This window comes from Cellulosimicrobium cellulans, assembly GCF_006539945.1.
Lineage (GTDB): Bacteria > Actinomycetota > Actinomycetes > Actinomycetales > Cellulomonadaceae > Cellulosimicrobium > Cellulosimicrobium cellulans.
The window spans coordinates 1-57,190 of sequence record NZ_BJNZ01000029.1 but is presented as its reverse complement, the minus strand read 5'-3'; the positions used below and the strand labels follow the sequence as shown (position 1 = coordinate 57,190).

47 protein-coding genes and 1 other RNA gene are annotated in these 57,190 nt (G+C 74.9%); 22 read left to right on the top strand and 26 right to left on the bottom strand.

Features of this window, described 5'->3' with window-relative positions:
- Positions 1 to 102 precede the first annotated feature (102 nt).
- The gene (locus tag CCE02nite_RS17320; protein ID WP_141390854.1) at positions 103 to 996 is read left to right on the top strand and encodes a TIGR01777 family oxidoreductase; all 894 of its coding nucleotides are present in this window, start codon (positions 103 to 105) and stop codon (positions 994 to 996) included.
- A 51-nt stretch (positions 997 to 1,047) separates the two neighbouring features.
- On the opposite strand, the gene CCE02nite_RS17315 is transcribed toward CCE02nite_RS17320, so the two are convergent.
- Together CCE02nite_RS17315 and CCE02nite_RS17310 are read right to left on the bottom strand one after the other, a co-directional pair.
- Positions 1,048 to 2,505, bottom strand: a complete 1,458-nt coding sequence (locus tag CCE02nite_RS17315) for a protein kinase family protein (protein WP_141390853.1) — start codon at positions 2,503 to 2,505, stop codon at positions 1,048 to 1,050.
- Between the two features lie 112 nt (positions 2,506 to 2,617).
- The gene (locus CCE02nite_RS17310) at positions 2,618 to 3,658 is read right to left on the bottom strand and encodes a Gfo/Idh/MocA family protein (protein ID WP_141390852.1); all 1,041 of its coding nucleotides are present in this window, start codon (positions 3,656 to 3,658) and stop codon (positions 2,618 to 2,620) included.
- A 163-nt stretch (positions 3,659 to 3,821) separates the two neighbouring features.
- Here CCE02nite_RS17310 and CCE02nite_RS17305 point away from each other — a divergent pair, with 163 nt between their 5' ends.
- Positions 3,822 to 4,535 (top strand): HNH endonuclease family protein, encoded by a 714-nt coding sequence (locus tag CCE02nite_RS17305; RefSeq protein WP_255318937.1) that lies wholly within the window; start codon positions 3,822 to 3,824, stop codon positions 4,533 to 4,535.
- On the opposite strand, the gene CCE02nite_RS17300 is transcribed toward CCE02nite_RS17305, so the two are convergent.
- Positions 4,448 to 6,817 carry an MMPL family transporter gene (locus CCE02nite_RS17300; RefSeq protein WP_170227366.1) on the bottom strand — a complete coding sequence of 790 codons (2,370 nt, stop codon included), beginning with the start codon at positions 6,815 to 6,817 and terminating at the stop codon, positions 4,448 to 4,450. The genes CCE02nite_RS17305 and CCE02nite_RS17300 overlap by 88 nt on opposite strands.
- A 38-nt stretch (positions 6,818 to 6,855) precedes the next feature.
- Here CCE02nite_RS17300 and CCE02nite_RS17295 point away from each other — a divergent pair, with 38 nt between their 5' ends.
- The 5 genes from CCE02nite_RS17295 (at position 6,856) to CCE02nite_RS17275 (ending at position 11,363) form a co-directional block, all read left to right on the top strand.
- Positions 6,856 to 7,359: a MarR family winged helix-turn-helix transcriptional regulator gene (locus CCE02nite_RS17295; protein WP_255318936.1), complete on the top strand. Its 504-nt coding sequence runs from the start codon at positions 6,856 to 6,858 to the stop codon at positions 7,357 to 7,359.
- A gap of 9 nt (positions 7,360 to 7,368) precedes the next feature.
- Complete coding sequence (lipB, locus tag CCE02nite_RS17290; protein WP_141390848.1) at positions 7,369 to 8,043, top strand: lipoyl(octanoyl) transferase LipB; 675 nt, start codon at positions 7,369 to 7,371, stop codon at positions 8,041 to 8,043.
- Positions 8,044 to 8,125: 82 nt separating this feature from the next.
- Positions 8,126 to 9,490, top strand: a complete 1,365-nt coding sequence (locus CCE02nite_RS17285; RefSeq protein WP_141390847.1) for an MFS transporter — start codon at positions 8,126 to 8,128, stop codon at positions 9,488 to 9,490.
- A 108-nt stretch (positions 9,491 to 9,598) separates the two neighbouring features.
- Positions 9,599 to 10,609, top strand: a complete 1,011-nt coding sequence (gene lipA / locus CCE02nite_RS17280) for a lipoyl synthase (RefSeq protein ID WP_047233939.1) — start codon at positions 9,599 to 9,601, stop codon at positions 10,607 to 10,609.
- Positions 10,610 to 10,619: 10 nt separating this feature from the next.
- Complete coding sequence (locus CCE02nite_RS17275; protein ID WP_047233940.1) at positions 10,620 to 11,363, top strand: DUF4191 domain-containing protein; 744 nt, start codon at positions 10,620 to 10,622, stop codon at positions 11,361 to 11,363.
- Between the two features lie 112 nt (positions 11,364 to 11,475).
- On the opposite strand, the gene CCE02nite_RS17270 is transcribed toward CCE02nite_RS17275, so the two are convergent.
- Positions 11,476 to 11,952: an RDD family protein gene (locus CCE02nite_RS17270; protein WP_141390846.1), complete on the bottom strand. Its 477-nt coding sequence runs from the start codon at positions 11,950 to 11,952 to the stop codon at positions 11,476 to 11,478.
- 261 nt (positions 11,953 to 12,213) lie between these two features.
- On the opposite strand from CCE02nite_RS17270, the gene glnA (CCE02nite_RS17265) reads away from it, so the two are divergent.
- Positions 12,214 to 13,638 (top strand): type I glutamate--ammonia ligase, encoded by a 1,425-nt coding sequence (glnA, locus tag CCE02nite_RS17265; RefSeq protein WP_141390845.1) that lies wholly within the window; start codon positions 12,214 to 12,216, stop codon positions 13,636 to 13,638.
- 165 nt (positions 13,639 to 13,803) lie between these two features.
- On the opposite strand, the gene CCE02nite_RS17260 is transcribed toward glnA (CCE02nite_RS17265), so the two are convergent.
- Entirely contained in the window at positions 13,804 to 15,510 is a 1,707-nt protein-coding gene (locus CCE02nite_RS17260) for a flavin-containing monooxygenase (RefSeq protein ID WP_141390844.1), read from the bottom strand.
- A 120-nt stretch (positions 15,511 to 15,630) separates the two neighbouring features.
- Entirely contained in the window at positions 15,631 to 17,226 is a 1,596-nt protein-coding gene (locus CCE02nite_RS17255; protein ID WP_255318935.1) for an SLC13 family permease, read from the bottom strand.
- 89 nt (positions 17,227 to 17,315) lie between these two features.
- Between CCE02nite_RS17255 and CCE02nite_RS17250 the strand changes: the two genes are divergently transcribed.
- Complete coding sequence (locus tag CCE02nite_RS17250) at positions 17,316 to 17,957, top strand: NADPH-dependent F420 reductase (protein ID WP_141390843.1); 642 nt, start codon at positions 17,316 to 17,318, stop codon at positions 17,955 to 17,957.
- A gap of 23 nt (positions 17,958 to 17,980) precedes the next feature.
- Here CCE02nite_RS17250 and CCE02nite_RS17245 read toward each other — a convergent pair whose 3' ends face one another.
- Genes CCE02nite_RS17245 through glnA (CCE02nite_RS17235) form a run of 3 tightly spaced genes read right to left on the bottom strand, consistent with a single transcriptional unit; the run spans position 17,981 to position 22,865 of the window.
- Positions 17,981 to 18,373: a hypothetical protein gene (locus tag CCE02nite_RS17245; RefSeq protein WP_141390842.1), complete on the bottom strand. Its 393-nt coding sequence runs from the start codon at positions 18,371 to 18,373 to the stop codon at positions 17,981 to 17,983.
- A 2-nt stretch (positions 18,374 to 18,375) separates the two neighbouring features.
- Positions 18,376 to 21,531 carry a bifunctional [glutamine synthetase] adenylyltransferase/[glutamine synthetase]-adenylyl-L-tyrosine phosphorylase gene (locus CCE02nite_RS17240; protein ID WP_141390841.1) on the bottom strand — a complete coding sequence of 1,052 codons (3,156 nt, stop codon included), beginning with the start codon at positions 21,529 to 21,531 and terminating at the stop codon, positions 18,376 to 18,378.
- A complete protein-coding gene (gene glnA, locus CCE02nite_RS17235; RefSeq protein WP_047233945.1) occupies positions 21,528 to 22,865 on the bottom strand; it encodes a type I glutamate--ammonia ligase in 1,338 nt (445 codons plus the stop codon). The genes CCE02nite_RS17240 and glnA (CCE02nite_RS17235) overlap by 4 nt, the downstream gene beginning before the upstream one ends.
- A gap of 117 nt (positions 22,866 to 22,982) precedes the next feature.
- Here glnA (CCE02nite_RS17235) and CCE02nite_RS17230 point away from each other — a divergent pair, with 117 nt between their 5' ends.
- Positions 22,983 to 24,686 carry an NAD+ synthase gene (locus tag CCE02nite_RS17230; RefSeq protein WP_141390840.1) on the top strand — a complete coding sequence of 568 codons (1,704 nt, stop codon included), beginning with the start codon at positions 22,983 to 22,985 and terminating at the stop codon, positions 24,684 to 24,686.
- A gap of 58 nt (positions 24,687 to 24,744) precedes the next feature.
- Positions 24,745 to 25,593, top strand: a complete 849-nt coding sequence (gene panB / locus CCE02nite_RS17225; RefSeq protein ID WP_047233947.1) for a 3-methyl-2-oxobutanoate hydroxymethyltransferase — start codon at positions 24,745 to 24,747, stop codon at positions 25,591 to 25,593.
- A 27-nt stretch (positions 25,594 to 25,620) separates the two neighbouring features.
- Here the strand turns inward: panB and CCE02nite_RS17220 are convergent, their stop codons facing one another.
- Together CCE02nite_RS17220 and CCE02nite_RS17215 are read right to left on the bottom strand one after the other, a co-directional pair.
- Positions 25,621 to 26,538, bottom strand: a complete 918-nt coding sequence (locus tag CCE02nite_RS17220; protein ID WP_141390839.1) for an N-acetylmuramoyl-L-alanine amidase — start codon at positions 26,536 to 26,538, stop codon at positions 25,621 to 25,623.
- Complete coding sequence (locus tag CCE02nite_RS17215) at positions 26,535 to 26,756, bottom strand: SPOR domain-containing protein (RefSeq protein ID WP_141390838.1); 222 nt, start codon at positions 26,754 to 26,756, stop codon at positions 26,535 to 26,537. The genes CCE02nite_RS17220 and CCE02nite_RS17215 overlap by 4 nt, the downstream gene beginning before the upstream one ends.
- 67 nt (positions 26,757 to 26,823) lie before the next feature.
- Here CCE02nite_RS17215 and map point away from each other — a divergent pair, with 67 nt between their 5' ends.
- Both map and ppgK read left to right on the top strand, forming a co-directional pair.
- Positions 26,824 to 27,735, top strand: coding sequence for a type I methionyl aminopeptidase (gene map / locus CCE02nite_RS17210; protein WP_141390837.1), 912 nt, complete (start codon positions 26,824 to 26,826; stop codon positions 27,733 to 27,735).
- Entirely contained in the window at positions 27,732 to 28,529 is a 798-nt protein-coding gene (gene ppgK / locus CCE02nite_RS17205; RefSeq protein WP_141390836.1) for a polyphosphate--glucose phosphotransferase, read from the top strand. The genes map and ppgK overlap by 4 nt, the downstream gene beginning before the upstream one ends.
- A gap of 50 nt (positions 28,530 to 28,579) precedes the next feature.
- On the opposite strand, the gene CCE02nite_RS17200 is transcribed toward ppgK, so the two are convergent.
- The 4 genes from CCE02nite_RS17200 to rnpB all read right to left on the bottom strand — a co-directional run bounded on the left by CCE02nite_RS17200 (position 28,580) and on the right by rnpB (position 33,428).
- Positions 28,580 to 28,939 (bottom strand): STAS domain-containing protein, encoded by a 360-nt coding sequence (locus CCE02nite_RS17200; RefSeq protein WP_255318934.1) that lies wholly within the window; start codon positions 28,937 to 28,939, stop codon positions 28,580 to 28,582.
- Between the two features lie 333 nt (positions 28,940 to 29,272).
- The gene (locus CCE02nite_RS17195; RefSeq protein WP_141390857.1) at positions 29,273 to 31,894 is read right to left on the bottom strand and encodes a phosphoenolpyruvate carboxylase; all 2,622 of its coding nucleotides are present in this window, start codon (positions 31,892 to 31,894) and stop codon (positions 29,273 to 29,275) included.
- Positions 31,895 to 32,135: 241 nt separating this feature from the next.
- Positions 32,136 to 32,954, bottom strand: coding sequence for a bifunctional hydroxymethylpyrimidine kinase/phosphomethylpyrimidine kinase (gene thiD, locus CCE02nite_RS17190; protein ID WP_141390834.1), 819 nt, complete (start codon positions 32,952 to 32,954; stop codon positions 32,136 to 32,138).
- A 60-nt stretch (positions 32,955 to 33,014) separates the two neighbouring features.
- An RNA gene (gene rnpB / locus CCE02nite_RS17185) (RNase P RNA component class A) lies at positions 33,015 to 33,428 on the bottom strand.
- A 117-nt stretch (positions 33,429 to 33,545) separates the two neighbouring features.
- Between rnpB and CCE02nite_RS17180 the strand changes: the two genes are divergently transcribed.
- Both CCE02nite_RS17180 and recQ read left to right on the top strand, forming a co-directional pair.
- Positions 33,546 to 35,624 carry a HelD family protein gene (locus tag CCE02nite_RS17180; RefSeq protein ID WP_255318933.1) on the top strand — a complete coding sequence of 693 codons (2,079 nt, stop codon included), beginning with the start codon at positions 33,546 to 33,548 and terminating at the stop codon, positions 35,622 to 35,624.
- Positions 35,625 to 35,692: 68 nt separating this feature from the next.
- Positions 35,693 to 37,534, top strand: a complete 1,842-nt coding sequence (gene recQ, locus CCE02nite_RS17175; RefSeq protein WP_141390832.1) for a DNA helicase RecQ — start codon at positions 35,693 to 35,695, stop codon at positions 37,532 to 37,534.
- A gap of 61 nt (positions 37,535 to 37,595) precedes the next feature.
- On the opposite strand, the gene CCE02nite_RS17170 is transcribed toward recQ, so the two are convergent.
- On the bottom strand, positions 37,596 to 37,979 hold the full coding sequence (locus CCE02nite_RS17170) for a tautomerase family protein (protein WP_141390831.1): 384 nt from the start codon (positions 37,977 to 37,979) through the stop codon (positions 37,596 to 37,598).
- Between the two features lie 86 nt (positions 37,980 to 38,065).
- Here CCE02nite_RS17170 and CCE02nite_RS17165 point away from each other — a divergent pair, with 86 nt between their 5' ends.
- On the top strand, positions 38,066 to 38,908 hold the full coding sequence (locus tag CCE02nite_RS17165; RefSeq protein ID WP_141390830.1) for a YaaA family protein: 843 nt from the start codon (positions 38,066 to 38,068) through the stop codon (positions 38,906 to 38,908).
- Between the two features lie 18 nt (positions 38,909 to 38,926).
- Here CCE02nite_RS17165 and CCE02nite_RS17160 read toward each other — a convergent pair whose 3' ends face one another.
- Entirely contained in the window at positions 38,927 to 39,262 is a 336-nt protein-coding gene (locus CCE02nite_RS17160; protein ID WP_141390829.1) for a hypothetical protein, read from the bottom strand.
- A 111-nt stretch (positions 39,263 to 39,373) separates the two neighbouring features.
- On the opposite strand from CCE02nite_RS17160, the gene CCE02nite_RS17155 reads away from it, so the two are divergent.
- Positions 39,374 to 39,721 (top strand): TfoX/Sxy family protein, encoded by a 348-nt coding sequence (locus CCE02nite_RS17155; protein ID WP_141390828.1) that lies wholly within the window; start codon positions 39,374 to 39,376, stop codon positions 39,719 to 39,721.
- A gap of 52 nt (positions 39,722 to 39,773) precedes the next feature.
- On the opposite strand, the gene CCE02nite_RS17150 is transcribed toward CCE02nite_RS17155, so the two are convergent.
- The 3 genes from CCE02nite_RS17150 to CCE02nite_RS17140 are packed head-to-tail and all read right to left on the bottom strand — an operon-like array spanning position 39,774 to position 42,791.
- Complete coding sequence (locus tag CCE02nite_RS17150; protein ID WP_141390827.1) at positions 39,774 to 41,015, bottom strand: bifunctional RNase H/acid phosphatase; 1,242 nt, start codon at positions 41,013 to 41,015, stop codon at positions 39,774 to 39,776.
- Entirely contained in the window at positions 41,012 to 41,755 is a 744-nt protein-coding gene (locus CCE02nite_RS17145) for a zinc ribbon domain-containing protein (RefSeq protein ID WP_141390826.1), read from the bottom strand. The genes CCE02nite_RS17150 and CCE02nite_RS17145 overlap by 4 nt, the downstream gene beginning before the upstream one ends.
- Before the next feature lie 52 nt (positions 41,756 to 41,807).
- Positions 41,808 to 42,791: a Nif3-like dinuclear metal center hexameric protein gene (locus tag CCE02nite_RS17140; RefSeq protein ID WP_141390825.1), complete on the bottom strand. Its 984-nt coding sequence runs from the start codon at positions 42,789 to 42,791 to the stop codon at positions 41,808 to 41,810.
- A 91-nt stretch (positions 42,792 to 42,882) separates the two neighbouring features.
- Here CCE02nite_RS17140 and CCE02nite_RS17135 point away from each other — a divergent pair, with 91 nt between their 5' ends.
- Genes CCE02nite_RS17135 through CCE02nite_RS17115 form a run of 5 tightly spaced genes read left to right on the top strand, consistent with a single transcriptional unit; the run spans position 42,883 to position 46,873 of the window.
- Positions 42,883 to 43,362, top strand: a complete 480-nt coding sequence (locus CCE02nite_RS17135; RefSeq protein WP_141390824.1) for an ArsR/SmtB family transcription factor — start codon at positions 42,883 to 42,885, stop codon at positions 43,360 to 43,362.
- Positions 43,359 to 45,071 carry a SulP family inorganic anion transporter gene (locus CCE02nite_RS17130; protein WP_141390823.1) on the top strand — a complete coding sequence of 571 codons (1,713 nt, stop codon included), beginning with the start codon at positions 43,359 to 43,361 and terminating at the stop codon, positions 45,069 to 45,071. Before CCE02nite_RS17135 ends, CCE02nite_RS17130 begins: the two co-directional genes overlap by 4 nt.
- Before the next feature lie 20 nt (positions 45,072 to 45,091).
- Positions 45,092 to 45,481 carry a hypothetical protein gene (locus CCE02nite_RS17125; RefSeq protein WP_141390822.1) on the top strand — a complete coding sequence of 130 codons (390 nt, stop codon included), beginning with the start codon at positions 45,092 to 45,094 and terminating at the stop codon, positions 45,479 to 45,481.
- A gap of 29 nt (positions 45,482 to 45,510) precedes the next feature.
- Positions 45,511 to 46,419, top strand: coding sequence for an AraC family transcriptional regulator (locus CCE02nite_RS17120; protein ID WP_141390821.1), 909 nt, complete (start codon positions 45,511 to 45,513; stop codon positions 46,417 to 46,419).
- On the top strand, positions 46,385 to 46,873 hold the full coding sequence (locus tag CCE02nite_RS17115) for a VOC family protein (protein WP_218027145.1): 489 nt from the start codon (positions 46,385 to 46,387) through the stop codon (positions 46,871 to 46,873). The genes CCE02nite_RS17120 and CCE02nite_RS17115 overlap by 35 nt, the downstream gene beginning before the upstream one ends.
- Positions 46,874 to 46,931: 58 nt before the next feature.
- On the opposite strand, the gene CCE02nite_RS17110 is transcribed toward CCE02nite_RS17115, so the two are convergent.
- From CCE02nite_RS17110 to CCE02nite_RS17085, 6 genes are all read right to left on the bottom strand, one after another.
- Positions 46,932 to 48,629, bottom strand: coding sequence for a bifunctional 3'-5' exonuclease/DNA polymerase (locus CCE02nite_RS17110; RefSeq protein ID WP_141390820.1), 1,698 nt, complete (start codon positions 48,627 to 48,629; stop codon positions 46,932 to 46,934).
- Positions 48,626 to 50,881, bottom strand: coding sequence for a hypothetical protein (locus CCE02nite_RS17105; protein ID WP_141390819.1), 2,256 nt, complete (start codon positions 50,879 to 50,881; stop codon positions 48,626 to 48,628). Before CCE02nite_RS17105 ends, CCE02nite_RS17110 begins: the two co-directional genes overlap by 4 nt.
- A complete protein-coding gene (locus CCE02nite_RS17100; protein ID WP_255318932.1) occupies positions 50,878 to 52,122 on the bottom strand; it encodes a VWA domain-containing protein in 1,245 nt (414 codons plus the stop codon). Before CCE02nite_RS17100 ends, CCE02nite_RS17105 begins: the two co-directional genes overlap by 4 nt.
- Positions 52,119 to 54,548, bottom strand: coding sequence for a DUF5682 family protein (locus tag CCE02nite_RS17095; RefSeq protein ID WP_141390818.1), 2,430 nt, complete (start codon positions 54,546 to 54,548; stop codon positions 52,119 to 52,121). The genes CCE02nite_RS17100 and CCE02nite_RS17095 overlap by 4 nt, the downstream gene beginning before the upstream one ends.
- A 59-nt stretch (positions 54,549 to 54,607) precedes the next feature.
- A complete protein-coding gene (locus CCE02nite_RS17090; protein ID WP_141390817.1) occupies positions 54,608 to 55,741 on the bottom strand; it encodes an ATP-binding protein in 1,134 nt (377 codons plus the stop codon).
- A partial coding sequence (locus CCE02nite_RS17085; protein ID WP_141390816.1) for a YihY/virulence factor BrkB family protein occupies positions 55,738 to 57,190 on the bottom strand: 1,453 nt, incomplete at its 5' end. The genes CCE02nite_RS17085 and CCE02nite_RS17090, both read right to left, overlap by 4 nt.

Sequence of the window (57,190 nt, the reverse complement as noted above, 5' to 3'; positions counted from 1 at the left end):
TCGGGGCCTCGCGGCGTTCCCGCGACCGGTCCGTGCGTCGAGCGGCGGGGAAGTTCCCGGTCACGGGTGCGCGGTACCGTCCCGGACCCGTAGCGTGACCCCATGGACATCGTCGTGGCGGGCTCGCACGGATTCATCGGTGCCGAGCTGCTGGAGCGGCTGCGCGAGGACGGCCACCACGTGCGCCGGCTCGTCCGTCGCGCCCCGCAGACCTCCGACGAGCACGAGTGGGACCCCGACGCGGGCGTCCTGGACCCGGGCGTCCTCGAGGGCGCCGACGCCGTCGTCAACCTCGCCGGCGCGGGGATCGGCGACCACCGCTGGACAACGGAGTACAAGCGCACCCTGGTCACCTCCCGGACCCGGACCACCGGCCTCCTCGCCCGGACCATGGCCGGTCTCGACGCGCCGCCGCCCGTCTGGGTCCAGGGCTCCGCCATCGGCTACTACGGCGACCGGGGCGCGCAGGTGCTCACCGAGACGTCGGCGTCGGGCGACGGCTTCCTCGCACGCCTCGTCCGGGAGTGGGAGGCCGCGACGGCACCGGCCGAGCAGGCGGGCGTCCGCGTCGTGCACGCCCGGACGGGCATCGTGCTCTCCTCCGAGGGCGGCGCCCTCGGCAGGCTCCTGCCGCTCCTGCGCCTCGGCGTGGGCGGTCGGCTCGGCCCCGGCACGCAGTACTGGAGCTGGATCACGCTGCGCGACGAGGTCGACGCGCTGCGCCACCTGCTCGCCTCCCCCGTGCACGGGCCGGTCAACCTCTGCTCCCCCCACCCCGCCACGAACGCGGAGATCACCCGCGCGCTCGCGCGAGAGCTCCACCGCCCCGCCGTGGTGGCCGTCCCGTCCGTGGCACTGCGCGTCGTGCTGGGCGAGCTGGCCTCGGACATCCTCGGCTCCCAGCGCGCCCTCCCGACCGTGCTCGAGGCGAGCGGGTTCACCTTCTCCGACCCCCTCCTCGACGACGCCGCCCGGCGGGTCGCGGAACGTCGCTGACGCCCTGCCCCGACGGCCGACCGTGCCGAGCCGAGCCCGCGACGGCACCCGTCACCGCACCTCGGCGACGCGCCACCCGTCGTCGGTCCAGCGGAGCACGAGCACGACGGTGGTCCGCGGGGTCGCGGGCACGTGCAGCTCGCTGTCATCCGTGCGCTGCCGGTGCGCGCTGACGGCGTAGTCGACCTCGACCACGGCGTCGGTGGGCGCCGCGCCCGCCCCCGTCGGCGCGGGTGACCAGTCCTCGCCGAGCCGGGCGTCGACGACCTCCGCCCGCGCGTCGAGCACGTCCACGCCGTCGAGCGCCTCGAGCACCGCGGTGTCGCGGACCTCCGCCGACGATCCCCCGACCACCACGGACGACAGGTCGCCCGTGCCCTCGGTGAGCAGCGCGAGGCGGAGCGCGGTCAGCGCGCGAGCGGCGCCGGCCGGGTCGCCGGGGTCGAGCACGGCGTCGGCGTCGACGTCCGCGTCCGGCTCGACCGCGGCGGTCGCCGCCCTCGGCGCCGGCTCGTCCGCGTCGGGCGTCGTCGTGCGGGAGGGGCCGAGGAGGACCAGCAGCGCCACGAGCACCGCGCACCCGACGAGGATCCCCCCACTCGTGGCGATCGCGCGGACGGCCCGCCGCCGTCGCGTCCGGGCACTCCGGCTGCCGGTCCTGGTCCCGCCGCGCGCGGTGTCACCGCTGGTTGTCGACCCCCTGACGCCGGGCCGCCCGGTCCGTCGGACGCCGAACGCACCCGCGACGAGACGCGCGGCATCGGGCATCACGACCGGACGCGGCTCCACGGCGTCGTAGCAGCGCGCCGCGAAGGTCCCCGCAGCGGGGCGCGCGGAGGGTTCGTCGCGCAGCGCGACCGCGAGCTCGGCGTGCAGCGCCGCGAGATCACGCGCCTCCTCCGGGTCGGCGGTCACCTGGTACGACGGGTGGCTCGACGCCGGAGGCGGCACGAGGTCGAGCACGAGCCGCGCCAGGTCGCGGACGTCGTCGGCGGGCGCACCGCTCGAGGGCGTCAAGGGCGGGCGCAGCACCGCACGACCGCTCGACGCGACCACGACGCACGCCGCGTCCAGGCTCCCGTGGGCGCGGCCGTCGCGATGGAGCGCGGCCAGGCCCTGGGCGACCGGGACGAGCACCGTGACCGCCTCCGCGGCCCGGAGCGGTTCCCGTGCCGCGACGAGATCGTCGAGCCGCAGTCCCTCCACGTGGTCGGTGAGGACCACCAGCGACGACTCCCCGGCCTCCACGACGCCACGGACCGCCACGAGGTGCTCGTGGGGCTCGGAGAGGGCATGCAGGTGCTCGACCAGCGCGGCACGAAGCCCCGGTCCCTCCGGAACGTCCAGCCGCGCGGCCTCGCACACGGACCCGGCGTCGTCGTACGCCACCACACCGCCGGGCGCCCCGGGCTCCCGACGCACCGACCACCCCGCCGCACCCAGCACGGGCACCAGGTCCCCGACGGTCTCCAGGGGCGGTCGCGCACGGCGCGAGGTCGACGACGGCATGACTCATCTCAGCGCACGGAGGACCCCCGCGTGCCGTTGTCCACAGGCCGGATCGCGGGACGACCGACCTCGTGCGCGCCCGCTCCGGTCTCGAGCCCGGCCCCGAGGGCGGTCAGACGTCGAGGAGCCGGCCCTCGCGGGCGCTGCGGCGGGCGGCGTCGAGGACCTCGGCGGTCCGCACGGCGTCGCGCGGGTCGACGGGGACGGGACCCCCGTCGAGGATCCAGGCCGCGACGGCTCGGTAGAAGTCGGCGTGCCCGCCCGTGGCCTGCGGGACGGGTTCGCGCTCGCGCCCGCGCGTGACCCAGCCGAGCGTGCCCTCGGGCGCGGCGTCGTCGAACACCTCGAAGGGCGAGGCGTCGTTCTCGAAGGTCGTCACGACGAACGCACCGGCGGTGCCGAGCACGCGCGTGCGCGGCCCCGGGGCGCCGACGACGGAGCCGGCCCAGAGCCGGCTGACCACCGCGTTCCCGTCGGCGTCCGGCTCGTGGTGGAGCACGAGGAACACGTCGTCCTCGGTCGGGGTGGTGTGCGAGCGCAGCTCGGCCCACACGCCGGTGACGCGCCCGAAGAGCTGGGTCGCGGAGTCGACGAGGTGCGGCCCGAGGTCGAGGAGCAGGCCACCTCCGACGAGGTCGTTCTCCTTCCAGCGCTGCTGCGGCACGGGGCGCCACCGCTCCCACCGGCGCTCGAACGTGTGGACGCGACCGATCTCGCCGCGGTCGAGGACCGAGCGCAGGGTGAGCTGCTCGGGGTCCCAGCGGCGGTTCTGGAAGACGGTGAGGGGTGTACCGGTCTCCTCTGCGGCGGCGACGACGGCGCGGGACGCCGTGGCGCCGAGCGCGAGCGGCTTGTCGACGACGACCGGCACGCCGGCCCGGGCGAGCGCGGTGGCGTGGTCGGCGTGCAGGGCGGACGGGCTCGCGACCACGACGACGTCGTAGGCCGTCCGGTCGGCGAGGAGCGCGTCGAGGTCGTCGTGCAGGTGCACGTCCGGCCAGTCCTCGACCGCGGCGGCGCGGCGCTCGGGCGACCGGACCACGACCGCCGTGACGACGTGCCCGGCCTCGCGGACGAGGCGTGCGTGGATGCCGCGGCCCGCTCCTCCGTACCCGACGATCCCGACCCTGAGCGTGCGTGCGGCGGTGTCCATGGCGACCAATCTAGCCGCGCCGTCGACCGGTACCCGCGGGGTCCTGCGGAGTGGTCTGAGCACTCTCCGCGACCTGGCAGAATGTGCGCGTTGGTCCGGTATGGAGCGCTGCGTACCGTCTCGCGCGGGTCGGGCCGAGAATCGGTTTCGGGAAGGTCGTCCCTTGAGCACCACGAGCCGCCGCGTCCCTCGTCGGAGCGTCCTGCGCTACGTCCTGATCGCGTTGGCGGTCGCCATCGTGGTCGCGAACGTCATCAACCAGCAGTCGGTCGCCGCCGACGACGAGCCGGAACCCGCCCGGGGCAGCGCGCTCGAGGCGCTGGCGCGGCTCGAGGTCGTGGGGCCCGGCCCGGACACGGGCTACGAGCGGGAGCTCTTCGGTCCCGCGTGGGCCGACGTCGACGGCAACGGGTGCGACACCCGCAACGACATCCTGGCGCGCGACCTCACCGACCTCACCTTCTCGACGCGGGGCGAGGTCTGCGAGGTGCGGACGGGCACGTTCCAGGACCCGTACACCGGCGAGACCATCGACTTCCGCCGCGGCAACGCGACCAGCATGGCGGTCCAGATCGACCACGTGGTCCCGCTGATGGACGCGTGGCGCAAGGGCGCGCGCGCCTGGGACGACGAGACGCGTCGGCAGTTCGCCAACGACCCGCTCAACCTGCTCGCGTCCGACGGCCCCGCGAACCAGTCCAAGGGCGCGCGCGACGCGTCCGCGTGGCTCCCCCCGAACCACGCGTTCCGCTGCCCGTACGTCGCGCGGCAGATCGCGGTGAAGACCGCCTACGAGCTCTCGGTGACGCCGTCCGAGTCGGAGGCGATGGCGCGCGTGCTCGAGGACTGCCCGGCCGAGCCCGTCCCCGCGGGCTGACCCTTCTCCCCCGGCCCCCGGTCGGCGCGCCCGAGGGCGCTCGGCCACCAGGCCCGACGACCGACGTCGTGCACGAGCGCGGGCACCAGCAGCGACCGCACGACGAGCGTGTCGACGAGGACGCCGAACGCGACGATGAACGCGAGCTGGGCGAGGAACAGCAGCGGGATGATCCCGAGCGCGGCGAACGTCGTCGCGAGGACCACGCCTGCGGACGTGATGACCGACCCGGTGACCGCGAGACCGCGCAGCACGCCGCGCCGCGTCCCGACCCGCAGGCTCTCCTCCCGCACGCGCGTCATGAGGAAGATCGAGTAGTCGACCCCGAGCGCGACGAGGAAGCAGAACGCGTAGAGCGGGACGGCCGGGTCGGCGCCCGGGAAGTCGAGCACGTGGTTGAAGACGATCGCGGCGACGCCGAGCGCTGCGCCGAACGACAGCACGTTGGCGAGCATGAGCAGGACCGGCGCGACGATCGACCGCAGCAGCAGGATGAGGATGAGCAGGATCACGGCGAGGACGACCGGCACGATGATCCGCAGGTCGCGCTGGCCCGCGAGCTGGGTGTCGAGGCGCTCGGCGGCCGCGCCGCCGACGACGGCCTCGGGCGAGACGTCGTGCACGGCGTCGCGGAGCGCCGAGACCGTCTCCACGGCCTCCTGGCTGTCCGAGGGCGCGTCCGTGGTGACGTCGACGCGCACCTGCCCGTCGGCCACGACCGGGTCGCCCTGCGCGGGCGCGCCGGGGGCGACGGCGGGCTGGTCCGTGACGGGGGTCGCCGCGGCGACGCCCTCCGTGCCCTCGGCCGCCGCGACGACCGCGTCGAGGTCCGCCTCCGGGGCGATGACGGTCGCGGGCTGGGCAGAGACCCCTTCGAAGTGCTCGGTGAGCGCCTCCTCGCCGGCGACGGAGTCGACGTCCGCGAGGAACACCTCCGAGTCGCCGGTGCCCTCGGCGTCGAGCGTCGGCACGAACGCCGCGCACGCCGCGAGCACGAGCGCCGTGACGACCCACACGCGCCGGTCGTGCCGCCCGACGAAGCTCGCGACGCGCGACCACACGCCGTGCCCCTCGACGCTCACCGCGTCGTCGCTCTCGACGGTCGCGGGCTGCGCGTCCGCGGCGCCGCCCTCGTGCTCTGCGTGCGCGCCCTCGTACCGGGGCATGCGCGGCCAGAACAGCGCGCGCGACCGCTGGCCCGCGACGAGCAGGAGGGCCGGCAGGAGCGTGAGCGCGGCGACGAACGCCGCGGCGATGCCGATCGCGGCGACCGGACCCAGGCTGCGGTTCGACGACAGGTCGGACAGCAGGAGGCACAGCAGGCCCGCGATCACCGTCCCGGCGCTCGCCGCGATCGGCTCGACGGACGCGCGCACGGCGCGGCGCAGCGCCGTCGTGGTCGAGCGGACGAGGCGCAGCTCCTCCCGATATCGCGCGACGACGAGCAACGAGTAGTCGACGGCGGCGCCCACGACGAGGATCGAGAGGATGCCCTGCGACTGCCCGTTGAGCGTGAGGATGTCGGCCGCGGCGAGGTGGTAGACGACGAGGCCTGCCAGCGTCAGGGCGAGCACGGCCGTGAGGATGACGAGGAACGGCAGGATCGGCGACCGGTAGACGATCGCGAGGATGACGAGCACGGCGCCGAGCGCGACGAGCAGGAGGACGGTGTCGATCCCGCCGAACGCGGTGACGAGGTCGGCGACGAACCCGGCCGGCCCCGTGACCCAGACGTCGAGCGAGGTGCCCGCGAGCCCGCCCTCGGACGCGTCCGCGGCGGCGAGGTCGCGCAGCGCGCCGACCGCGAGCTCGCTCACGCTGTCCTCGTCGGCGCCGATCCGGTCGGACGCCACGGAGGCGTCGAGCGAGACGACGACGAGCGCCGCCTCTCCGTCCTCGGACGGCACGACGACGGGGTCGGCGACCGAGACGTCGCCCACGGTCGCGGGCTCGTCGCCCGAGGTGCCCTCGAGCGGGGCACCCGGCACGGCCTGCGCGTAGGCGTCGAGCGCGGCGAGGTCGTCGGGCGTCAGGGCGCTGCCGTCGCCCGTGGTCGCGACGACGAGCGCGGGGAGCGTCTCGGAGTCCGTGAACTCCTGCGCGACCTCGGCGGCGCGCGTCGACTCCGCGCTCGCGGGGAGGAACGCCGCGGCGTCGTTGGTCTGCACGCTGCTCAGGCGACCCTGCGCCTGGCCGCCCAGTGCGCCGATCGCCATCCACAGACCGATGACTGCGACAATGATCAGTCCGCGGAGGAACCCGCCCGTCCTATTGCTCAGCATGCTGAGGAATGGTGCCATGGTGGAGGGAGGAATGCACGTTGGAGCACTCACCGAGGGATCGCACCGGGCCGTTCGCCGACCCGGACGTCGGCGACCCCACGCCCACCGAACCCCAGGAGTGGGCCACCGGCCGTCTCCTGTTCGCCGTCGCGCGCCGGATCGAGCGGGAGTGGAACGCCCACCTCGGGAAGTGGGACCTCAACCACGCGGGCTTCCCTGTGCTGATGCACCTGCTCGCCGGCCCTCGCTCGCAGCGGGTGCTCGCCGAGGAGTCGGGCGTGACCGAGCAGACGATGAGCCGGGTCGTGGCGAGGCTCGAGCGCTCCGGCTACGTGACGCGCACCGACGACCCCACCGACCGGCGTCGCCGCGCCGTCGCGATCACGGCCGCCGGTCGTGACGCCGGGCTCGCGGCAGCGCGACGCCGACCCGCCGAGGACCTCGCGACGCGCGGCCTCGACGACGCCCAGGTCGTCGCGCTGCGCGAGGCCCTCCTCACGCTCCTCAAGACGCTCCCCCGCTCGCCCCTGGACGAGGGTTAGCCTGGGCCGATGGACCTGCTCGCGCTGCCCGGGATCACGGAGTACCACGAGGCCTGGGACCTCCAGCGCGCGGTGCACGACGACGTCGTCGCAGCGACCCGGCCGGACACCCTGATCCTCGTCGAGCACCCCGACGTCTACACGGCGGGGCGCCGGACCAACCGCTCGGAGCGGCCCGACGACGGCACGCCCGTCGTGGACGTCGACCGCGGCGGGAAGATCACCTGGCACGGCCCCGGTCAGCAGGTCGCCTACCCGATCGTCCGTCTCGCCGAGCCGGTCGACGTCGTCGCGTACGTGCGCGCGCTCGAGGAGGCCGTCATGGGCGTGTGCGCTCGGCTCGGCCTCGCGACGATGCGCGTCGAGGGGCGCAGCGGGGTCTGGGTCGCGGCCGACGCGACCCGCCGCGAGCGCAAGGTGTGCGCGATCGGCGTGCGCGTCGCCAAGGGCGTGACGATGCACGGACTCGCCCTCAACTGCGTCCCCGACCTGTCGCGCTTCGACCGGATCGTCCCGTGCGGGATCGAGGACGCCGACGTGACGTCGCTCACCGCCGAGCTCGGACGCGAGGTCACGCTCGCCGAGGTCGCGCCCCTGCTCGTCGCCGCGCTGGAGGACGCGCTCGCCCCGCTGCTCGCGTCGACCGCGTCACACGACACCCCGCAGGACGCGCTCGCCGGTTAGGCTGGAACCTCAGGGAATCCTCGCGCGCCGGAGTACGGGTGGGTCGGCGCGCGGTACGACGTACCCCTGAGGAACCGACCGCATGACCACCACCCCGGAACGCGCGACGCCGCGCGCCCGCAGCTCTTCTCGCCACCCCGCCGCGCCACGCGACCACGTCCCTGCGCGCGCCGGCTACGCGCGCCTGCCGCAGCTCGCGGGCCGCACGTTCCTCCCCGTGGCGTTCCTCGCCCGGCTCCCGTTCTCGATGCTCACCATCGGGACCCTGCTCCTCGTGTCGTCGACGACGGGGTCCGTCGCGGTAGGCGGGCTCGCCTCGGCCGCCACCGCGCTGGGGACCGCGCTCGGCGGTCCGACCCAGGGAGCGCTCGCGGACCGCGTCGGGCAGCGCCGCGTCCTGCTCGTCGCCGTCCCGCTCGCGACGCTCGCCGTGCTGGGTCTCGTCCTCGCCGCTGCCCTGCCGGGCGGCACGGGAACGGTCCTGGCCGCAGCGGCGGTGACCGGAGCGAGCGTCCCCCAGGTCGGCCCGCTCGCGCGCGTGCGCTGGCTCCGGCTCGCAGCCGACGAGCCACGCACCGTGGAGGCCGCCATGAGCTACGAGAGCACCGCCGACGAGGTGAGCTTCGTCCTCGGCCCGGCGCTCGTCGGCGTCCTCGCCTCCGCGGGCTCGCCCCAGGTCGCGGTGCTCGTCGCGGCCGGTGGCGTCGCCGTCTTCGGCACCGCGTTCGCGCTCCACCCGACCGCGCGCGCGGTCGCCCCGCTCGCCCGGCCCGCGCCCGACGACGGCACGACCCCGCACGGTGCGACATCGCCCGCGACACGGGCTGGGCACGCGGTCGGGATCGCGGCACTCGTGCGGCGCGAGGCCGTCGTCCTCGTCGGGATGCTCGCGATGGGGCTGCTGTTCGGCGGCACGCAGGCCGCGCTCACCGCGCTCACGCGCGACGCCGGCGTCCCCGGCAGCGCGGGTCTCGTCTACGCCGTGATGGGCGTCGGCTCGGCGGTCACCGCGCTGTCGGTCGTCGCGCTCCCCCGCCGCTGGGGCGTGCGCAGCCGGTGGATCAGCTTCGCCGCCGGGCTCGTGGCGGGCACGATCGCCCTCGTGGTCGCCGCCGCGAGCGGCTCGCTCACGGCCGTCGTCGTCGCGGTCGCCGTGACCGGTCTGTTCGTCGGGCCGGTCATGGTCACGGTGTTCACCGTCGCGGGCGAGCGCGCGCCCGCCGGACGCACGGCGTCCGCCATGACCCTCGTCGCGAGCGCGAACGTGGTGGGCGTCGCGCTCGGGGCCTCGGGCGGTGGCGCCCTCGCTGACGGGCTCTCCACCACGGCCGCCTTCGTCCTGCCCGTGGTCGCGGCGGTCCTGCTCGTCGTGACCGGGGTGTCGCTGACGTCACGTCCACAGGGTGAGCGACGCGCGGGAGACGACGAGCGCGAGCGCGTAGTCTGACCGGAGTCCGGCGTCGTACCAGGGCGCGCGCACCCGAACGGTGCGCCGCCCGCCTGCCTGCTCGGCGCGACGTCGGCGCTCACTCGCCACGACGACCGGGAGACACCCGTGACGATCGCACCTGAAGGACGGCGCATGCTGCGGGTCGAGGCCCGCAACGCCGCGACGCCGATCGAGAAGAAGCCCGAGTGGATCAAGACCCGCGCGACGATGGGTCCTGAGTACTCCGAGCTCAAGGGCCTCGTGAAGCGCGAGGGCCTGCACACGGTCTGCGAGGAGGCGGGCTGTCCCAACATCTTCGAGTGCTGGGAGGACCGCGAGGCGACCTTCCTCATCGGCGGCGACCAGTGCACGCGGCGCTGCGACTTCTGCCAGATCGACACGGGCAAGCCGGCCGACTTCGACGCCGACGAGCCGCGTCGCGTCGCGGAGTCCGTCCAGGCGATGGGCCTGCGCTACTCGACCATCACGGGCGTCGCGCGCGACGACCTGCCCGACGGCGGCGCGTGGCTCTACGCGGAGACCGTCCGCCAGATCCACCAGCTCAACCCGGGCACGGGCGTCGAGCTGCTCATCCCCGACTTCAACGCGATCCCCGAGCTGCTCGACGAGGTGAACGCGTCGCGCCCCGAGGTGCTCGCGCACAACCTCGAGACCGTGCCGCGCATCTTCAAGCAGATCCGTCCCGGCTTCCGCTACGAGCGCTCGCTGTCCGTGCTCACGCGGGCACGCGAGGCAGGCCTCGTGACCAAGTCGAACATCATCCTCGGCATGGGCGAGACGATCGACGAGGCCAAGGAGGCGCTCCAGGACCTGCACGACGCCGGCTGCGACCTCGTGACGATCACGCAGTACCTGCGCCCGTCGCTGCGGCACCACCCGGTGGACCGGTGGGTCAAGCCCGAGGAGTTCGTCGAGCTGTCGGACGCCGCGGAGGAGATCGGCTTCCTCGGCGTCATGTCCGGCCCGCTCGTGCGGTCGTCGTACCGCGCGGGACGCCTGTGGGGCCAGGCCATGACGCGCCGCGGCATGGAGATCCCCCCGGCGCTCGCGCACCTCGCCGAGCCGACGACGTCCCGCCAGGAGGCCGCGAGCCTGCTGGCCCGCGCACCCCACTAGACTGACCCGCATGGCCCGCAAGAACTCGGACAGCACCGGCGCGCCCGCCGCCGGAGAGCAGGTCGCGAAGCAGAAGAAGCCCAAGAAGCAGCGCTGGTACCACCAGGTGTGGGCCGCGTACCAGATGACGCGCAAGCAGGACCCCGCGGTCACGTGGGTCATGCTCGGCGTGTTCGTCGGCATCCTCGCCGTCGCGCTCGGCATCGGCCTGTGGTGGGGCCAGTGGGTCTACACGCTCATCGTCGGCATCCCGTTCGCCGCTCTGGGCGCGATGTTCGTCCTCACGCGCCGTGCGGAGCGCGCGGCGTACCAGCAGATCGAGGGCCAGCCCGGGGCAGCCCGCGCCGCGCTCGGGACGATCCGCCGCGGGTGGACGTTCGACGAGGAGCCCGTCGCGATCGACCCGCGCACGCAGGACCTCGTGTTCCGCGGCGTCGGCCGGGCCGGCGTCGTGCTCGTGAGCGAAGGTCCGGCGCACCGCGCGAAGCGTCAGCTCGACGCCGAGCGCAAGCGCGTCGCGCGCGTGCTGCCGAACGTGCCGATCACGACGATCCAGGTCGGCGACGAGGAGGGACAGGTCGCGCTCCCCAAGCTCCCGCGCGCGGTCCAGAAGCTCAAGCCGTCGCTCACCAAGCCGGAGACCGCCGAGGTGTCCAAGCGGCTGCGCGCCCTGGGAGTCTCGCGCCTGCCGATCCCCAAGGGCATCGACCCGACGCGTGCGCGCCCGGACCGCAAGGGCCTCAAGGGTCGCTGACGGACCATACTCCTGCTGCACGACGACGCCCGGCCGGGCGAGGATCGCTCCTCACCGGCCGGGCGTCGTCGTCCGGGGGACTCTGCGGCGGGACGCTGGTCGCGGACCAGCGTCAGGTGCGGACCAGGACGGTGCCGGCCGCACGGTCGTGCAGCCCGCGCCCGTCCGCGTCCCACACGACGGCGGGGATGACGAGGCACAGCAGCAGGGTGCGCAGCAGGCCTCGGCCGATGCCGACCATGCGCGCCGGATCGGCCAGGCGACGGACCCGCATGCCCATGACCCGGTGCCCGACCGTGAAGCCCAGCGTGCTCACCAGCAGGACGTTCTCGATCGCGAAGACCAGCGGCTGCGACCAGACCGGGAGTGCCGAGATGCCCTCGAAGAAGCCCGGTGCCGCGGGCCGGAAGAAGAGGAACGCGACGAGCGTCGCGAGCACCCAGTCGATGACGAGCGCGACGACGCGCCGTCCCAGGGTCGCGAGCGAGCCCGGTCCGTCCGGCGGGAGGCCGAGCCGCGCGCCGCGACCGTCCTGCTGACCGCCCGGGGTGCCCTCGAGCCACGAACCCATGTCCTCGCGTGAAACCACGGGACCAGGGTACGTGCCGGTCGGTGGACGACCTCGACGCTCGGGTCGCGCACGGCGGTATCGTGCCGAACGGCACACCGCCCGCCGGCGGCTGCCGCGTGCCCTCGTGTAGCACGAACGTCACACGGGGACGCGGGACGTAACACGACCGAAACAATGGGTACACGGCGGGGAAACCGCCTCGGCCTAGGTTCGTGGGCGCCACGTCAGCGGCAGGTTCGCCGCGCAGCCCGACGGCACCACCCGATCAAGGAGCAACGGATGTTCAACAACGCGGAGGAGGCAATCGCCTTCACGCGGAACGAGGGCGTCGAGTTCGTCGACGTCCGGTTCTGCGACCTGCCCGGCATCATGCAGCACTTCAACATCCCCGTCTCGCAGTTCGACGAGTCGGCGTTCGAGGACGGCCTGATGTTCGACGGGTCGTCGATCCGCGGCTTCCAGGCGATCCACGAGTCGGACATGAAGCTCGTGCCGGACGTCAAGACCGCGTTCGTGGACCCGTTCCGCAAGCGCAAGACGCTCGTCGTGAACTTCTCCATCGTCGACCCGTTCACGGGTGAGCCGTACTCGCGCGACCCCCGCAACATCGCGGCCAAGGCGGAGGCGTACCTGCGCTCCACCGGGATCGCCGACACCGCGTTCTTCGCGCCCGAGGCCGAGTTCTACCTCTTCGACGAGGCGCGCTTCGCGACGAACCAGCACTCGAGCTTCTACTACCTCGACTCGATCGAAGCCGCGTGGAACACGGGCCGCGAGGAGGAGGGTGGCAACCTCGCGTACAAGACGCGCTACAAGGGCGGCTACTTCCCCGTCTCCCCGTCCGACCGCTTCGCGGACCTGCGCGACGACATGTGCGCGACGCTGGAGCAGGTCGGTCTCGAGGTCGAGCGCGCGCACCACGAGGTGGGCACCGCCGGCCAGCAGGAGATCAACTACCGCTTCAACACGCTGCTGCACGCGGCCGACGACCTGATGAAGTTCAAGTACGTCATCCGCAACGAGGCGTTCGAGGCCGGCAAGTCCGTCACCTTCATGCCGAAGCCGATCTTCGGCGACAACGGCTCGGGCATGCACTCGCACCAGTCCCTCTGGAAGGACGGCAAGCCGCTGTTCTTCGACGAGAAGGGCTACGGCGGCCTCTCCGACCTCGCGCGCTGGTACATCGGCGGCCTGCTCAAGCACGCCCCGTCGCTTCTCGCGTTCACGAACCCGTCGGTGAACTCCTACCACCGCCTGGTCCCCGGCTACGAGGCCCCGGTCAACCTCGTCTACTCGGCCCGCAACCGCTCCGCGTGCATCCGCATCCCGGTGACCGGCTCGTCCGCCGCCGCGAAGCGCGTCGAGTTCCGCGTGCCGGACCCCTCGGCCAACCCGTACCTCGCGTTCGCCGCGCAGCTCCTCGCCGGCATCGACGGCATCAAGAACCGCATCGAGCCGCCGGAGCCGATCGACAAGGACCTCTACGAGCTGCCGCCCGAGGAGCACGCGCAGATCCAGCAGGTCCCCGGCTCGCTCGCCGAGGCCCTGGACAACCTCGAGGCCGACCACGAGTTCCTCACGCAGGGCGACGTGTTCACGCCGGACCTCATCCAGACGTGGATCGACTACAAGCGCACCAACGAGATCGACCCGATCCGCCTGCGCCCGCACCCGCACGAGTTCGAGCTCTACTACGACATCTGATCGGTCGCGCACCGACGGACCGCACGGCGGCCCGCCACCCTTCCGGGTGGCGGGCCGCCGTCGTCGTGTCGCACAGGGATCTGGACATGTCTTGCCTCGCGCCCTCATTTCCCGCACGCAGCGAGGCGGGTGCGGTGCGCGCAGGGGGCGCGCCGCACCCGCCTGTCAGCCTGCGGCAGGAACCGCGGCGGTCTCCGTCGCGGCGGCGCGCACGTGGGCCGTCGGCAGCCCGGAGCCGGGGCGGAACCCCGCGTACTGCTCGGCCGCGGCCCGGGCGCACTCGTCCTGGTAGACGGGCCCTCCGCCGAGGTACACCGCCATCTCCGCGCGCTTGCCGGGGACGTTGCCACCGACGAACCAGGCGCCGGCCTTCTTGCCCTCCTCGTACATGACGGTGGCCCGCCCCGCGCGCTCGGTCTCCTCGTACCACCACTCCTCGGCCTCGCGCGTCGCCTCGAGCTGCGCGACGCCGTTCTCCCGCGCGAACGCGAGCGCGCGCTGGAGCCACTGCGCGCCGCGCTGGACCGGCACCGTGAGGTTGGACAGCGGCGTCTGCGGGCCGAGCGACAGGAAGAGGTTGGGGAACCCGTGGACGGAGATCCCCAGGTAGGTGCGCAGCCCGTCCCGCTCCCACCGCTCGCGCAGCGTGATGCCCTCACGTCCGACGATGTCGAACGCGGTGAGCGCCCCCGTCATGGCGTCGAACCCGGTCGCGAGCACGAGCACGTCGAGCTCGTGCTCGACCTCCTCCGCCCCGTCCGCAGAGCCGCCCACGACGACCCCGCGGGGCGTCACCTGCGTGATCGGGGTCGCGAGGACGTCGACGAGCTCGACGTTCTCCCGGTTGTACGCGGCGTAGTAGCCGTGACCGGTGGGCGGACGCTTGCCCATGAACGTGTAGGTGGAAGGGCTGAGCGCCTCGGCGGTCCGGGGGTCGGTGACGATCTCCCGGATCTTGCCGCGGAGGAACTCGGACGCGAGCGCGCTCGCCTCGGGGCTCGAGACGAGGTCGGTGAAGCACTCGTTGGCGAACCGGAAGCCGCCCGCCTCCCAGCGGGACTCGAACACCCGGCGGCGCTCGTCGTCCTCCACGTCGAGCGCGGACCGCGTCGGGATCTCCATCGGCACACCGAAAGGGTGCTGGGCCGCGCGCTCGAAGACGGCGTCGTAGTCCGCGCGCAGCGCGGCGAGCTCGTCCGCGGTGACGGCGGGGCTCGTCGTCTCCAGGACGTAGTTCGGGGTGCGCTGGAAGACCGTGACGTGGGCCGCCTGGGCGGCGAGCTCGGGCAGCAGCTGGATCCCGGAAGCCCCCACGCCGATCAGCCCGACGCGCTTGCCGGACAGGTCCACCCCCTCGTGCGGCCACCTCGCCGAGTGGTGCGCGGGCCCGGCGAAGGTGTCCAGGCCGGGGATGTTCGGGTAGAGGGGACGCGAGAGCAGCCCCGTGGCCGAGACGAGGTAGGTGGCGCGCAGCGTCGACCCGTCGGCGAGGGTGAGCGTCCACAGGTTCGTGACGTCCGAGTGCTCGGCCCGCTCGACGGTCGCGCTCAGCCGGATGTCGCGCCGCAGGTCGAGCCGGTTGGCGACGAACTCCAGGTAGGCGCGGATCTCCTCGCCGCGCGGGTACCGCTCGCTCCAGTCCCACTCGTCCCGGACCTCGCGGGAGAACGAGAACGCGTAGGCGAGGTACTCCGAGTCGGTGCGGACGCCCGGGTACCGGTTGGCCCACCACGTGCCGCCGACTCCCCCGGCGCCGTCGACCACGAGGACCGAGAGCCCGACCTCCCGGAGATGGTAGAGCATCGCCAGCCCCGAGAAACCCGCCCCGATCACGACCGCGTCGTAGCTCTCGCCGCTCGCCGAATCCCCCATGTACCGCTCCCCCGTCTCAGATCCGTCCGGACACCGCAGGGCTGACGGCCCGCGCGCTGCGGTATACCGTCCCATGTGCGGCGGCGTCCTGCCACGGCGAGCCGCGCCGCGGGGAGCAGGTCAGAAAGGCCAGACGAGCGGCACGTAGAGGACAGCGGCGGCGAGGAAGACGACCGCCAGCGGCAGGCCCAGACGCCAGTAGTCACCGAACCGGTAGCCGCCCGGCTGGAGGACCATGAGATTCACCGGGGTCGCGATCGGCGTGAGGAAGGCCGCGGCCCCGGCGACCGTGAGCGCCATCATGAACGGCTGCACGCTCACGCCCAGAGTCTGCGCGAACGACACCGCGACCGGGGCCATCACGAGGACGGTCGCGACGTTCGAGATGAACTGGCCGAGCACGAGCGTGAGCACGCACACCACCAGGAGCGCGAGGTGCGGTGAGCCGCCGCCGGTGACCCGGAGCACGACGTCCGCGATCGCGTCGGCCGCACCGGAGGAGACGAACGCCGCGGACAGCGGGATGAGGGCCGCGATGAGCACGACTGTGTCCCACGAGATCGCGCGGAACGACTGAGGCACGGTGACGACCCGCAGGAGCACGAGGGCGCCCGCCGCAAGAAGACCCGCGATGACCGGCGGCACGACCCCGGTCGCGAGCAGCACGATCGTCGCGACCAGCACCCCGAGGCAGCGCCGCCAGCCGCGCCCGAGCGGGACGCCACGCTGGAGGCTCTTCGAGGAGTCGACGGCGATGACGTCGGGCGACTGCGTGTAGCGGTGGAGCGCGTCCCAGGGCCCGCGCACGAGCACGGCGTCGCCCGGCTGGAGGGTCATCGGGCCTGACGGAGCCTCGCCCTCCGGCCCGGTCGAGCTGCCGTCGCCGCGGCGGATGGCGAGCACGACGAGCCCCTCGTCCCGGGTCGTCATGCCGGGGCTCACCCGGCGCCCCACGAGCGTCGAGCGGGGTGCGATGAGCACCTCGACGACCCCCGTGCCGCCCGAGAACAGGCGGCCTGTGTCGAGCTCGGCAGGGTAGGTCTCGCGCCACGAGCGCACGCGCTCGCGCGGGTCGGTGGCCGTGTCGGCGAGGTGCTCGGGGACGCGTTCCGGCAGCAGCCGGTCGCCGAGCGTCACGACGAGCACGGCCGTGGCGAGGACGAGCGGGATCCCCACCAGCGCGAACTCGAAGTAGCCGAACTCCTGGCCGCCCGCCTCCGCGGCCGCCTCGGACACGATGATGTTCACGGGCGTGCCGGTCAGCGTCAGGAGCGACCCGGCGCCCGCGGCGAACGCGAGCGGGATGAGCATGCGCGAGGGCACGATGCCGGCCCGCGCGGCAGCCACGACGGCGACCGGGAGGAGCGCCGCGACGGCCCCGTTGATGCTGATGACGGCCGCGAGCAGTGCGGCGACCCCGACCATCAGCGCGAGCAAACCCGTGCGGCCGAGCGACGCGCGCCGCTCGAGCCACTGCCCGATCCAGGCGGTGATGCCCGTGGAGTCCAGCGCGTCGCTGAGCACGAACAAGGTCGCGATGAACAGCACGATCGGGTCGCTGAAACCACCCAGCGCCTCGTCGAGCGTGAGCACCCCGGTCGCCCACAGGGCGACCGGCACGAAGAGCGCCACGACGACGAGAGGGAGCCGGTTGGTCATGAAGCCCACGACCGCCAGCGCCAGGATGACGAACGTCGCGACCAGCGGATCGATCATGGGCACCCCCTGGGAGGTCAGGATGCCACAGGACGCCCCCTGGCGGTGGGGACCGGAATAGTGGGCACGCCGGTGCGTTGTCGATGACCATGACGACTCTCGGGATCATCGGCGCAGGGAACATCGGCTCTCAGGTCGCACGGGCGGCCATCATCCACGGCTACGACGTGGTGATCGCGAACTCCCGGGACCCTCGGACGCTGGACGACCTCGTCGCCGAGCTGGGTCCGCGAGCACGCGCGGCGACCGCCGAGGAGGCCGCGCGCGCAGCGGACGTCGCCGTCGTGGCGGTTCCCTTCGGGGCGTACCGCGAGGTCCCCGTCGAACCGCTGGACGGGAAGATCGTGCTCGACGCGAACAACTACTACTGGGAGCGCGACGGGCACGTCGAGGCGATCGACCGGGGCGAGGCCACGTCGTCGGGCCTGCTCCAGGAGCACCTGGCCGGGTCCAAGGTCGCCAAGGCGTTCAACCACATCCGGTCGACGGACATCACGACCGACGGGACCCCCGCGGGCACGCCGGGACGCCGCGCTCTGGCGACCGCGAGCGACTTCCCCGAGGCCGCCGCCTGGGTCGTGCGGTTCTACGACGAGCTCGGGTTCGACGCGGTCGACACGAGCCCGCTCGCGGAGTCGTGGCGCGTCGAGCGCGACCGTCCGGCGTACGTCGCGCGCCAGGACGCCGACGAGCTGCGCGCGAACCTCGCCCGGGCGCCCCGCATCCTCTGACGTGCCCGTCCGGGGCGGGCGAGTCAGGCGCGCTCGCCCTGGGCGACGAGGCCCGCGCCCACGATCAGCAGCACGACGAGCGCCACCACGAGGCCGAGGAGCGCGAGCGCGCGGGCCGGTCCGAGCGGGCCCTCCACGAGGCGCGCGGACCGTCGGCAGCCGACGCCGGCCAGGCCCCACAGGGCCGCGGCGCCGAGGGGCTCGGGCCGCTGCCACACGACGGTGAGCACGACGGCGAACGCCGCGAGCGCCCAGGCGATCCACCCCGCCCAGCGCAGGCGCGAGCCGTAGAACGACCCGCCCGAGCGACCACGGCGCTCCAGGGCCGCGCGGCGGTCGACCGCACCACCACCCAGCTCGCGCGGCTCACGTCGGTCGAGCAGACCCGGGACGGGCGGCTCGTCGCGCCGGGCCACGGTCAGTCCTCGCCGTAGAAGACGCGCTCCATGACCGTCCGGGCGCGCCGCGCGGTGCGCAGGAAGTGCTCCTCGAGCTCGGCGCCCGTGTCGACGTCCGGGAGGTCGAGCACGCGCGCGAGCCCGTTGAGCGCGAACCGGTCGTGCGGCAGCACGTCCACGGTCGTGCCGGTCGTCCGGCCCGACCACAGCACGAGCGCGCTGCGCAGGCGGGACGCGAGGTGCCACGCCTCGCCGAGCACCACGGCGTCGTGGGCGTCGACGAGACCCGCCGCCACGGCGGCCTCGAGCGCGTCGACCGTCGAGGTCGTCCGCAGCCCGGGGACGTCGTGGGCGTGCTGGAGCTGGAGGAGCTGGACGGTCCACTCGACGTCGGACACTCCACCGCGGCCGAGCTTGAGGTGGCGCGACGCCTCGACGCCGCGCGGGAGCCGCTCGGACTCGACGCGGGCCTTGATGCGCCGCACCTCGCGCACCTCCGCGAGGTCGAGCCCGCCCTGCGGGTAGCGGCGGTCGTCGACGACCCGGGTGAACACCTCGCCGAGCCCGTCGAGGTCGCCCGCGACCGGGCGCGCGCGCAGGAGCGCCTGCGCCTCCCAGACGCTCGACCAGCGCTCGTAGTACTCGGTGTACGACGCGAGCGAGCGCACGAGCGGGCCGTTGCGCCCCTCGGGCCGCAGGTCGGCGTCGACCGGGAGCGCGGGCTCCGGGCCGACGGCGGACAGGAGCTGGCGCAGCCGCGTCGCCACGGCGAGCGCGTACGCCTGGGCGTCGGCGCCCTCTGTGCCGGGCACCGGGTCGTGCACGAACATCACGTCGGCGTCCGAGCCGTAGCCCATCTCGCGACCTCCGAGGCGGCCCATCGCGACGACGAGCAGGCGCGCGGGCGCCGAGCCGGGGTCCTGGGCGTCGTACCCGAGATCAGCGCGCGCGACGAACTCCGCGATGCGGAGCGCGCCCGCGAGCACCACGTCCGCAGCGTCGGAGATGCTCCGGGCCGCGTCGACCGCGTCGACGACTCCGAGCAGCTCGGCGGCTCCCGTGCGTGCGAGCTCGCGACGGCGCACCGCGCGCAGGCTCACCGTCGCGGGCTCGACCTCGTCGGCGCGCGTGAGGATGGCGTCGGTCTCGCTCGAGAGCCGCTCGATGCCGCGGGGGGTGAGGTCGGCGTCCGCCGCGAGCCACCGGACCGACTCGGGCGACCGGGCGAGCGCGTCCGCCATGTAGCGGGAGTTCGAGAGCAGGTGCGCGAGCCGCTGCGCCGCGGAGCCGGAGTCGCGCAGCAGCTTGAGGTACCAGTGCGTCGCGCCGAGCGTCTCGGAGAGCGTGCGGAACGCGAGCAGGCCCGCGTCGGGGTCCGCGCCCTCGGCGAACCAGCCCAGCATGACGGGCAGGAGCTGGCGCTGGATCGCCGCGCGCCGGCTCACGCCCTCGGTGAGCGCGGTGACGTGGCGCATCGCGCCCGCCGGGTCGCGGTAGCCGATCGCCGCGAAGCGGGCCTTCGCCGCCTCCGGGGCCAGGCTCACCTCGTCCGGCGAGAGCTGCGCGACGGCGGGCAGGAGCGGGCGGTAGAAGATCTCCTCGTGCAGGCCGCGCACCTCGCGGCGCGTCGCGCGCCAGCGCTCGGTGAGCCCGTCCGCGCCCTCGGAGCGCATCCCGAGCGAGCGCGCGAGACGGCGCAGCTCGTCCTCGGCGGTCGGCACGAGGTGGGTGCGCCGGAGCCGGAAGAGCTGGATGCGGTGCTCGAGCGAGCGCAGGAACCGGTAGCAGACGCCGAGCCGAGCCGCGTGCTCGCGGCCCACGTACCCGGCCGCGGCGAGCTCGGCGAGCGCCGTGAGCGTCCCGCGGCTGCGGATCGACTCGTCCGCCCGGCCGTGCACGAGCTGGAGGAGCTGGACGGTGAACTCGACGTCGCGCAGGCCGCCCTTGCCGAGCTTGAGCTGGCGGTCGGCCTCGGCCGCCGGCACGTGGTCCTCGACGCGCCGGCGCATCGCCTGCGAGTCCTCGACGAAGTTCTCGCGGCCCGCGGCGGACCACACGAACGGGGCGATCGCCTCCTCGTACGCGCGGCCCAGGTCCCGGTCCCCCGCGACGGTGCGCGCCTTGAGCAGCGCCTGGAACTCCCAGGTCTTGGCCCAGCGTTCGTAGTACGCGACGTGGCTCGCGAGCGTGCGCACGAGCGGGCCCTGCTTGCCCTCGGGGCGCAGCGCCGCGTCGACCTGCCACAGGGCGGGCTCTCCCGACGTCCCCCAGCACACGCGCGCCAGACCCGTCGCGAGCCGCGCGCCCACGCTGGTCGCGTACGCCTCGTCGTAGCCCTCGGCGGGCTCGACGACGTAGATGACGTCGACGTCGGAGATGTAGTTGAGCTCGCGCGCCCCGCACTTGCCCATGCCGATGACGGCGAGCCGCACGCCCGCGCCGTGGTCGTCGAGCTCGGCGCGGGCGATCGCGAGCGCCCCTTCGAGCGCCGCGGCGGCGAGGTCCGCGAGCGCCGCCCCGACCGCGGGCATGCGGGTCAGCGGGTCGGTCGCCGTGAGGTCGGTCGCGGCGATGCGCAGGATCCGCTCGCGGTAGGCGCGGCGCAGGGCGTCCACACGCTCCGGCCCGGCCTGGTCGGCGACGGGCACCGCGCCGTCCGGGTCGGCGCCGACGGCGCGCAGCAGCTCGGCCCGGACGTCGCGCACGTCGACGCCGGTCCCCGGGGTCGGGTCGGCGACGACGTCGAGCAGCGCGGGTCGGCGCACGACGTCGTCGCCGAGCGAGACGGAGGCGCCGAGCACCGCCAGCAGGCGGTCGCGCGCCTGGCCGGGCCGCAGGGTGCGCCGCGCGACGTCCGCGAGCGGGCCGCGCGCCTCGACGTCGGCACGCAACGCGCCCGCGAGCCGCACGACCTGGAGCAGCGCGAGGTCGGGGTCGGCTGCCGCCCCGAACGCGGCGAGCAGCTCGTCGTCGACGACGGACGCGGGGTCCACGCCGCCGTCCGGAGCGTCCGCGCCCGGAGCGCGACCGCCGTCGAGCAGGAGCGCGAGGTCCGGGTCCGCGAGCAGGCTCGCCGAGCGCGAGATGTCGGCGAAGCCGACGCGCGCGAGGCGACCGGTGAGCGTCGGCCGGCGCGAGCCGCCGGACCGACCGGACGTCGTCGTGGGACCGCTCACAGGACCTGGAGGAACCGCTTCAGCTCGAACGGCGTGACCTGCGCGCGGTAGCCGTCCCACTCCTGGCGCTTGTTGCGCAGCACGAAGTCGAAGACGTGCTCGCCGAGCGTCTCCGCCACGAGCTCCGACTTCTCCATGACCGCGATCGCCTCGTCGAGCGACTGCGGGAGCGGCTTGATGCCCAGGGCACGACGCTCGGCGTCCGTGAGCTCCCAGACGTCGTCCTCGGTCGCCTCGGGGAGCTCGTAGCCCTCCTCGATGCCCTTGAGCCCCGCGGCGAGCATGACGGCGAACGCGAGGTACGGGTTCGTGGCCGAGTCGAGCGCGCGGTACTCGACGCGGCTCGAGTTCCCCTTGCCCGGCTTGTACATCGGCACGCGCACGAGCGCCGAGCGGTTGTTGTGGCCCCAGCACACGTAGCTGGGCGCCTCGGCGCCGCCCCACAGGCGCTTGTACGAGTTCACGTACTGGTTGGTGATCGCCGTGATCTCCGCGGCGTGGACCAGCAGTCCCGCGATGAACTGGCGCGCCGTCTTGGACAGCTCGAACTGGGCACCGGGCTCGTGGAACGCGTTGCGGTCGCCCTCGAAGAGCGACAGGTGCGTGTGCATGCCCGAACCCGGCTGGTCGGCCATCGGCTTGGGCATGAACGACGCGAACACGCCCTGCTCGAGCGCGACCTCCTTGACGACCGTGCGGAACGTCATGAGGTTGTCGGCCGTGGTCAGCGCGTCCGCGTAGCGCAGGTCGATCTCGTTCTGGCCCGGTCCCGCCTCGTGGTGGGAGAACTCGACCGAGATCCCCATGGACTCGAGCATCGTGATCGCGGCGCGGCGGAAGTCGTGCGTCGATCCCCGCGCGAGGTGGTCGAAGTAGCCGCCCTGGTCGACGGGCACGAGGCCGTGCTCGGCGTCGGCGGGCTGGTTGAACAGGTAGAACTCGACCTCGGGGTGCGTGTAGAACGTGAACCCCTTGTCGCTCGCCTTCGCCAGCGCGCGCTTGAGCACGTTGCGGCTGTCCGCGAGGGACGGCTCGCCGTCCGGCGTGAGGATGTCGCAGAACATGCGCGCGGTGCCGTGCCGCTCGCCGCGCCACGGGAGCACCTGGAACGTGGTGGGGTCCGGCTTGGCGATCATGTCGGCCTCGTACACGCGCGTGAGGCCCTCGATCGAGCTGCCGTCGAACCCGATGCCCTCGGCGAACGCCGACTCGAGCTCCGCCGGCGCGATCGCCACCGACTTGAGCATGCCGAGCACGTCGGTGAACCAGAGCCGGATGAAGCGGATGTCGCGCTCCTCGACCGTGCGGAGCACGAACTCCTGCTGCCTGTCCATGCGGTACATCCTGCCTGATCCGTGTGACGAACGGGTGACACGGCCGTGTGGCGGACGTCGCGCGTCGGGACCACCCCCTGGAGCGGCCGCGCGGCCCCGCTCGTCTAGGCTGGCGGCATGGCTGATCTGCGCGTCGCGCTGGCACAGGTCGACACGTGCGTGGGGGACCTCGACGGCAACGCCGCCCTCGTCCTCGAGCGCACCCGGGAGGCGGCGACGGCGGGCGCGCAGCTCGTCGCGTTCCCGGAGATGACCCTCACCGGCTACCCGATCGAGGACCTCGCCCTGCGCGCGTCGTTCCGCCGCGCGGCGTGGGACGCCGCCGCGGACATCGCGGCGCGCCTCGCCGCCGACGGCCTGGGCGGGATCACCGTGGTGCTCGGCACCGTCGGGACCTCGGGGGCCCCGCGCGGCGCGGGCGCGGCGGAGCGCGAGGCCTCGGGCTCGCCCGCCGACCTCCCGACGAACCGCGCGGTCGTGCTGCGCGACGGCGTCGTGCAGGCCGCGTACGACAAGCACCACCTGCCCAACTACGGCGTGTTCGACGAGTTCCGGATCTTCGCGCCGGGCGAGACCACGACGGTCGTCGAGGTCGAGGGCCGGCGCGTCGGGATCGCGATCTGCGAGGACATCTGGCAGGACGGCGGACCGGTCGCCGAGATGGCGACGCTCGACGAGGTGGGGAACGGGCTCGACCTGCTGCTCGTGCTCAACGGCTCCCCGTACGAGGAGGGCAAGGGCCACGTCCGCACGGACCTCGCGGCGCGCCGCGCGCGCGAGGTGAGCGCCCCGGTCGCGTACGTGAACCTGGTAGGCGGGCAGGACGACCTCGTGTTCGACGGCGGCTCGTTCGTCACCGACGCCGCGGGCGCCGTCGTCGCGACCTCGCCCCAGTTCGTCGAGGACCTGCTCGTGTGGGAGCTGCCGTCCGACGGCGCACCCCGCGGGCCGCGCGCCCCCGAGCTGCACCCCGACGAGGAGGTGTACCGGGCCTGCGTCACCGGCCTGGCCGGCTACGTCCGCAAGAACGGCTTCCGCTCCGTCCTCCTCGGCGTCTCGGGCGGGATCGACTCCGCCCTCACCGCGGCGATCGCCGCCGACGCGATCGGCGGTGAGAACGTCGTCGGCGTCTCGATGCCGTCGCAGTACTCGTCCGACCACAGCAAGGACGACGCCGCGGACCTCGCCAAGCGGCTCGGCGCCGACTACCGCGTCCAGCCCATCGCGCCCATAGTCGAGGCGTTCCAGGGCGAGCTCGCGCTCGAGGGCGTCGCGGAGGAGAACCTTCAGGCGCGTGTGCGCGGGGTGATCCTCATGGCGATCTCCAACCGCGAGGGCCACCTCGTCATCGCGCCGGGCAACAAGTCCGAGCTCGCGACCGGGTACGCGACGATCTACGACGCCGGCAGCATCGGCGGCTTCGCCCCCCTCAAGGACGTCGACAAGTCGCGCGTGTGGCAGCTCGCGCGCTGGCGGAACAACCAGGCGGTCGACCGGGGCGAGATCCCGCCGATCCCCGAGTCGTCCATCACCAAGCCGCCGTCCGCCGAGCTGCGTCCGGGCCAGACCGACCAGGACTCGCTCCCGCCCTACGACCTCCTCGACGAGGTGCTCGACGCCTATATCGAGCACGCCGAGGGCCGCGCCGAGCTGCTCGCGCGCGGGTTCGACCCCGAGGTCGTCGACAAGGTCGTCACGCTCGTCGACCGCGCCGAGTGGAAGCGTCGCCAGTACCCGCCGGGCCCCAAGGTCACCGCCCTCGCGTTCGGCCGCGACCGCCGCCTGCCCATCACCAACCGCTGGCGCGAGCCGCTCGACTGACGGCGCCGGTCACCCCGCGCGCCGTCCGACCCGTACCCCGCACCCAGGAAAGGCCGTCATGTCTGCTCACACCGCCCCCGAGCCCGCCACGACCGGGGGCACGGGACCGCGCCGCGTCCGCGTGCACCACCTCGCCGAGGCGAAGGCGCGCGGCGAGAAGATCACGATGCTCACGGCGTACGACGCGGTGACCGCGCGCATCTTCGACGACGCCGGGATCGACATGCTGCTGGTCGGCGACTCGATCGGCAACACGATGCACGGGCACGCGACGACGCTCCCCGTCACGGTCGACGACCTGATCCCCCCGGCCCGCGCCGTCGCGCGCGCCGCGCGCCGCGCGTTCACGGTCGTCGACCTGCCCTTCGGGTCGTACGAGGCGAGCGCGGAGCAGGCGCTCGCGACGGGCGTGCGGTTCCTCAAGGAGACCGGCGTGAACGCGGTCAAGCTCGAGGGCGGGCGTCGCATCGCCGCGCAGATCCGCGCGCTGACCGACGCCGGCATCCCCGTCGTGGGCCACCTCGGCTTCACGCCGCAGTCGGAGAACGCGCTCGGCGGGCCGCGCGTCCAGGGCCGGGGCGACGACGCGGCGGAGCGCCTCAGCGAGGACGCCCTCGCGGTGGCCGAGGCGGGCGCCGTCGCCGTCGTGCTCGAGATGGTGCCGGTCGAGGTCGCGGCGCGGATCACCGAGATCCTGCGCATCCCCACGATCGGCATCGGCGCGGGCGCCGCGTGCGACGGCCAGGTGCTCGTCTGGACGGACATGGCCGGCATGACGGACTGGTCGCCGCGCTTCGCCAAGCGGTACGCCGAGATCGGCGCGGCGCTCGGCCAGGCGGCGGCCGACTACGCCGCGGACGTGCGCGGCGGCACGTTCCCCGACGACGCGCACAGCTTCGCGCGCTGACCTCCCGGGCTGCCGGGGCGGGCGAGCTCAGCCGGCGTCCCCACCGCCGTCGGCCACCCAGGCCGTGAGCCCCGCGGCGAGGGCGTCGGCGTAGCGCTGGCGGCCCTCCTCGGACTCCATGACCGCGGCCTCGTCGGGGTTGCGCATCTCCCCCAGCTCGAGCATGACCGCGGGGCGCTCGGCGTGGTTGAGCGTCGCGAGGTCGGCGCGCCGCTGGATCGGGCCGTCGTCCGCCGCGACCGACGACGACGGCGCGAACCCGGCCGCGGTCAACGCCGCCACGAGCTCGTGGGCGAGGGCGACGCTCGGCTCCCCCTGGGCGTCGTGGACGGGCGGGTCCGCGACGATCGCGAAGAACCCGTGCGCGCTGCGGTCCTCGGTGCCGTTGGCGTGGATCGAGACGAGGACGTCCGCGTCGTTCTCCTGGGGGAAGCGTCCCCGCGCGTCCACGCACGGCCCCACGCCCGCGTCGTCGGGCCGCGTGAGCACGACGACGGCGCCGAGCTCGGTGAGCCCCTCCGCGAGGCGGCTGCTCACGTCCCACGTGAACGCGTGCTCGGGGTAGCCCGCGTCCGTCGACGTGCCCACCGTGTTGCACGCCTTCGTGTCGCCCCGCCCGTCGGGGACGGGCGCGTTGACCGTGAGCGGGTTCGCTCCGTTGCCACCGTTGTGCCCGGGGTCGACGGCGACCGTGAGGCCCGCGAGCACCGGTGGCGGCCCGGCCTCGGTCACGGTCGGGTCCGGGGACGCGGTCGTCGGCTCCGGCTCGGGGGCGGAGGCGACCGCGTCGCCCGAGGGGGCGAGCGTCGTCGGGCCTCCGCCGGACCCGGCGCGGACCTGGAGCGCGACGAGGAAGGTCAGCGCGCCGACGGCGAGCCCCGCGAGGAGCAGGCCGAGGCGACCCGACCAGACCCGGCGCGGGCCGGGCGGAGGGGCGTGCGTCACTCGCCGCGCTCGCGGCGGTCTTCCTCGTCCCAGGCGTCCGACCGCTCGCGTGCGGTCTCCAGCGCCTTCTGCGCGGCCTCACGGGTCGGGTACGGTCCCATGCGGTGCGACCACGAGCCGCTCGGGCCGCGGTGCACCTCGCCCGTGCGGGTGTCGAAGTAGTACTCGTCCTCGGCCGCGGGCTCGCCGCCGTCGGTGAAGCGTGATCCGGTGCTCATGACCCGATCCTCCCCCATCCCGGCCCGCCCGGCCGTCCACGCCGCCGCAGTTCGTAGACTGGCCGTCATGAGCCCCACGCCGTCCCCGACCTCGCCCGACGCCGTCGCTCCCCCACCCACGGCACGTCGCGGCCCGCTCGTGCCCGGCGTCGTCGGACCGCCGCGGGCGGTGCCGGAGTCGATCGAGCGTCCCGAGTACGTCGGCCGGCCCGGCCCGCGGCCGTTCACCGGGAGCGAGGTCAACGACACGGAGACGATCGAGCGGATCCGTGCCGCGTCGCGGATCGCGGCGCAGGCGCTCGTGGAGGTCGGGCGGCACGTCGCTCCCGGCGTGACGACCGACGAGCTCGACCGCGTCGGCCACGAGTTCCTCCTCGACCACGGCGCGTACCCCTCGACCCTGGGCTACCGCGGGTTCCCCAAGTCGCTCTGCACGTCGCTCAACGAGGTCGTGTGCCACGGGATCCCCGACTCGACCGCGCTCGTCGAGGGTGACATCGTCAACGTCGACATCACCGCCTACGTCGGCGGCGTGCACGGCGACACCAACGCGACGTTCACGGTCGGCGAGGTCGGCGAGGAGTCGGCGCTCCTCGTCGAGCGCACACGCGAGGCGCTCGCTCGCGGCATCAAGGCGGTGGCGCCCGGCCGCCAGATCAACGTGGTCGGGCGCGTCATCGAGCGCTACGCCGCCCGGTTCGGGTACGGGGTCGTGCGCGAGTACACGGGGCACGGCGTCGGGCGCGCGTTCCACTCGGGCCTCGTCGTGCCCCACTACGACGCCGCGCCCGACCACGCGACCGTCATCGAGCCCGGGATGGTCTTCACCATCGAGCCCATGCTCACGCTCGGGACCTCCGAGTGGCGGATGTGGGACGACGGGTGGACGGTAGTCACCGCGGACGCCTCGCGGACCGCGCAGTTCGAGCACACGCTGCTCGTGACCGACGACGGAGCGGAGATCCTCACACTGCCATGAACGCTCACCAGGACTCTCACGCCGCGCCTCCGGCGCAGACCGACCGCCCCCGCACGGCGTTCGGCATCGACGTCGGCGGCAGCGGCATCAAGGGCGCTCCCGTCGACCTCGCGACCGGCGAGTTCGCGCAGGAGCGCCACCGGATCCCGACGCCGCAGCCGTCGACGCCCCAGGCCGTCGCCGAGGTGATCGCCGAGCTCGTGGGCGAGTACGACCTCCCGCAGGACGTGCCGATCGGCGTCGCGTTCCCGGCTCCGCTGCAGCACGGCGTCGTGCGGTTCATCGCGAACCTCGACCAGTCGTGGACCGGCGTCGACCTGCCCGCGCTCGTCGCGCGCGAGACCGGGCGCCACGTCGTCGCGGTCAACGACGCCGACGCCGCCGGGATCGGCGAGGTCCGGTACGGCGCCGCGCGCGAGGCGGACGGGGTCGTGCTCGTCGCGACGCTCGGCACCGGGATCGGCAGCGCGATCGTCGTCGACGGCCACCTGCTCCCCAACACCGAGCTCGGGCACCTCGAGATCGACGGGTTCGACGCCGAGACACGCGCGTCCGACGCCGCCCGGGACCGCGAGGACCTGGACTGGGCCCAGTGGGCCGAGCGACTGCAGCGCTACTTCGGCGTCGTGGAGGACCTGTTCTCGCCAGACCTCATCGTCGTGGGCGGCGGCGTCAGCAAGAAGCACGAGCACTTCCTCCCCCTGCTGCACCTGCGGGCGCCGATCGTCCCGGCCCGTCTCCGCAACGCGGCCGGCATCGTGGGCGCGGCGTCGCTCGCGGCGGACGCGCGCTGACCCGCGCGGACGCGCCAGGTGGCGCCCCGCCGCAGGAGCCCGACCGGAGGTCAGCTCGTGGTGACCTCGTGCCGCTCGGTGCCGAAGATGTCGATGACGCCGAGCATCTCGAGGACGTCGGTCACGACCGTCGGCGGGTTGCGCAGCGTCACGGACAGCCCCTCCTCGGAGCCGATCGTGTAGAACTGCACGAGGAACGCGATGCCCGTGGAGTCCATGAACGTCACCTTGGACGTGTCGATCACCACGGGGACGTCCCGTTCGAGCGCGTTCGCGAGCGCGGCGCTCGCCTCGCTGCGGAGGGCGACGTCGATCTCGCCCCACATGTCCACGACGCTCGCCTCAGGCTCTTCGAGCAGCCGGATGCCGCCCGTTCCCGCCTCGATGTCGCTCCGCTCCAGCTCCTGCACCAACACTGCCCCGCCCTTCGTCCTGCCCCTGCCTCGCCCACCCCGACGAGTACGCGCCACCTGCCTGACGCTGTCGATCGGTCGGGGCCTGCTGTCGTACGTCATCGGGCGACGAGAAGGCTCCGGCATGATCGGACGTCGCCAGCGTACCCCACGGATGCCGCTGGCTGGTAGGCCTCTGGCGAAGACTTTACCCAGGGCCGTTTCGACATCGTTCCCCGGAGCGATCGTTGAGGATTCATTCAACAGTTGGACGGGTGTCCAGACGAAGACGGCCGCCACGGACCCGGTCTCGGGTCGGCGTGGCGGCCGTCGCGACGGGGCGGCGGGGCGTCAGCCGGTGTTCTGCAGGCCGGCGGCGACGCCGTTCACGGTGAGCAGCAGAAGGTGCTGCAGCTCGTCCTTGACGGGGCCCTCCGCGCCGGATCGCAGACCGCGCAGCGCGCGGACCTGGAGCAGCGAGAGCGCGTCGACGTACGGGCTGCGGAGCTGGACCGCGCGGCCCAGCACCCGGCGCCCGGCGAGCGGCCACGCGTTCTCCGTCACCGCGAGGACCTGCTCGCGCGTGAGGCGCAGCTCGTCGAGGATCGCCTGTGCGAGGTCGTCGCGCTCGCCGAGCGCGAGGTAGCGCTCCGCAATGCGCTCGTCCGTCTTGGCGAGCGACATCTCGACGTTGTCGAGGAGCGTCGCGAAGAGCGGCCACTCGCGGTGCGCCTCACGGAGCAGCTCGAGGTCGCCGAACTCCTTCAGCGCCGTCCCGAGCCCGTACCACCCGGCGAGGTTGATGCGGGCCTGCGACCACGAGAACACCCACGGGATGGCCCGCAGGTCGTCGAGCGACGAGACGGACAGGCCGCGGCGGGCCGGTCGCGAGCCGATCGGCAGGAGGCCGACCTCCTCGAGCGGCGTCACCTGGGAGAACCACTGCGGGAAGCCCTCCGCACGGACCAGCTCGTGGAACCGGCGGCGCGACGACACGTCGAGCGCCGCGGCCAGGTCGCGGTACCGCTCGGTGGCCTCGGCGTTGCGCTTCTCGGTCGACGGTGCGGACGCGAGCAGGGTCGCCGCGGCGACCTGCTCGATGTGGCGCGACGCGATGGTCGGGTCGCCGTAGCGCGCGAGGATGACCTCGCCCTGCTCGGTGAGCTTGAACCGGCCGTCGACCGAGCCCGGGGGCTGGGCGAGCACGGCGCGGTTCGCCGGACCGCCGCCGCGGCCGAGCGCGCCGCCACGGCCGTGGAACAGCGTGAGCGTGATGTCGTGGCGCTCCGCCCACTGCGCGATGCGGCTCTGCGCGTCGTGGAGCGCCAGGGTCGCGGACACGGGCCCGACGTCCTTCGACGAGTCCGAGTAGCCGAGCATGACCTCGACGCGGCGCCCGTTCTCGGCGAGCCGGCGCTGCACCTGGGGCAGCGTGAGCATCGACTCGAGGATGTCGACGCTCGCCCGGAGGTCGGCGAACGTCTCGAACAGCGGGATCGCGTCGACGACCGGCGCCTCGTCGGAGCCCTCGAACGCGAGCTCCGCGAGCTCGTACACGGCCGCGAGGTGCTCCGGCTTCTGCGTGAAGGACACGATGTAGCGGCGCGCGGCACGGATGCCGTACCGCTGCTGGACCGCGCCCAGCGCGCGGAACGTGTCGAGCACCTCGCGCGTGCGGTCGGAGAGGTCGCCGCGCAGGCCCTTCTCCGCGATCTCGGCGAGCGCGCCCTCGTGGACCTGGGAGTGCTGGCGCACCTCGAGCTCCGCGAGGTGGAAGCCGAACGTCTCCACCTGCCAGACGAGCTGCTGGAGGTCCCCGTACGCGGCGCGCGGCGCGCCCGCGGCGACGAGCGACTCCTGGACGACGCGCAGGTCGGACTCGAGCTGCTCGGCGGACGGGTACGCGAGGTCCGCGTTGCGGGCGCGCGTCGCGGCGATGCGGTCCGCGACGACGAGCAGCACCGCGCGGTGCGGCTCGCGCGGGGACGCCTCGGACGCGGCGACGGTCACGGCCTCCGAGAGCCTGCGCTGCCGCTCCCACAGGGCGCGCAGCCCGTCCGACGGCGGCGTGCCGTCCTGGTCGAGCGTGAGCTTGCGCCCCACGAGTCGCGTCTGCTGCTCGAGCGCGGCGAGCGCGTGGTCCGCCGCGATCGCGGCGGCCTGGCGCGTGACCTCGGCCGTGACGTTCGGGTTGCCGTCGCGGTCGCCGCCGATCCACGTGCCGAGGCTGACGAACGGCCGCACGAGGGGCTCCTCGCGGCCCGCCTCGTCGCCGAGCAGCCAGTCGTCGAGACGGCGGTAGACGGTCGGGAACGTGTCGAACATCGTCGCGTCGAACACGCCGAGCGCCGTCTTGACCTCGTCGAGGACGGACGGCTTGTGCTCGCGGATGGGGGCGGTGCGCCACATCGTGTCGATCTCGGCGAGCAGGCGGCGCTCGTTCTCCGCGAGCGACGTGCCGCCGAGGCGCTGCGCGTCCCGCTCGTCGAGCAGGGTCGCGATGCGGCGGACCGCGCCGGACACCGCACGACGGCGGGCCTCGGTCGGGTGCGCCGTGAGCACCGGGCGGAACTCGAGGCGGCGGAGACGACGCAGCGCCTCCTCGCGGCCCACCTCACCGACGAGCTGCTCGAACGCCTCCGGGAGGGAGTCGTCGGGCGTCGTCGCGCGCGTCGCGAACTCGGCCTCACGCTCGCGCAGGACGCGCACGCGGTGGTACTCCTCCGCGAGGTTCGCCAGGTGGAAGTAGCACGTGAAGGCCCGGGCGACCTGCTCCGCGCGCGCCATGGAGAGGCCCTCGACGAGGGTCTCCGCCTCGGCCAGCACGGCGCCGGACGGGTCGTCGTACGCACGGATGGACAGCTCGCGCAGGCGCTCGACGTCGTCGAGCAGGTCCTGGCCGCCCGTCTCGCGGAGCACGGTGCCGAGCAGGCCGCCGAGCAGGCGGACGTCGTCGCGCAGCGGGGCGGGCACGTCGTGGCGGGCCAGGCCGCGGCCCGGGCCGTGACCGGTGTCGTCGGAGACGTCGGCGGCGGCCCGGTCAGGGCCGTCGGCAGCACCCGGCGACGGGGACAGTTCCGAAGGGGAGAGGTCGTTCACGGTGACGAGAGTATTCCTTGACCGTCAGGGGACGTGAAGGCGTCCGAGGGGTGATCGTCGGTCGAGCGGGGGTCGGCCCGGGGTCGGCGCGTGCGACCCGGCGAGAACCCGAGGGTCAGCGGCGCGCGCCGACGCGGACCGCGTCGAAGGGCGCGTTCGACACCACCCGGTCCTCGATCGAGGCGGTGACGACGTCCTTGGCGACGCGCGCGGCGTCGAGCACCGAGGCGCCCTTGGCGAGCTCCGCGGTGATCGCGGCGGCGAACGTGCAGCCCGCGCCGCTCACGCGCTCCTCGCCGATCTTCGGGGTGCGCAGCACGTGCACCTCGTCGCCGTCGACCAGCACGTCGACCGCGTCCGGTCCGGGCAGCTCGACGCCGCCCTTCGCGACGACGGCCCGCGGGCCGAGCGCCTGGACCTTGCGCGCCGCGTCGATCAGCTCGTCGACCGTCTCGATCGACTCGACGCCCGCGAGCGTGCGCGTCTCGAAGAGGTTGGGCGTCACGACGGTCGCGAGCGGGAGCACCTGCGCGCGCAGTGCGGTGTCGGTGTCGAGCGCGGCGCCGGGCTCCTGGCCCTTGCAGATGAGCACCGGGTCGAGCACGACGTGCTCCCACGTGCGCGAGCGCAGTGACTCCGCCACGACGTCGATCGTCGCGGGCGTGCCGAGCATGCCGATCTTCACGACCGACGGCTCGTGGGTGACCGTCGCCGCCTCGAACTGGTCGGCGATCACCTGCGGGTCGACCGGGACGAACCGGTGGCCCCAGTCGTTCTTCGGGTCGAAAGACACGATGCACGTCAGCGTGCCGACGCCGTACGCGCCCAGCTCCTGGAACGTCTTGAGGTCGGCCTGGATCCCGGCGCCGCCGGTCGCCTCCGACCCGGCGATGACATAGGCGAGCGGAGGCGTGTGCGAGTCGTGGTGCGACATGGTGCTCCTCGGCACGAGTAGGACGGGGCCCGTCCTCCCGGTCGTGCCGGGAGGGGCGGACGGACGAGTCGGTCTGTACGCCGGGTTCTGTTCCCGCGCGAGGTCACCCTCGCGCGGGCGACGGTCATCCATCTAGGCCCTGCGTCGCCGCAGGGCTCGAGCGGTCTACCCGACTGTGCTTCTCCGTGGAGAATCGGGCGGGCAGCCCTCAGGCACAGCCTGTCTGACCTTGCTCCAGGTGGGGTTTACCGAGCCGGACCGGTCACCCGGCCCGCTGGTGGTCTCTTACACCACCGTTTCACCCTTACCGCGCCTGGCCGGGCCGAAGCCCGTCCTGACGCGGCGGTCTGTTCTCTGTGGCACTGTCCCGCGGGTCACCCCGGGTGGGCGTTACCCACCACCTTGCCCTTCGGAGCCCGGACGTTCCTCGGCGAGGAGCACGAGGCCCCTCGACGCGACCGTCCGACCGACTCGTCCGCACCGGCAAGATTACCGCTCCCCGACGACTCGTCGAACCAGCGACCGGTCCACCGGGAGCGTCGTACCCGTAGGATGGCCGACCCCCTCGAAGCCGGCTCCCGGAGGTCTGTCGTGCCCGCCCCCGCCGTACCGTCCGCCCCCGACGCTCCGACCGCGGCACCCACCGGGGACACCTCGGCCGAGCTCGCCCGGGAGCAGGAGTTCCTGGAGAACGCCCGCACGCAGCTCGCCCGCATGCGTGAGCAGGCCGGGTCGCTGAACGCCCTCGCCGGGGACCGGGTCAGCGCCGAGTATCTCGAGGCGGCGCTCGCCCGTCGGCTCGCCCAGCTCGCCGACGACCCCGAGGTCCCGCTCTTCTTCGGCCGCATCGACCTCGACGGCACCGACCACGAGCCCGCCGAGGTCTTCCACATCGGGCGCCGCCACGTCTCCGACCCCGAGGGCGACCCGCTCGTCGTCGACTGGCGCGCCCCGGTGAGCACGCCCTTCTACCGCGCCACCCGCACCGAGCCGATGGGGGTCGCCGTCCGCCGCCGCTACGGCTTCCAGCGCGGCGCCCTCACGGGCTTCGAGGACGAGGCGCTCACTGCCCCGGGCCCCGGTGCGGAGTCCTCCGCGATCCTCGAGGCGGAGATCGAGCGGCCCCGTACCGGGCCGATGCGCGACATCGTCGCCACCATCCAGCCCGAGCAGGACGTCATCGTGCGCGGCGGGCTCGACCGGACCGTCGTCGTGCAGGGCGCGCCCGGCACCGGCAAGACCGCCGTCGGGCTGCACCGCGCCGCCTACCTGCTGTACTCCCACCGGGAGCGGGTGAGCCGCGCCGGGATGACCGTCGTGGGGCCCAACGCGAGCTTCCTGCGGTACATCCGCGACGTGCTGCCCGCGCTCGGCGAGGTCGACGCGACCCAGACCACCGTCGAGCAGATCGTCACGGCGCACGGCCGCCTGCGCGGCACGGAGCCCGCGGAGGTCGCCCGGCTCAAGGGCGACGGGCGCCTGGCCGAGGTGCTCCGACGCGCCGTGTGGTCGCACCTCGTCGAGCCGTGCGAGGCGCTCGTGCTGCCGCGCGGTGCGCGCCGCTGGCGCGTCGCTGCGCACGAGGCACGCGAGTGCGTGGCGCAGGTGGTCGGCCGGGAGCCGCGCTTCGACGCCGGTCGCGACCACCTGCGGCACGCGCTCGCGCACCGGATCCTCGTGCAGATCGAGGAGTCCGGGGAGGCCCTCGACGAGCAGGCCTGGGACGCGCTCGCGCGCACGCGCCCGGTCCGGGACTACACCGCCGCGGTATGGCCGAAGGTCACGCCGACGGCGCTGCTGCACCGGCTCCTCGTCGACCCCGCGTTCCTCGCCGCGAGCGCCGACGGTGTCCTCACCCCGGCCGAGCAGGAGCTGCTGCGCCCGGCCCGACCTTCCCGGACGCCGGGCACGGCCCGCTGGACGCTGGCCGACCTCGTCCTGCTCGACGAGGTCGCGGACCTGCTGGCCCGCGGTACGTCGGTGGCGCACGTCGTGGTGGACGAGGCGCAGGACCTGTCGCCGATGATGCTGCGCGCTCTCGGGCGCCGGGCGCGCACCGGCTCCCTGACGGTGCTGGGCGACCTGGCCCAGGCGACGACGCCGTGGGGAGTCTCCTCGTGGACCGACGCGCTGACGCACCTCGGCAAGCCCGACGGCCACGTGGAGCAGCTCACCGCGGGCTTCCGCGTCCCCGGCGACGTCATCGAGTACGCGGCCCGCCTGCTGCCCTCGATCGCGCCGGACCTCGACCCGCCCGTCGCCGTCCGCCGGGCGCGGGGCGAGCTGGTCCTCACCACCGGGCCGCTCGTGGAGCTGGTGCGCGCGGCGCTCGACCGGGAGGGGTCGGTCGGGCTCATCGTGCCCGACGCCGGCACGGAGGCCGTGCGCACGGCGCTCGCCGCGGCGGGCCTCGCCTTCGCGGTCGTCGGCGAGGAGACGGACGACGCCGGCACGGTCGAGTTCGACGCGCGCCTCGACCTCGTGCCCGCGTCGCTCGCGAAGGGGCTGGAGTTCGACCACGTCGTGCTGGACGACCCGGAGGGCGTGGTCCGGGGCGAGCCCGACCGGGTCACGGGTCTGCGGCGGCTCTACGTCTGCCTGACCCGCGCGGTGACGTCCCTCGCCGTCCGCCATCGAGACGACCTGCCCGCCGAGCTCCGCCGTCCGTGACGGGCGCCCCGGCGCGTGGAGGGACGCGCCGGGACCGTCGTGTCGGTTCTCCTCGGTAGGGTGCCCGGGTGGCCACAGCGACTGCGACCGACACTGCGACGGACACCGCGCTCGACGTGCTCCGGCGGGTCTTCGGGTACGACGCGTTCCGGGGCGAGCAGGCGGCCATCATCGACACCGTCGTCGGCGGCGGCGACGCCCTGGTGCTCATGCCCACCGGCGGGGGCAAGTCGCTGTGCTACCAGATCCCCGCGCTGGTCCGTGCGGGGACCGGCGTCGTGGTGTCACCGCTCATCGCCCTCATGCAGGACCAGGTGGACGCCCTCGCGGCGCTCGGTGTCCGCGCGGCGTTCCTCAACTCCACGTTGTCCTCGGAGGACCGCCGCGCCGTGGAGCGCGCGCTCGTGGCGGGTGAGCTCGACCTGCTCTACGTGGCACCGGAGGGCCTGCGGAGCCGCGCCACCCTCGACCTGCTCGACCGGACGCAGATCGCGCTCTTCGCGATCGACGAGGCGCACTGCGTGTCCCAGTGGGGGCACGACTTCCGGCCCGACTACCTCGAGCTGTCGGTGCTGCACCAGCGCTGGCCGTCCGTCCCGCGCATCGCGCTGACCGCGACGGCGACGGCGGCCACCCGGGCCGAGATCGCGCAGCGCCTCGACCTGGGGGGCGCGCGGCACTTCGTCTCCAGCTTCGACCGGCCCAACATCACCTACCGGATCGTGCCCAAGGACCGGCCCGAGAAGCAGCTGCTCGACCTGCTGCGCACCGAGCACGCCGGGGAGGCGGGGATCGTCTACTGCCTCTCGCGCGCGTCGGTGGAGAGGACCGCCGCGTCGCTCGTCGCGAACGGGATCCAGGCGCTGCCGTACCACGCAGGGCTCCCCGCGTCGGTGCGCGCCGCGAACCAGTCCCGGTTCCTACGCGAGGACGGCCTGGTCATGGTCGCGACGATCGCCTTCGGCATGGGCATCGACAAGCCCGACGTCCGGTTCGTCGCGCACCTCGACCTGCCCAAGTCCGTCGAGGGGTACTACCAGGAGACGGGGCGCGCCGGGCGTGACGGGCTGCCGTCCACCGCCTGGCTGGCCTACGGCCTCGCCGACGTCGTGCAGCAGCGCAAGCTCATCGAGACGTCCGACGGCGATGCCGCGCACCGGCGCAACCTGGGCCAGCACCTGAACGCGATGCTCGCCCTCTGCGAGACCGTCGAGTGCCGTCGCGCCCAGCTCCTCGCCTACTTCGGGCAGGAGCACCCGGGGGCCTGCGGGTCGTGCGACACGTGCCTCGCCCCGCCCGAGGCCTGGGACGGGACGGTCGCCGCGCAGAAGGTGCTCTCGACGGTGTTCCGTCTGGAGCGTGAGCGCGGGCAGAGCTTCGGCGTCGGGCAGGTCGTCGACATCCTCCTCGGCCGGGACACGGAGAAGGTCCGACGGTTCCGGCACCAGGAGCTGTCGGTGTTCGGGGTCGGCAAGGACCTGTCCGAGAACGAGTGGCGGGCCGTGGTGCGCCAGCTCCTCGCCCAGGGGCTGCTCACCGTCGAGGGCGCCCACGGGACGCTCGTGCTCACGGCGGGGAGCGGGGAGGTCCTGGCCCGACGACGCGAGGTCCGGATGCGGCACGAGCCGGCTCGTCCGGTGCGTGCGGCGAAGGGACGGAAGGCGACCGCCGCCGCCGAGCTGGCCGAGGCCGACGTCCCGCTCTTCGAGGCGCTGCGCGCCTGGCGCGCGGGGGAGGCGAAGACCCAGGGCGTGCCCGCGTACATCGTGTTCGGGGATGCGACGCTTCGCGGGATCGCGACGGCCCGGCCCGGCTCGCTCGAGCGGCTCGCGCTGGTGAGCGGGGTCGGCGAGAACAAGCTCGCGCGGTACGGCGACGCGGTGCTGGCCGTCGTCGCCGAGGCGGGTTGAGCGGCCGCGCGCCGGGCTCCGGACCGCCCCCTCCACCCCGAGGCAGGGGACGCGATGCGTGTCAGACGTCGACGCGGTACGACAGCGCGAGCTCGTCGCCGCTGACCCCGCGGATGCCCCAGTTCTCGCGCGGGCTCTCGAGGATCACGAGCTCCACGTCGTCCGCGGTCAGGCCGAGGGCGGGCGCGACGTCGTCGTACAGCGCCGCGATCAGCGCTCGCTTGGCCTCGCGTGTGCGGCCCGTGAAGCACACGACCTCGACGACGAGGTACGCGTCCGAGCGGGGCGCGACCAGGTCGTCGTCGTCCAGGAGCAGAAAGCGGTGGAACCGCTTGTCCGGCGGGAGCTGCCACGTGGTCACCAGCGCGTCGTGCAGCGCGTCGGACACCTCCGCCCGCCGCTCGCCCCACACGCTGCGCCGTCCGTAGATCTTCACCTGGGCCATCGGGCGAGCGTAGCCGTGACGCACCCCACGCCGTCGGCGCCGGTCACCCGCCGCGGCGACGCGGCGAGCGCTCGTAGAGTGGCCGCGTGCTCGTGCTGCTCCCCCCGTCCGAGGGCAAGACCCCCGCGCCCGACGGCGCCGCGCCGGTCGACCTCGCCGCGCTCAGCTCTCCCGCCCTCACCGCGCAGCGCGCGCAGGTCCTCGACGCGCTCGCCGCGGCGAGCGCGCGCCCGGACGCGCACGACGTCCTCGGCACGACGCCGGGGCTCACCGAGGAGGTGCGGCGCAACACCGTGCTGCGCTCGGCCCCGGCGGGTCCCGCGGCCGACGTCTACACGGGCGTGCTCTACGGCGCCGCGGACCTCGCGGGGGCACTCGCCGCGGGCGGGGAGCCCGCGCGGCGGGCTCGCGAGGACGTCCGGGTCGTGTCGGCGCTGTGGGGCGCGCTCTCCCCCGCCGACCGGGTCCCGGCGTACCGGCTCTCCATGTCCGTGGCCCTGCCGGGCGTGGGAAAGCTCGCCACCGCGTGGCGCCCGCACCTCGCCCCCGTGCTCGACGAGCGCGCGGCCCGGGACGTCGTCGTCGACTGCCGGTCCGCCACGTACGTGGGCGCGTGGAAGCCCGCGACCTCCGGGCCGCGCTCGGCCGACTGGGTCGCGGTGCGGGTGGTGCGCGAGCACTCCGGGAAGCGCACCGTCGTCTCGCACAACGCCAAGCACACCCGCGGCGTGCTCGCCGGGCACCTGCTGCGCCGGGAGGCGGCCGCGCCGGCGTCGGCCGACGGGCTGCTCGACGCCGCGGGCGAGCTCGTCGGGACGGTGATCGGCACGGAGGTGGGCTCGGGCCTGAGCTACCGCCTCCTGGAGACGACGCTCCACGACGCGACCACCCGGAGCGGGCCGCGCACGCTCGAGCTCGTCATCGCCTGAGCCCGGAGGCCCGGCCCGTCAGGCGACGACCCGCTCGATCTGCGGGACGCCGTGCAGGAAGAGCATGCTCTCCGGGTCGATGAGCGCGAACATCGGCGCGCACAGGTCCGACGTCTCGGCGGCCTTGACCGAGGCCTCGGCGTCTGCCGTGCTCGTCCACCAGATCATCTCGACCCAGCGGTCGCCCGCGGCGTCGTAGGTCAGGTCGCGCGACACGAACCCCGGCTGCGCCCGCGCCCACTCCGAGACCGCATCGACCGTCCCGAGCAGCCGTTCGCGCGTGACGCCCTCCTTCGCCCTGAAGACCACGAGCTCGAGAACCGTTCCGCCCTCGTTCGACCCTGCGCTCGTCATCGCGCACTCCCCTCGTCGGGGCCCCCGGTCGGGGCCGCGTCGTCGATGCCAGTGAACCCCTGGGGTCCGACATTCCCTGCGCGACGCCCGGACGCGGTCCACAGTGGACCCATGGTCTACAGCGAGGATCTCGCCGACCGGATCCGGGCGGCCCTGTCGCCCCGGACGCCGTTCGACGAGCGGAAGATGTTCGGCGGGATCGCCTTCATGGTGAACACCCACATGGCCCTCGGCGTCACGCGCGACGACCTCATGGTGCGGGTCGGCAAGGACGGCATGGGCGCGGCGCTCGAACGCGGCGGCGCGGTCATGGAGATGGGCGGTCGCCCGATGACGGGGATGATCCTCGTCGACGGCGGACGCGTCGCCGACCCCGACGAGCTCGACGCGTGGGTCGCGACGGCCGTCGAGCACGCCCTCGCGGATCCCGCCAAGGCGAAGAAGCCCCGGAAGAGCTGAACCGGCCGGGCGGCGCCGCACTCCGGCGGCGAGGTAGAAACGTGCAGCGGCCTCAGAGGTCGCTCGGGACGCCCTGGGCGGTGAGCTCGCTCGTGCCGTCGGCCCACAGGCGCAGGATGCTCAGCGATGCCGGCGGCACCCGCACGCGCGACCACTGCGACGGCGGCGCGCCGATCGCCGTGCCGATCGCGGCGCGCACCTGCACCGCGTGGCCGACGACGACAGCCGTCCGCCCTCCCGGTCCCGCCCCCGGCAGAAGCGTCTCCACGAGGTGCTGGAGCCCATGCCAGACGCGCGCCCCGACGTCGGCGTACGACTCGCCTCCCGGGGCCGCGGTCGTGCCGGTCGTTTGCCACGCGTGCAGGAGGCCCGGCCACGCGGCGTCGACCTCCGCGGCCGTGCGCCCCTCCCACTCCCCGAAGTCGACCTCGGCGAACCGGTCGTCCGTCGTGACGTGGACGCCGAGCCGGCGGCCGACCGCTCGCGCGGTCTCCTGCGCGCGCACCATGGGCGAGGCGACGATCGTGGTGGGCCTGGGCAGGTCGGGCCACGCCTGGCGCCCGACCCGGAAGACGAGGTCGGCGGCCTGCGCGGCCTGCGTACGGCCGCGCGCCGTCAGCGACGGGCCGGGCACCGACGACCCGCTGAACGCGCCCGCGACGGTGAGCGGCGTCTGCCCGTGCCGCACGAGGACGACCGTGAGGGCGGGCGCGTCGTCGAACCGGACGGCAGCGCCCGACGGGCGGGCGGGGGTGTCGAACGCGGCCGACTCGCCCAGGACGTCCGCGGGCGCGTCGGCCGCGTCGAGGTCCGGCTCGTCGTCGCCCGGACCCGGCACGGCGTCGCCGCCGAGCGCGTAGTCGCGTGAGACCGTCCCCGCCGTGTCCATCGCCTCGTTCGCGAGGGCGTCCGCCGCGGAGTTCTGCGCGCGCGGCACCCACTCGTACGCGACCTGCTCCGCGGGCAGCACCGCGGCCGCCTCGGCGGCGAGGCGACGCATGTCGTCGTGCTTGATCTGCCAGCGACCCGACATCTGCTCGACGACGAGCCGCGAGTCCATCCGCACGGTCACCCGCGCGTCCGGGTCGATCTCGGCCGCGGCACCCAGCCCGGCGACGAGGCCCGAGTACTCGGCGACGTTGTTCGTCGTCACCCCGAGGAACGCGGCGCGCTCGGCGAGGACCTGGCCGCTCGCGCCGTCGCGCACGAGCGCGCCGAAGCCCGCGGGGCCCGGGTTCCCCCGGGACCCGCCGTCGGCCTCGACGACGAGGTGGCGCCGACCGACCGCGCTCACGCGCCGGCGCCCTCCGGCCGCACGACGATGTGGCCGTAGTCCTCGAGCCGCACCACCTGGTCGGGGGCGGCGGACGTGATCGCCGCGAGCTCGGCAGGGCTCAGCGAGACGTTGAGCCCGTCGACGTGCTGGCCGCGCAGCGCGACGACGCCCCGGCCGCCGTTCTGGTCGCGCACGCGCTCGTACAGGGCGAGGAGCCCGGCGTCGAGGCCCGCGACGGCCTCGGTGCGCTTGCCCGCGACCTGGCCCGCCTCGGCGTCGAGCTCGGCGTAGCGCGCGTCCCGAGCGGTCACGACCTCGGCCTTCGCGGCCTCCAGCTCGGCGTTCGCCGACTCGAGCTTGGCGAGCGCCTCCTCGTGCGCCTCCAGACGCTCCATGACGTCGAGCTCGACCTCCTCGAGCACGCCCTGGCGCCGCGCGAGGGACTCGAGCTCCGCGACGAGCGCCTGCGCGTCCTTGGCCCCGACCTGCCCCGAGTCGAGCCGCGACTGGTCGCGCGCGGCGCGCGTGCGCACCTGCTCGACGTCGGTCTCCGCCTTGCTGAGCTCGCGCTTGAGGTCGCTCACCGCGGTGCGCGACTCGACGAGCTTCCCGCGCAGGTCCGCGATCTGGGCGTCGAGCTCGGCGATGCGTGCGTGCTCGGGCAGGTTCTTGCGCTGGTGCGCGAGCTGCTGCGCCCGCGTGTCGAGCTCCTGGACGTCGAGCAGGCGGAGCTGGTCGGCGGGCGGTGCAGTGGCCACAGGTGGTTCCTTTCGTGGGCCCCGTGCGGGGCCGGCGTGCAGGGTCGGGGCGTCAGGCGGACGGGGCGTCGGGTTCGGTGCGCGGGCCCGCTGGCGGCTCGGCGGGCGCCGACGCGATCCGAGCGGTCCACGGGTCGGTGACGAGCATGCTCACGCGCGTCTCGACGACCGCCCCCGGCTGCGCGTGCTCCAGGGCGCGCGCGAGGTCCTCGGCAGCGTAGCGGAGCCACGACCACTCGGAGGCGTAGTGCGGCACGTCGACGAGGAAGGGCGTGCCCGCCTCGCCGTCGCCCTCGAGCCGGGCGCGCTCGCGCAGCTCGGAGACCGGGTGGTGGCGCAGGTCGGACGTGAGGTAGACGTCGGCGCCGCTCGCGCGGACGGCGTCGAAGAGCGAGTCGCCCGAGCCGCCGACGACCGCGACGGACTCCACTGTCGCGTCGAGGTCACCCGCGACGCGCACGCCCTGCACCGTCGGGGGAAGGACCTCGGCGACACGCTGCGCGAAGCCGCGCAGCGTCGTCGGCTCCGCCAGGCGCCCCACGCGGCCGGTTCCGGTGCGCACCGCCTCGTGCGGGGACGGCGCCGGGTGGGCGACGAGCGGCACACGGTGCAGCAGGCCGAGGGCGTCCGCGAGCGCGTCCGCGACGCCGCGCTCCGCCGCGTCGGCGTTGGTGTGCGCGACGTACAGGCCGCACCCGCCCCGGATGAGCCGGTGCACGAGCGAGCCCTTGAACGTCGTCGCCGCGACCGAGTGCACGGGCCGCAGGAACAGCGGGTGATGCGTGACCAGGAGGTCCGCGCCCCAGGCGAGCGCCTCGTCCGCGACGTCCTCCACCGGGTCGACGGCGAACAGCACCTTGCGCACGGGCGCGCCCGGGTCCCCGGCCACGAGCCCGACGGCGTCCCAGGCCTCCGCCGTCGACGGCGGGTACAGCTCGTCCAGGGTCCGCACGACGCGGCCGAGCGTCGGGTGCGCGGAGCCGTCTTCCTCCGGCTCGGTCGACGTGCCGGTGCTCGGGTCGGGCGCGACGGTCATGGCGGCAGGCTATCCCGCGCGGGACGCACGGGTGCCGTCCGATGTGGTTTGATGGATTGCGCAATCCATCAAACCGTTGCTCGGAGGACCCGTGCCCCGCACCCCCCGCCCCGACCGGCCCGACGACGCGCGCGGCGACGGCGCCCGCGGCACCGACGAGGCCGCTCCCCTCTACCGCATCAAGGCCGAGCTCTTCCGGTGCCTCGCCCACCCCACCCGCATCCAGGTGCTCGAGGTCCTCGCGGCCGACGCCGGCCACACGGCGCCCGTGTCCGACCTGCTGGACGTCACGGGGTGCGAGCCCTCCCAGCTCTCCCAGCACCTCGCCGTGCTGCGCCGCGCCGGGGTCGTCACCTCGACCCGCAGCGGCAACGCGGTCGAGTACCGCCTCGCCGAGCCCCTCGTCGCCGAGCTCCTCGTCGTCGCGCGGGCGTTCCTCCTCTCGAGCCTCGCGGGTGCGTCCGACCAGCTCGACGCCGCGCGACGGCTCCCCGCACTGCCGGGCGCGTCGGCGCGGGCCGTGCTCGACGCCACCACGTCGCCCGCCATCACGTCGCCCGCCTCCGCATGAGCCGCCTCGCCGCCGTCCGCGACCTGCTCCCCCGACGCTCCGACTACGACCTGCGACCGCGGACCCTGCGCGCCGACCTCCTCGCCGGCGTCACCGTGGGCGTCGTCGCCCTCCCGCTCGCGCTCGCGTTCGGCGTCAGCTCCGGCGTCGGGGCGGCGGCCGGGCTCGTCACCGCCGTCATCGCCGGCGTGGTCGCCGCCGTGCTCGGTGGGTCGAACCACCAGGTCTCCGGGCCGACGGGGGCGATGGCCGTCGTGCTCGCGCCGATCGTCGTCACCCACGGGCTGGGCTCCGTCGCGCTCGTCACCGTGCTCGGCGGGCTCGTCGTCCTCGTCGCGGGGCTCGCCCGGCTCGGCCGGGTCGTCACGTACATCCCCTGGCCCGTCGTCGAGGGCTTCACGCTCGGGATCGCGTGCATCATCTTCCTCCAGCAGGTCCCGGCCGCGGTCGGGGTCGCGGCGGCCCCCGGTCACAACACGTTCGTGACCGCCGTCGGGGCCGTGCGCACCGCCGTGACCGACGTCCCGCCCGCCCCGGTCCTGTGGACGCTCGGGTGCGTCGCGCTCGTCGCCGCGACGATGCTGCTGCTCCCCCGCGTCCACGCGGCGATCCCGGCGTCGCTCGTCGCGGTCGTGCTGGCCACCGTCCTCGTCGAGGCGCTCGGCGCTCCCGTCCCGCGCATCGGCGCGCTGCCCTCGTCCCTGCCCGCGCCCGTCCTGCCGACGTTCGCCCCCGGCGCGCTGCGTGACCTCGGCGGTGCCGCCCTCGCGATCGCCGCGCTCGCGGCCATCGAGTCGCTGCTGTCCGCCCGCGTCGCCGCCTCCATGACGCAGACGGGGTCGCCCGGGGGCTCCGTCTACCAGCCCGACCGCGAGCTCGTCGGGCAGGGTCTCGCGTCCGTGGCCAGCGGCCTCTTCGGCGGCATGCCTGCCACGGGTGCCATCGCCCGCACCGCCGTCAACGTGCGCTCCGGAGCCCGCACACGGCTCGCCGCCGTCGTGCACGCGGTCGTGATCCTCGCCGTCATCTACCTCGCCACCGGCCCGGTCTCCCGGATCCCGCTCGCCGCGCTCGCCGGTGTCCTCATGGTGACGAGCTTCCGGATGATCGGCGCCCGCACCATCCGGTCGGTGGTCGGCGCCGGACGGTCGAGCGCGGCGACCTTCGTCGTGACCGCCGTCGTCACCGTCGCGTTCGACCTCGTGCAGGCCATCGAGATCGGCATCCTCGTCGCCGCGTTCTTCGCGCTGCGGACCGTCGCGCGCGCCTCGGCCGTGCACCGCGACCCACTCCCCGGGCCTGCCCAGCCGGGCGACGAGCACATCGCGCTCTTCCGTCTCGAGGGTTCCATGTTCTTCGGCGCCGCGGACCGCGTGCTCACCGAGGTGACCGACGCCTCGTCGCACGACGACGTCGCGGTCGTGGTCCTGCGGCTCTCCCAGCTCCGCATGGTCGACGCGACCGGGGCCAGGGCGCTCGGCGAGCTCGTCGAAGGGCTCGAGGCGCGCGGCGTGACCGTGCTCGTCAAGGGCGTCCAGGAACGGCACCGGTCGCTCCTCACGAACGTCGGGGCGCTCGCCGAGCTCCGCCACGAGAACCACCTCTTCGACACGCTCGACGATGCGATCGAGCACGCGCGCTCGCACGTGCGTCGTGCCGCCCGGGGCACCGACGTCCCCCAGGTGCGCGGGTTGCGCCCGTCGACCTGACCCCTCGGTACGATGCGCCGATGCAGCACAGGGTGGGCCGCCGTGCCGGGGTCGCCGGTGCGACCGTCGGACTGGTCCTCCTCGTCGCCTGGCTCGTCGGTCCCGTCCTCTGGGTCGAGCTCGACGAGGCGGGCACACCCCCGGTCCCGACCTTCGCCGACGGCCTCCAGGTGGTCGACGAGGGGACGGGCTGCGGATCGGGCGGCTGCTGGCGCGAGCTGACGATCTCGTGGCCCGGGCGCGACCGCGACGCCGTCCGTGCACGGGTCGGCCTCGACGCCGCGGGGCGGCGGTGCGACGCGATGTCCGTCCTCGACCGGCGGGTCCGGTGCGTGTGGGAGGTCGACGAGGAGGCGTCCGGCGCCACGCTCCGCGTCGACGTCGGATGGCACCGTCCGCTCGGGCTGTGAGCGGTGCACGAGCCGCATAGCGTGGTGGGATGCACGAGTTCGTGCGAGCCCCGTCCGACGCGCTGCCGCCCGGCGTCGTGTCGATGGTGGGCTACCGGCTCCGGACCCCGCCCACCGAGGGCGCGCCGTCCGTCCACCGCGGCCTGCCGTCACCGTGGCTCACGCTCGTCGTGAGCACCGCGGGCGTCGTCCCGACGTCGCCCGGGCCGGACGCCGCCCCGGTGCACTACGAGTCGCTCGTCGGCGGCCTGCACACGCGCCCCGCCCTGATCCACCAACCGCGGGAGCAGGCGGGCGTGCAGCTCGCGCTCGATCCGCTGGCCTGCCGGGGGCTGCTGGGCGTGCGCGCGGGAGACCTCGGCCTCGTCGAGGACGGCGACGCCGTCCTCGGCCCCGCCGCCGCCCGCCTGCGTGAGCAGGCCGCCGAGGCAGGCTCGTGGGCAGCCGCGTTCGAGTCCGTGCGCGCGGCGTTCGCGGGCCGGACCGACCCGCGGGGCAGCCTCGGAGCCCGGCCGGTGCGCGCCGAGGTGCGCGCCGAGGTCGCGGAGGCGTGGCGCCTGCTCGTCCGCACCCGGGGCCGGGCGCGCGTGCGCGACGTCGCGCGGCACGTCGCCCTCGGCGAGCGGCAGCTCGAGACGCTGTTCCGGGCCGAGCTCGGCGTCACGCCCCGGGCGGCACGCGGCCTCGTACGGTTCGACGCCGCCCGCCGCCAGGTGCAGCGCCTCGCCCTCGGCCGGGGCGCCCGGACTCTCGCCGACGTCGCCGCGCAGACCGGGTATGCCGACCACTCCCACCTGGTGCGCGACTTCCGCCGGTTCGCCGGCACGAGCCCGACCGCCTGGGTGCGCGAAGAGCTCGGGAACATCCAAGCCGGCGGCCACACCGACGGACCAGGGTGGGGACATGAGCATCCACGAGAGCACCCGCACCCCGACTAAAACCTCCGGCTCGGCCGCGACGCCGACCCCGGGGCCCGACGCGCCGCCGACACCGTGGGTCTGGCCCACGCTCCAGGCGCACGACGCCCGCAGCCTCGTCGCGTTCCTCACCGACGTCGTCGGGTTCGTCGCGACGGCCGTCATGGCGGGCAAGGACCGCGACGTCGCGCACGCGCAGCTCGACTGGCCGCACGGCGGCGCCGTCATGCTCGGCAGCCACTCCCCCGAGCGGGAGTGGTCGCGCGAGCCCGGGACCTGCGGCACGTACGTCGTGGTCCCCGACGACGAGATCGAGGCGCTCGACGCCCGGCTGCGCGAGCACGCGCCGGGTGCCGGGGGACGCGTCGTCGTCCCGCTCCGGGACACGGACTACGGGAGCCGCGAGCTCGTGCTCCAGGACCCCGAGGGCAACCTGTGGTCGTTCGGCACCTACCGCGGCGAGCCGCGACGCTGACGCCGCCGGGCGACGACACCACCGGTCGGCGGGCCTGCTGCGTCCCGTCCCCCGTCGATCACTTCGCCTCGGCATAGTGGTCGACGACGGCGACGGTGAGCGGGAAGTCGACCGGGAACTCCCCGAACAGGAGGCGCCCTGCCTCCGTCGCCGCCGCGCGGACCTCGTCGGCCACCGCCTCGGCGAGCTCGGCCGGCGCGTGCACGACGACCTCGTCGTGGAGGAAGAACACGAGGTGCGCCCGGTCGGCGAACGGCGCGGGCGCGGCGCCCGGGGTCGACGCCACGGGCAGGTCCCACAGCCGACGACGGATCGAGGCGAGCCAGCACAGCGCCCACTCGGCCGCCGTGCCCTGCACGACGAAGTTCCGCGTGAACCGGCCCCACGCGCGGGTGTACGACCGGGCGCGCGCCTGCGCGTCCGCGCCCGTCCGGCCGCCCTCGACGTCGACCGCGCCGCCCTCCTCGACCGCGTAGGCACCCTCCTGGGCCGCATGCCACGACTCGCCGGGTCGTGGCGAGCCGCGGCCGAGGAGGGTCGACACGACCTCGCCGCGCTCGCCGGCCTGCGCGGCACGCTCCACGAGGCCGATCGCGTCGGGGAACGCCTTCGCGAGCCGCGGCAGGACGAGCGCGCTGTCGCCCGTCGTACCCCCGTACATGGCGCCGAGCATGCCGACCTTCGCGTGGTCGCGCGTCGCGACGGCGCCCGACGCGACGATGCCGGCATACATGTCGCCGCCGCGCCCCGCCGCCGCCATGCGCTCGTCGTGCGCGAGCCCGGCCAGCACGCGCGGCTCGAGCTGCGCGGCGTCCGCGACGACGAGCCTCCAGCCCGGGTCGGCGACGACCGCGCGGCGCACCTGCTTGGGAAGCTGGAGCGCCCCGCCACCGCTCGACGACCACCGGCCCGTGACGACGCCGCCCACGACGTACTCGGTGCGGAACCGACCGTCGCGGACCCAGGTGTCGAGCCACGCCCAGCCGTTCGCCGTGAGGAGCCGCGAGAGCTTCTTGTACTCGAGCAGGGGCTCGACGACGGGGTGGTCCGTCCGCTCCAGCTCCCACTTGCGCAGCGACCGCACGCCCACACCCGCGTACTGGAGCGCCTTCAGCAGGTCCGGGTGCGAGTCCGGGTTGAGGGTCGGCGGCGCGTCGAGGGCCGCGCGGATGCGCGCCACGAGGTCCTCCATGAGCGCGGGGCGCTCGCCGGGTCGCGGGCGCGGGCCGAGCGCGTCCGTGAGGATCGCGTCGTGCACGTCGGCGCGCCACGGGACGCCCGCGTGGTGCATCTCCGCGGCGACGAGCGCCCCCGCCGACTCGGCGGCGAGCAGCATGCGGAGCCGTCCCGGTCCGTCCGAGTCGTCGGCGCCCGCGACCGCGGCGAGCTGGTCGCGCAGCTCCGCCACCGTGTCGAGCTCGACGCGCGGCGCGTGCTGCGGCCCGAGCTCGAACAGGCCGACGGGACGCGGCGAGGCCGTGGGCTCACGACCGGCCGGGGCGGCGGCGAGCGCGTCCCACGGCCCGGGGTCTCGCAACGCGAGCGCCGATCCCGCCGCGAGCCGCGAGCGGCGCAGCACGATGTGGGACAGGCGCAGGTCGTGCGACCGCTCGACGCGCCGGCCGTCGGCGAGGAGGCGTGGGTACCAGCGGTTCGTGTCGTCCCACGTCACGCGGACGGGCTCCGCCGGGCCGTCGACGACGTGCTCGACCCGGCCGTGCTCGGGCGACCCGACGTGGACGGCGTAGGTGCTCATGGGCGCACCGCCCGCTGGTCCGGCCGGGGCTCGCGGGACGAGCCCACGACCCGCGCGAGGGCCCGCCCGCGCGAGGCGACGAGCGCCGCCCGCAGCAGGCGCGCGGCGTCGGCCTCGTGGGCGACGAGCGCGACCGCACCCGCGAGGGTCGGGGCCCCGAGGTCGTCCGCCGTCCGCGCCGCGCGGGCCAGCGCGGCACCCTGGCGCGGGCTGAGGTGCCGACGGCCGGTCGCCGCGAGCGCCACGGCGGCGTCGAGCACCGTGGCGCACACGTCCTCGACGGGCGACGGCGCCACCTCCTCGCGCACGTGCGTCGTCGCGCGTCCCCGCAGCGCACGGACGCGCGCGCGGAGCCTCGTCCACGCGGTCGACCATGTGCGGTGGTCGTACGCGGGCGTGAGCGTCGGCACGACGAGCCCGAGCCCTCCACCGGGGCGCTCGACGAACAGACCGACGGCCTCGGCCCCGCCGGACTCCAGGTCGTGCTCGACCGCGACGGCGACGAGCCGACGGCTCCCCGCCGCGACCCCGAGCAGGGTGTCGCAGGCTGCCTCGTCCGCCGCGTCGACGCGCACGACGGTCGGCGTGCCGTCCGCCGCGACGAGGGTCCAGGTGATCTCCTGCGCCACCTCGTCGACCCCGACGGGGCCCGCGTCCCGGACCATGACCACCCGCACCACGGCCGGCCTCCGCCCGAACCCGACCTCGGCCCGCGCGGCGGGCGCCGCAGTCCGCTCGGCGACGTCGCGCAGCGCATCGGCGGTCAGCGTCCCGAACGGTTCCACGACCGGGCCCTCGCCGGGCCGGAGCGCCCCGGCGCGCTCAGTCGCCCCGCGCAGGGCGAACGGGCCGCGGCACAGCGCCTCCACCGAGCGTCCCCAGACGAGCGGGAGGTCCCACGAGCGGCGGAACGTGGGGTCGGCGCCGGGTGGCCGTCCGGTGGTGACCGCGCGCGCCCGGCCCTCGACGACGTCCCACACGTGCACGGTGACGCCCCGTGCGCCCGACGCCGCGACCCACCAGCGCGCCCCGAGCGGGAGGAGGTGCGGAAGGTCCGTCAGGCGCTCGTCAGGCCCCGCAGCGTCCGGCGCGGGCTCGGCCCGCACGTACGCCCAGAGCTCTGCCAGCGCGAGCAGGCACTCCTCCTCGTCGACGGCGTCGCGACGGTCTGCGAGCGCCTCGAGCCGCCCGACCGCGGACGTGACGAGTCGTTGCACCGCGGGCCGGCGGCCCAGCCGGGCGAGCACCCCGGCGCCCCGCAGCTCCTCGAGGTCGTCGCGACCGAGGTGCGAGAGCCCGACGTCGAGCACCCGCTCGACGGCGCGCGCGACCTCGTCCGCGACCGTCCGGGCGTCCGGCACCCCGGCGGCGCGCGGCGCGGCGGCAGCGGTCTCCTCGGGCCACGGCCAGGCGCGGCCGTGCGCGTCCCAGACCCGTGCGAGCGCCTCCAGGCGCCAGCGTCGGTCGTCCGCCGCGCGCGCCGTCGGGGAGGCAACGCGTTCGCGCTCGACGAGCATGCCGACGAATCCCGCCCCCGCGACGTAGGTGACGCGCGGGGCGTCGGGCCAGGAGACCACCACGCGAGGACCGTCCACCCACACGTCCGTCGAGCCGCCGCGCGCCGGCACCTCAGCCCCCTCGCGCTTCTCCTGGGCGACCGCGCGCACGACGGCGGCACCGGCGGCCCGGTGCACCGCCCGCGGGTCGAGCGCGAGGATCTCGCCCAGCGGATCGGCGATGGACCCGGCGCGGGGGCCGGCGTCGGGCTCGGGCGGCGCGCCTGCCCCGGCGCGCCCCGTTGCCGGACTCGCGGAACCAGCAGCGGCTCGACCGCGACCCGCTTGATCGGCATCGGCATCGGCATCGGCGGGAGTGTCCGCCGTGGGTCGCACCGCCGCTGTCCGTTCACGGACCGTCACGACCGGCTCCATCGGCTCGGCCGCCGTCGCCTCCACCGGCGCGGCCCCCGCGTCGCGCGCCCACAGGCACGCGGCCACGACGTGCTGGCACGCACCCGGCGTCGGGCACGCGCACCGCACGCCGGCGGGGCCACGCGCGTCCAGCTCGACGCGTGCGCCCCCGACCGACAGCACGGCACCGTCGGCGCGCTGTTCCAGCACCTCGACCTTGCCCGCGGCGACGTCCTTGCGCGCGCGACGGACCAGGCCGGCGTTGGCGAGGGTGGCGAGCGCGGCGTCGTCGTACCCGGCGTACACGCCCGCCCAGGGTCCGATCCCGGTGGTGCCGCTCACGGGAGCACCTCCCCCAGCCACTCGGCGAACCGCTCCGGGGTGAGCGCCGCGATCTCCATGCCCTGCTCCGCGAGCCGCCGGGCGACGCCGCGGTCGTACGCGGGGCTCGCCTGACCGTCGAGGGCGGCGAGACCGAGCAGCCGCACGCCGGACGCGTGCAGCCGCCCGACGCTCGCCACGAGCTGCGACACGGAGCCACCTTCCTCGAAGTCGGTGACGAGCGCGACGACGGTCCGGCGCGGGTCGCGCACGTGCTGCTCCGCGTAGCGCACCGCACGCGCGATGTCCGTGCCGCCGCCGAGCTGAGCCGTGAGGAGCACCGTCACGGGGTCGTGCGCGAGGTGCGACATGTCGACGACGGACGTGTCGAACAGCACGAGCCGCACCGTGATGCCGGGCAGCCCCGCGAGGATGCCGGCGCTCACCGCGCTGTACAGCACCGAGGAGGCCATCGAGCCGGACTGGTCGACGAGCAGCACCACGTCGTACGACAGCGCGCGACGGCGCCGCGCCGAGAACCGGAGGTCGGTGACGAGCAGCCTCCGCCGTTCCGGGTCCCAGCGCCCGAGGTTCGCGTGCACGGTCGCGGCCGCGTCGAACGTGCGGCTCGACCGCACGAACGAGCGGCGCGTGCGGTCGCGACGGCCGTCCACGGCGGTCTCGAAGCGGGGGCGCAGCCGCCGCACGACGTCCTCCACGACGCGCGCGACCAACCGCTTCAGGCCGTCCTGCACGCCCGGCCCGAGCCGGCCCCGGGCACGCAGCAGCGCCGAGGCCAGCTCCGTGCTGGGCTCCACCGCGTCGACGGCGCGCGGATCCGCGAGCAGCTCCGTCATCCCGTAGCGACCCACGGCCTCGACCTGCATGCGCTCGAACGTCTCGCGCGGGAACAGCTCGCGCGCCGACTCGAGCCAGTCCAGACCCGCGACGACCGAACCCCCGCGCCCCCCGCCGCCGCGCGCGGCACGGGAGTCGTCGCCGTCGCCGTGCCGGTGCCCACGTGCGGTGTACTCCCGGTCGTACAGGTGCCCGAGCGTGCGGTCGAGGCCCTGGTCCTGCGGCGCGACGGGCAACGTGTCGCCCGCGTACCGGCCGAGCACGAGCCGCCACCGGCGCGCCGCCTCCTGATCGTCCGCGCGGCTCCCGGCGGGTTCGCCTGCGCCGGGCCCGAACCCGGCACGTGGGGTCCCGGTCGGCGCCGTGTCCGGCACGTCCGCCGTTCCCACGCCGGCGGCCGTCACGACGCTCCCCCACGCGCCCAGGCGCCGAGGCCGTCGCGCTCCAGGACCGCGACGAGCTCGCGCTCGACGAGCAGCCCTGTGCGGAGGTCGTCCTCCGTCACGTCGACGTGCCGGTCCAGCGCGGCGGCGCTCGTGCCGGTCCGCGCGGCGACGCGCTCGGCGAGGCGGTGCGTCTCCGTCGGGCGCAGCCAGGTGAACGCCCGGCGCAGGTCCGGCAGCACCGCGCGGAACGCCTCCTCGCCCAGGCCGCGCAGCCCGTCGTCGACCGCGTCGAACATCTCGGGGGTGTGGAGCAGGAGGTCGGGCGCGGCGCGCATCACGCCGCTGAGGAACGCCGTCGCGGCCACGGGGTCCGCACCGGGGGCGAGCCGGGCGCGCACGCGCGTGACGAGACCGTTGCCGCCGGGCTCGTCGAGCTCGTCGTCGACGGCGGCGAAGGCCGTGAGCGCGCCGCGCACCGCGGGCGACGCGCCGTCGTCCTCTCGCACGTGCTCGAGCGCCCGCGCGACGGACTCCGCCGCCGAGCCGGTGCCGTCACGACCCGCGTCGCGCAGGTCCCGGACCAGGGAGCGCAGGGCGACGAGGCTCGCCAACGCGTCGTCCTGCGTCGCCTCGTCGGCGGCCGCGAGGTCGGGCACGAGGTACGCCGCGGTGGCGAGCCCCTGCTCCGCAAGGTCGAGCAGGGCCTCGGCCTGCTCGCCGAGCTCGAGCTCGGTGCGGGCGCGCCAGAGCCCCACGAGGCGCCGCATGCCTGCTACCACCGAGGCGAGAGACGGGTCGACGTCGAGCGTGGAACGGACGAGACCGACGAGCGGAGGCAACCGGTCGGCCAGGCCCACCACGACGCACTGCGCGACGAGCCGCGCCACCGCGTCGCTCGACCGCTCCTCGCGCGCGCGGTCGCGCGCGTCGTCGAGCAACGCTACGGCGACCGCGTCGAGCGTCGCGCCCCGGTGGGAGAGCTCGACGAGCCGCGCCTCGACGAGCGGCGTCCACGCGTACTCCCACTCCTCGAGCACGAGGCCGAGACCGCGCCCGGCGACGTGGTCCGGGCCGGAGACGCGGCGCGCGAACCCCAGGTCGAGGAACGCGCACAGCGCGAGGAACCGGCGCCGGTCGCGGTGCGCGGACTTGCGTCGCGCGTCGAGCCGGACGGTGCGCGGCACGGAGTCGGACACGTCCAGGCGCAGCCTCCGTGCGCGCGAGCGCGCCTCCTCCACGAGCGGCGGGGCCGCGCCCCCGGGCGGCAGGTCGCCGAGCGCTCGCCCGGCGAACACCTCCGCGACCGCGAGCCCGAGGGGCCGGTCGCCCGCGGCGTCGAGGTCGTCGGCGTCCTTGACGTAGCAGGACGTGATGGCGTCGAGCAGGTCGGTGCGGCACGGCCACGGCCGCTCGCGCAGCGCGGCCAACCGGTGCGCGTGCTCGACGGCGGCCTGGGACTGCGCGACGCTCACGAGCGCGCCGCGCGCGCTCGCCCCGCGCCCGACGTCCACGAGGACGCCGTTCGCCGCGCCGGCGGGGCCGCCCGCGTCGTGGTGCGCGGCCCAGAGCCGATCGTAGTACCCGGGCGTCGGCATGCCGGCGCCGTACCCGCGCAGCGCGTCGAGCCGCTCGTCGTCGTACCGGACGAGCCACGCGGGGGCGTCGGCCAGGTCGCCGTACCCGCCCGCCGGGCGGTGCGCGACGACGGCCTCACCGTGGGCGCTCCCGGTCAGCGCCTCGACGAGGGCGAGCGTGTGGAACGCCCCCGTCACGACGACGACCGGACCGTCGGCGCGCGCCGCGTGCTCGGCGACGCGCGCCGACATCCGCGCCTCCCGGTCGAGCGACCCGTCCGCGACGAGCACCTCGTCCTCGTAGTCGAGGCGGGCGAGGGCCGCCCACGCGAACACGTCGTCGGTGAGCTCGCGCCAGTCGCGCAGGCGCGCGGTGTCCCGCGCCTCGAACAGGTGGTCCCAGAGCTCGTCGTGGTCGCGGCACCCGAGCCGCTCCGCGAGCCGCGCGACCGTGCGCGAGTGCGCGAGGTGCCGCTCCGCGAGGACGGTGCGCGCCGCCGGGTCCGCATGGTCGTCGTCCTCCCCCGGCACCCGCGCCGCCCACGGGGAGTCGACGAACGCGAGCTCGGCGCCGAGGGCGTGCCCCGCCCGGAGCGCGACCCACTCGGGCGAGTAGCGCGCGAGCGGATAGAACCCCGCGCCGCGCGCGCCGCCCCCCGCCGGGTCGCCGGCGAGGCTGAGGACCGCGACGGGCGGCACCGTGCGCTCGTCGAGCAGCGCGGGCAGGAGCCGCGTGTACTCCTCCGGACCCTCGACGAGCACGACCGCCGGTCGCACCTCGTCGATCAGGGCGGCCATGGCGACCGCGCACGCCGGGCTGTGGTGGCGCACGCCGAACAGGTGCACGCCGCCGCGCTCCCGCAGGGTCACCAGGTCCTGCGCCGCCTGCCGCAGCCGGGGCGGAGCGGCGTCCCACGCCGCACGCAGGCCTACCGCCACAGGTCGCCCGCCGCGGTGAGGAAGTCCTTCCAGCGTGCGTCCGACCGCGCGCGCTCCCGCACGACGTTGTCCACGTAGTGCCGCAACCGCCGCGCGTCCTCCTCGTCGCCCTTGAGCGCGACGCCGCCCACCTGACGGGCGACCTGGGCGGCGGTCACGGTTCCGTCACCCAGGTACCGCGCCTCGAGCGACGCGGCCACCGCGACGTTCACGGCCTCGGCCGTCGACATCACGGTCTCGGGCCGCTTGACCGGGGCGCCGCTCGCCGTCGCGCCCGTACGCAGGTCCTGGAAGACCGTGACGAGCACCTCGAGCACGTCGCGGTCGAGCCGCGGGCGCTCCGGCGCCGGGCCGAGCTCGGCCGTGAGGCGGCTCTCGACGAGCTCCATCTCGAACGCGCGGTCGCGGATGGGTGCGACGGTCTCGAAGTTGAAGCGCCGCTTGAGCGCCGCCGACATCTCGTGGACGCCGCGGTCGCGCAGGTTCGCCGTCGCGAGCACGTTGAAGCCGGGACGGGCAGCGACGCGTGCGTCGGCGCCGAGCTCGGGGACCATGAGCTGCTTCTCCGAGAGCACGGACACGAGCGTGTCCTGGATCTCGGGCGCGCAGCGCGTGATCTCCTCGAACCGCGCGACGCGACCGCTCTCCATGGCCCGGAAGACCGGCGACGGGACGAGCGAGCGCTCGCTGGGCCCCTCGGCGATGAGCAGCGCGTAGTTCCACGAGTAGCGCACGTGGTCCTCGCTCGTGCCCGCGGTGCCCTGCACCGTGAGGGTCGACGTGCCGCTCGCGGCCGCCGCGAGCAGCTCGGACAGCAGGGACTTGGCCGTGCCGGGCTCGCCGACGAGCATGAGGCCCTGCCGGCCGAGCAGCGACACGACCGCGCGGTCGACGAGCGGGTCGTCGCCGAAGAACTTGCGGCTCACGCCCAGCTCCCGGTCGCCCACGACGAACGCCCGCACGGCGCGCGGGCTCAGGCGCCAGCCCGGCGGGACGTCGGCCCCGCGCCGGGCGTCGGCGTCCGCGAGCGCCGCGAGCTCGTCGGCGTACCGGACCTCTGCCGGCGGTCGCAGCTCCTCGAGCGCCGCGGGCGCCTGCTCGTCACCGGTCGTCGTGCTCGTCACCCGGGCTCCTCCTCGGTCCGGTCGCGGGCACCGTGCCCGTGGTCCTGCAGGTCAGCGTAGGAGCCGCGTCCCACACGGCCGGCGCCGGTGCCGCGGGAGCGGTCGTCGAAGGGTCCGGCGCTCGCGCTGGTCACGGCGATGCCCTCCCCGCCGACCCACGATCCACCCGCGGCGCGTCCCGCCGGGACCACGCGGTACGGGTCGGCCTCCGCGTTCACGACGCCGCCCACGAGCACGACGATGCTCGTGAGCCAGCCCCAGAGGACCCCCGCGAGGACGAGACCGAGCATCTGCCCGGCCGCCTGGACGACCGCCGTCGTCCCCGCTCCGGAGCCCGGCGCCGCCGGTCCCGCGAGCCGGACGTAGAGCCCGAACCCCCACGACACGAGCAGGACGCCGCCGGTCCCGACGGCCGCGCCCGGCAGGCACCGCCGCCACGTCGTGTCGACGTTCGGCGCGTACCGGTAGAGCAGCGTGAGGTACGCGCCGCACACGAGCACCACCGTCGGCCAGCGCAGCACGTCCCACGTCTGCCGGAAGGCCGCGTCGAGACCGAGCCGCTCGGCCAGTTCGGCACCGTCGCCCAGGAGCGGGCCGACCACGACGAGCGCGACGACGGACACCGCCGTGACGATCGCGCCGAGGGCGAGCGCGACCCCGAGCACGTACTGCGCCACGACACCGCGGCGCCGCTCGACGCCGTACGCGTCGTCCAGCGCGCGGACCGCGGCGCGGAAGACGCGGCTCGCGAGCCAGAGCGCCACGAGGAACGACCCGACGGCGAACCCGGTGCGCTGCTCGTCGAGCAGGCTGTCGACGAGCGGCGCGACGACGGAGGTCGACACGTGCTCGGCGAACACCGTGGTGAGACCGCCGACGATCGACGAGCGGATCGAGTCGACGGTGTCGTCGCCGAGGAGCGGGCGCAGGAAGCCGAGGCTGGACCCGATCGCGGTCGTCAGCGGGATGAGCGAGATGAGGCCGTAGTACGACATCTCGGCGGCGAGGCCCGTGACGCGGACCCCGGCGACGCGGAACGCCGAGCGGGCGGCGACGTCGGCGACGCGCACCCCCCGCACGCGCGGCCCGGTGCGGGCTGCGGCGACGAGCACGCGGTCCTGCCACGGGACGCGGCCCGCCGCGCGATCGCGCCGCCGCACCGTCCACGGGCGGACCACCTCTCGCGCGCACCACGTCCCGGCGGCGACCACGCCGACCGCGACGGGCACGCTCGCGAGCGCGGCGAGCGCCCGCGTCCCGCCGTCGTCCGCGGCGACGGCCACCACGACGACGACCGCCCCGACGCCCGCGAGGGCGAGCAGCGTCGACGTCGCCGTGCTCACGGCGGACCGGACTCCCGGCGACCGGCGCGCGAGCACGGCGACGAGCAGCCAGGCGAGCGTCGCGACGACGATCACGGGCCGGTGCCGCCGCTCACGGGAGCGTCCG

Coding starts and splice junctions, on each gene's coding strand:
- CCE02nite_RS17320 (WP_141390854.1), top strand. CDS start 103: ATGGACATCGTCGTGGCGGGCTCGCACGGATTCATCGGTGCCGAGCTG.
- CCE02nite_RS17315 (WP_141390853.1), bottom strand. CDS start 2,505: ATGCCGTCGTCGACCTCGCGCCGTGCGCGACCGCCCCTGGAGACCGTC.
- CCE02nite_RS17310 (WP_141390852.1), bottom strand. CDS start 3,658: ATGGACACCGCCGCACGCACGCTCAGGGTCGGGATCGTCGGGTACGGA.
- CCE02nite_RS17300 (WP_170227366.1), bottom strand. CDS start 6,817: ATGCTGAGCAATAGGACGGGCGGGTTCCTCCGCGGACTGATCATTGTC.
- lipB (WP_141390848.1), top strand. CDS start 7,369: ATGGACCTGCTCGCGCTGCCCGGGATCACGGAGTACCACGAGGCCTGG.
- CCE02nite_RS17285 (WP_141390847.1), top strand. CDS start 8,126: ATGACCACCACCCCGGAACGCGCGACGCCGCGCGCCCGCAGCTCTTCT.
- CCE02nite_RS17275 (WP_047233940.1), top strand. CDS start 10,620: ATGGCCCGCAAGAACTCGGACAGCACCGGCGCGCCCGCCGCCGGAGAG.
- glnA (WP_141390845.1), top strand. CDS start 12,214: ATGTTCAACAACGCGGAGGAGGCAATCGCCTTCACGCGGAACGAGGGC.
- CCE02nite_RS17260 (WP_141390844.1), bottom strand. CDS start 15,510: ATGGGGGATTCGGCGAGCGGCGAGAGCTACGACGCGGTCGTGATCGGG.
- CCE02nite_RS17255 (WP_255318935.1), bottom strand. CDS start 17,226: ATGATCGATCCGCTGGTCGCGACGTTCGTCATCCTGGCGCTGGCGGTC.
- CCE02nite_RS17250 (WP_141390843.1), top strand. CDS start 17,316: ATGACGACTCTCGGGATCATCGGCGCAGGGAACATCGGCTCTCAGGTC.
- glnA (WP_047233945.1), bottom strand. CDS start 22,865: ATGGACAGGCAGCAGGAGTTCGTGCTCCGCACGGTCGAGGAGCGCGAC.
- CCE02nite_RS17230 (WP_141390840.1), top strand. CDS start 22,983: ATGGCTGATCTGCGCGTCGCGCTGGCACAGGTCGACACGTGCGTGGGG.
- panB (WP_047233947.1), top strand. CDS start 24,745: ATGTCTGCTCACACCGCCCCCGAGCCCGCCACGACCGGGGGCACGGGA.
- CCE02nite_RS17215 (WP_141390838.1), bottom strand. CDS start 26,756: ATGAGCACCGGATCACGCTTCACCGACGGCGGCGAGCCCGCGGCCGAG.
- map (WP_141390837.1), top strand. CDS start 26,824: ATGAGCCCCACGCCGTCCCCGACCTCGCCCGACGCCGTCGCTCCCCCA.
- ppgK (WP_141390836.1), top strand. CDS start 27,732: ATGAACGCTCACCAGGACTCTCACGCCGCGCCTCCGGCGCAGACCGAC.
- thiD (WP_141390834.1), bottom strand. CDS start 32,954: ATGTCGCACCACGACTCGCACACGCCTCCGCTCGCCTATGTCATCGCC.
- CCE02nite_RS17170 (WP_141390831.1), bottom strand. CDS start 37,979: ATGGCCCAGGTGAAGATCTACGGACGGCGCAGCGTGTGGGGCGAGCGG.
- CCE02nite_RS17160 (WP_141390829.1), bottom strand. CDS start 39,262: ATGACGAGCGCAGGGTCGAACGAGGGCGGAACGGTTCTCGAGCTCGTG.
- CCE02nite_RS17155 (WP_141390828.1), top strand. CDS start 39,374: ATGGTCTACAGCGAGGATCTCGCCGACCGGATCCGGGCGGCCCTGTCG.
- CCE02nite_RS17140 (WP_141390825.1), bottom strand. CDS start 42,791: ATGACCGTCGCGCCCGACCCGAGCACCGGCACGTCGACCGAGCCGGAG.
- CCE02nite_RS17130 (WP_141390823.1), top strand. CDS start 43,359: ATGAGCCGCCTCGCCGCCGTCCGCGACCTGCTCCCCCGACGCTCCGAC.
- CCE02nite_RS17125 (WP_141390822.1), top strand. CDS start 45,092: ATGCAGCACAGGGTGGGCCGCCGTGCCGGGGTCGCCGGTGCGACCGTC.
- CCE02nite_RS17120 (WP_141390821.1), top strand. CDS start 45,511: ATGCACGAGTTCGTGCGAGCCCCGTCCGACGCGCTGCCGCCCGGCGTC.
- CCE02nite_RS17115 (WP_218027145.1), top strand. CDS start 46,385: ATGAGCATCCACGAGAGCACCCGCACCCCGACTAAAACCTCCGGCTCG.
- CCE02nite_RS17110 (WP_141390820.1), bottom strand. CDS start 48,629: ATGAGCACCTACGCCGTCCACGTCGGGTCGCCCGAGCACGGCCGGGTC.